Origin of the sequence: Corallococcus sp. bb12-1, assembly GCF_026626765.1 — a bacterium.
GTDB classification, from domain to species: Bacteria; Myxococcota; Myxococcia; order Myxococcales; family Myxococcaceae; genus Corallococcus; species Corallococcus terminator.
In genome coordinates this window covers 115343-171073 of the sequence record NZ_JAPNJZ010000016.1, presented here as the reverse complement: position 1 = coordinate 171073, position 55731 = coordinate 115343, and the positions used below count along the sequence as shown (strand labels likewise).

Sequence of the window (55731 nt, the reverse complement as noted above, 5' to 3'; positions counted from 1 at the left end):
GGCGCCTGGCGCACCACGCCCGCCACCTCCACGCCCGGCACGAAGGGCAGCTCCGGCTTCATCTGGTACTTGCCCTGCGACAGCAGCAGGTCCGGAAAGCTGACCCCGGCCGCCACCACGTCGATGAGCACCGCGTCCCCGGCCTCCGGCTCCGGCACGTCCACCAGCACCAGTCCGTCCGGCCCCGTGAGCTTCTGAACCTGTAGCGCGCGCATGTGTCGCCTCCCGAAGCGCGGACGCTAGTTCATGCGCGCGCGAGCAGGGGGACCAGCAGCGCGTCGAGTGTCTCGCGCCTGAAGGGTTTATTGATGAGGGGCAGGGTCAGCTGCTCCACGAACTCGCGGGAGCTGGGGGTGTAGGCGCCCCCCGTCATGAAGATGAAGCGGGAGGCCTGCTCGGGCCACTGTTCACGGAGCGCCTCATGGAGCTGCCTTCCCGTTACCTCCGCCATCATCAGGTCGCAGAGGATGGCGTCGTAGCGCTGGCCCTCGCGGATCCACCCCAGGGCCTCCTTCGCGCTGGGGGTGTAGGTCACCTCGTGGAGGTCCATCAGCATCAGGCGGAGGGTCCGTCCGAAGGACCGTTCGTCATCCACGATGAGGATCCTCCCTCGCGGAAGGGAGGGGGAGGGCGTCGTGGGCGGGGGCGGCACGGGGAGCTGCCGCGCGGCCGGCGACGCGGGAAGCCGGACGGTGAAGGTGCTGCCCTGTCCGGGGGCGCTGTCCACGGTGATGCCGCCGTTCATCTGCGACACCAGGCTGTGGCTGATGGCGAGCCCCAGCCCCAGGCCCTGCCCCAACTGCTTGGTGGTGAAGAAGGGATCGAAGACGTGCTCCAGGATGTCCGGGGCGATACCCGCGCCCGTGTCCTGGATGTGCACGAACACGTTCTCGTCGGAGGCCCGGAGCCGGACGCGGATTTCATGGCGGGAGGCCATCCCCTCCGGGATTGCCTGGGCCGCGTTCACCAGCAGGTTGAGGAAGACCTGTCCCAGCCGGACGCTGTCGGCGACCACCTCCGGGACCGGGGTGTAGTCCCGCACGACGTGGGCCCGGTGGCGGATCTCCACCATGGCCATCTTCAGGGCCAGCTCCAGCACCTGCTGGACGTCGATGCTCCGCTCCTGCGACGCGGTGGGGCGGGCGAAGGTGCCCAGGTCCTTGACGATGTCCTGGATGCGCTCGGCGCCTTCCTGCGCATGGGTCAGGGCCTCCAGGGCCTGGGCCACGCCCGTGTGATGGCGTGCGACGGCGAGCAGCTCCGGATCCACCGAAGGCGGCGCCGGGGCCCGCAGCGCGTGCGTGGCCAGCCCCAGGCTGCCCATCAGGAAGGCCAGGGGATTGTTGACCTCGTGGGCGATCCCCGCCGCGAGTGTTCCGACCGCCGCCAGTCGTTCCGCCAGACTCAGCCGCACCTGCATCTGCCGCAGCTCCGTGATGTCGATGATGGCGGTCCGGCACATGCGCTCCTGGGAACCGCCGTCATCGAGGGGCGCGCTCAGCATGCGGACCTCGACCTGCCTCCGCGCGATCCTCAGCCGCAGCTCCGTGCTCACCGTCTCCCCATCGATGCACCGGCGCAGGTGGCCGAAGAAGCGGCCCACGTGGGTGGGATCCACGAAGGGCGTGAAGGGCAGCCCCTGCAGGTACGAACGGTTCTGGCCCAGCAGGTTCGCGCCGGTGAGGTTCAAGTCCTGGATGCAGCCGTTCGCATCCAGGCTCACGCACGCCATGGGCGCGAAGTCGTAGAGCTCCATGTAGCGGTTGCGGGATTCCTCCAGCGCCTGCTGGGCTTCCTGCAACTCGCGGTTCTGCACCTCCAGCTCCAACTGGTGCTGTTGCAGCTCCCGCAGCAGCCCGCGCAGCTCATCTGGAGCGCTGGGACTGCTCTCCAGTGCGTGCAGCGCCTGCGTGAGCTCCGCCCGCTTCATCCCGCGCCGTCCATCCATGGACTCCCCCGCGCCAAGCTGTCCCACCCAATCCGCCGGGTCAGGTCCTCCGGGTTATATCCTCGATGGAGAGCAGCATGTATTGGACCCCGGTGGTTTCACTGGAGAGCTGCCGGGCGTTGAGGAGCATTCGCCGGTGCCCGATGGTGTCGAAGTCGTGCTCCATCACGAAGTCCTGCAGGTGCTTGTTCAGGGGCAATATCTCCTCCAACAGGTGGCGCAGCTGGGGGATGTTCCACTGGCCGTTGCCGAGCGAGTAGAGCGTGTGCCCCAGGGTCTGCTCCTGGCTCACCTGGAAGGTGGAGTAGAAGGCCGGGTTGACGTTGATGACACGCAGGCCCGCGTCCAGCACCAGGAAGGGCTCCCGCATCGTCTCCACGATGGCCTTGGCGTACTCCCGTGAGCGGCGCGACTCATCCAGGCTGGACTTGAGCCGGTCGATGTCCAACAGCGTCATCACCGCGCCTTCAATTTTGTTGTCCAACGACTTGTAGGGGCGCAGCCGCAGCGAGTACCAGTGCCCGTTGTTGTCGCGCACCTCCTGCTCGATGACGCCCAGGCGCTCGGTGACTTCGGTCACCAGGGACTCCAGGTCCGGCAGGGGCAGGGCCAGCTTTACCTCGCGCAGGGACCGCCCGATGTCCGCGGCGGACAGCTTCAGCACCTCTTCCGCCATGGGGGTGAAGCGGCGGATGCGGTGGTCGTTGCCCAGCATCACGGTGGCGATATGGGTGCTGCCAATCAGGTTGTTCAGGTCGCCGTTGAGCTGGCTGAGCTCGTGGTTGCGGTTCTGAAGCTCCTCGTTGACGGTGATGAGCTCCTCGTTGGTGGACTGGAGCTCTTCCTTCGCGGTCTCCAGCTCCTCGTTGGTGGACTGGAGCTCCTCGTTGCTGGACTGGAGCTCCTCGGTGGCGGAGCGCAGCTCTTCGTACGTCGCCTCCTGCTCCTCGGTGATCGTCTGCAGGTGTTCCTGCGTCAGGAGCAGCTCCTCGCGCAGCCGCTTCACTTCGAGGTCGCGCTCGGACTCGTCGCTGGTGCCCTGTGGGGCGGAGCGGCCATTGGGCGTGGGGGGAGGGGAGGACTCATGCACCTCCTCGAAGAGCACGAGGAAGCAGTGCTCCACCCCGGCCTGCGCCGAGCGCAGCGGGTACACCTCCAGGTTCATCTTGCGAGGGCGGTCTCCCCCGGAGAGGAACAGCCCCTCCTTGCGCACCCGGCTGGCGTTCTTCTTCGCCTGGTGCAGGGCCGCTCTCAGCTCCAGCGCCAGCCCCTCCCGCGCCATCTTGATGAGGTTGAGGCTCGCGACCCCGGGGAGCGGTTCGAGGTAGGGCCCCGTGTGGCCCCGGAAGTGGAGGATCTCCAGGTCTTCGTTGACGATGACGCCCGGGGGCCCGTAGCGGGCAAGCACCAACCGGTCCGCTTCCTGCTGTGCATCCAGGTCCATCACACCGGACGTCAGCTTCCGTCGCGCATGGGGGGGCCGCTCCGTCATGGACTCCCGATAGGTGAAGGTGAGGTTCGGCTGCGGTGACGCGTTCTTCTTGCGGTAGAGCTTGTTGCGCTTGTCCACCAGGGAGAACAGGTCCGCGGAACTGCCCACCGTCTCCGACGTGCCCAGCATCAGGAAGCCCCCGGGACACAGGGCATAGTGGAAGATGGGCAGGACCTTCTTCTGGAGCACCGGACCCAGGTAGATGAGGACGTTGCGGCAGCTGATGAGGTCCATCCGCGAGAAGGGCGGATCGCTCACCAGGTTCTGCTGCGCGAAGATGCATACGTTGCGCAGCGACTTGTGGATCTGGTAGCCGCCCTCCGTCCTCACGAAGAAGCGGCGGAGGCGCTCGGGCGAAAGGTCCGACACGCTGGACTCCGGATAGACGGCGGCGCGCGCCTGCTCGATGGCGGTCCCGCTCACGTCCGTCGCGAAGACCTGGATGGGAGTGCCCGTCGCCGCCGCGCCCAGGTACTCCATCAGGCACATGAGGAGCGAGTAGACCTCCTCGCCCGTGGAGCACCCCGGAATCCAGATGCGGAAGGGGATGTGCGGAGGGCGGTCCCGGAACAGCTCCGGAAAGACCTTCTGCTGGAGCGCTTCGAAGGTGGCCGGGTCCCGGAAGAAGCTGGTGACGTGGATGAGCAGGTCCTGGTGGAGCAGCTCCAGCTCCTCCGGATGCTCCTCCACCCGGCGGAGGTAGGCCGCCAGGTCCGCCACCTTGCACAACTGCATCCGTCGCTCCAGGCGCCGGTGGATGGTGCTGGGCTTGTAGTGCGTGAAGTCCACGCCCGTGGCCCCCCGCAGCAACTGGAAGACCCGCTGCAGTTCCTCCTCGGGAAGCACGTGCGCGGGCAGCGCGCCCGGGGCCCGGGCCAGGGTGGGCAGTGGATCCAGGTTGGCCAGCTGGGCCAGGGTGACCGCGATGCCCTCGGGCGGCAGGATGTGGTCCACGAAGCCCGATGCGATGGCGCTCCGGGGCATGCCGTCGAAGTGCGCGGACGTCGGCTCCTGGGCCAGGGTGGTGCCGCCCGCCTCGTGCAGGGCCTGCAACCCCCGGGTGCCGTCGGAGCCCGTGCCGGAGAGGATGACGCCAATGGCCCGGCCCGGGGCCTCTTCCGACAGCGACGTCAGGAAGTCATCGATGAGCCGCACGCCCTGCGTGGACGAAACCGGAGGGCCCAGGTGCAGCGCCCCCTGTCCCAGCGTCAGGCTGACGCCCGGCGGGTTCACGTAGACGTGATCCGGCGTGAGCGTGAGGCCCTCGGTGGCCTCCAGCACGGGCATCGCCGTCGCACGGCCCAGCAGCAGCGGGAGGCTGCTCTCATGTTGGGGGGACAGGTGCTGCACCAGCACGAACGCCATGCCCGTCCGCGTGGGCAGGTGCTCCAGCAGGGCCAGGAACGCCGGCAGGCCGCCCGCCGAGGCACCAATCCCCACCACCGGGAAGCGCTCCAGGAACGTCTTCGCGCCCGGCTCCGCCTCGCGGGGGCGGGGCGGCACGGGGGAAGGGGGCTGCTTCTTCACGGGAATCCCTTCGGCGCCCGTCGCGCGGCCTCACGCCGGCGCGGGTGCTTGTCCCCCCGTGTAACCCACCGCGCACCCGGGCGCTGACCCGTCCCCTACGGCCTTGCGCCAATCAGCGGTGATGTAGGACCCACCCGGGTCGGGAATAAATGAGACGGCAAATTCTCCCCGGCGTTCACTTAATGCACGCATCTACCGACAGATGCTTCAAACCCGAAGGTTCTGGTTAGTCAGGTTCGAAGCATTGCTCGTTTTCCCCCGGTTGGCGTGGGTTCCTCCGTATTTTCAAGCAGTTGCGAGAACTCTCAATTCCTGAGAAGTGGCGTATACGTAAAATTCTCGCCTGTACTTGAAATGCGCGCCTCTCTTGTGACACTGTCGTTTCTAATCTTTCCACTTAGCAGGAGGATTACATGTACGAGAAGCGAGTACGCGGCGCCCTGGGTGCCGCAGCACTGTCCCTGATGGTTGGCGCCTGCACCGAAGGCGCTCCTGCCGCGAACACGGAGGATTCCAACCTCCAGAAGGCTTCCGCCAATCTGTCGGCCGGTCAGCACGTGGTTGCTGCCGACGCGGACGCGGTCCCCACCTTCGTCACCGGTTCCTTTGGTTCTGTTCCCGCGCCGTCGGCCATCCAGGGCATCGCTGCTTCCCAGCAGCTGGCCCCGGTCATCTCCGGCGTCGCCCCGATGTTCCGCCTGGATCCGAACGACCTGTTCCTGAAGAAGGCCTACGTCGGCTTCGACGGTGACACGCACTTCCGTTACGGCGTGACCCACAACGGCATCCTGGTGCGCGACGCGGAAGTGCGTCTGCATGCCCGCAACGGCAGCGTGTTCGCGGTGAACACGAACGCCCGTGGCGACCTGAAGGGCGAGGCGAAGGCCACCATCGCCGCCGAGGCGGCCATCGCCGCGGCGACGGGTGACCGCAGCGCTCCTGAGCGCGCGTCCACCGAGGGCCAGCCCGAGCTCGTCTACCACCGCTCGGGCAACGAGCTGGTCCTGACGTACGAAGTTCGCGTCAAGGGCGAGCTGAAGGACACCACGCCGGTGGACAACACGGTGCTGGTGAACGCGAAGACGGGCGAAGTGTTCGAGATCCGCCCGAACATCCACTCCGCGCTCAACCGCGAAGTGCGTGACCTGGAGCACCGCACCTCGCTGCCCACGGGCGTCCGTGCGCGCTTCGAGGGCGACCCGGCCCACGCCGACGCGGTGGTCAACAACAACTACGGCCACCTCGGGACCGTCTACAATTGCTACAGCCAGCTGTTCGGCCGCGATTCGTACGACAACGCCGGCAAGGTGCTGAAGAGCTACGTCCACTACAGCAACAACTACGTCAACGCCTACTGGGACGGCACCCAGATGGTGTACGGCGATGGCGACGGCGTGAACGCCTCCAACCTGGCGAACTCGCTGGACGTGACGGCGCACGAGCTGACGCACGCGGTGACCTCGGCCGAGTCCAACCTCACCTACTCCGGTGAGTCCGGTGGCCTCAACGAGTCCTTCTCCGACATCTTCGGAGCGGTGTGCGAGTGGTACGGCAAGGGCAAGGTCATCGACGCGAACACCTGGATCGTCGGCGACGACGTCTGGACGCCCAGCATCCCGGGTGACGGCCTGCGCTACATGGACGAGCCCACGAAGGACGGGGACTCGCTCGACTACTACCCGGACTACTCCTCCGGCGTGGACGTGCACTACAGCTCGGGTATCTCCAACCTGGCGTTCTACCTGATGTCCCAGGGTGGCACGCACCCCCGCGCCAAGACGACCCAGGTCGTCGCCGGCATCGGTCTGGAGAAGGCCGCCAAGGTCATCTACAAGATCAACACGGACATCCTGGTCGCGTCGTCCAACTTCGAAGCGGCGAAGACCGCGTCGGAGCAGGCCGCTGCGCAGCTGGGCTTCACCGCGGCGGAGATTGCCTCGGTGGGTAACGCCTGGAAGGCCGTCGGCGTCGGCGTGCCGGTTCCTCCCCCGGTCACCACCCCGATCGAGAAGGGCACGACCGTCACGGGCATCGGCGGTTCGTCCGGCAGCAAGCAGTACTACTCCATCACGATCCCCGAGGGCGCCACGGACGTGACGTTCACGATGGCCGGTGGCACGGGTGACGCGGACCTCTACGTCCGTCGCGCCAACGCCCCCACGGACTCGCTGTACGACTGCCGTCCGTACAAGTCCGGCAACGCGGAGGTCTGCGCCTTCCCGACCTCTGGCACGGAAGCCATCTGGTACGTGATGATCAAGGGCTTCACCAGCTACACGGGCACCACCCTGAACGTCACCTGGAAGGGTGGCTTCGAGAAGATCGGCAACGAGTACGTCGTCGAGAACCTCTCGGGCGTGGAAGGCTCCAGCCGCACCTACATCATCGACATGCCCGAGTACAAGCTGGACTCCGGCATCAACACGCTGTCCATCGCGCTGGGTGAGGGCGAGGGCAACGCGGACGTCTACGTGCAGTTCGGCGCGGCCCCCACGTCCACCTCGTACATCGGCCGTGGCGTGAGGGAGAGCGCGACGGAGAGCATCGTGCTGCGCAACCGTCCTGCCGGTCGCTACTACATCACGATCGTCGGCGTGCCGAGCCTGGTGGACACCACCGTGAACGGCTACATCAAGACGACGTTCGGCGCGTCCTACAAGACCCTGTAGTTCGCACGGAAGGGGGTGCGGCTTGATGCCGCGCCCCTCTCCTCCAGACCCCGGTTCCCGCTTTCCTCAGCGGGACCCGGGGTTCTTTTTTGTCCTGCGTCTTCCTCTCGCTGGAGTCAGTGCGCCGTGCGCGCCGGATTCGCGGGAGCAAGCCGCATGGGCTGGGCGCGGCCGTAGGTGAGCGAGCGCCACACCCACTCCGCCGGACCGAAGCGGAAGCGCGAAAGCCACAGGTGCGCGAGGACGACCTGCACCGAGAAGACGCCCAGCGACAGGAGCACGCTGCGCGACATGGGCAGGTGCCCGACGAATCCCAGGCCCCAGCCGTCGTACAGCCACACGCTCACCAGCGACTGCATCAGGTACAGCGACAACGCCATGCGGCCCGCGGGCGCGAGCACGCCCAGCACCTTCTTCCCGCGCTCCTTCTGGAAGAGCAGCGCGAAGGCCGCCGCATAGCCCAGGCCCATGAACAGGTAGCCCACCTCCCGGAGGGTGCGCATGCCCACCATCCACGCCCGAGGGCTGACCGGCATGGGCGTGCCCCGGTTCCTCAGGTTGAGCACCAGCGCCAGGGTGGCCACGGAGATGCCCACCCCCAGTCCCCAGAAGAGGATTTTGCGGAGCAGCTTCCGGTGGCGCTCCACATCCTCCAGCAGCCGCTTTCGTCCGGCCCACAGGCCCACGAGGAAGCGGCCCAGGATGATGCACATCCACAGCGGGCGGCCGGGGGTGGCCAGGTTCTGCCAGGCGAACTTCGCGTTGGCCTGCTGGGACGTCAGCACCGAATCGCTGGACAGGCCCACGAGCAGCGCCGCGCGGTGCGCCGCGTCCTCGTCCCGGGTCGCCTGCGCGGCGCGGGCCGCCTCCTCCTGTCCGTGCAGGAGCTCCGGGCCGTAGCGCTGCGCGAAGGAGATGATGAGCGGCAGCGCGACGAAGAGCACCGCCACCCAGGTGAGCACCGTCCGGTCCGAGCGTTCGCGGAACAGCAGCAGCACGAAGCCCACCAGCGCGTAGGTGGAGAGGATGTCGCCCACCCACAGCGCGAACATGTGCGTGAGGCCGATGAGCAGCAGCACCCCCAGCCGTCGCCGGTACACCGGCACGATGGACGCACCCCGGGCCTCCGCGCGCGACATCTGCAGCGAAAAGCCCAGCCCGAAGAGGAACGAGAAGAGGGTGACGAACTTCTGGTCGATGAAGAAGGCGTAGAGCGCGCTGACCACCGTCTCCAGCAGCGGTGCGTTCAGCGCCTGCGCCTGTTCGCGCGGCAGGAGCGCACGGCCGCTGAACCAGGTGACGCTGTTGGAGATGAAGACGCCGCACAGCGCGAAGCCGCGCAGGGCGTCCAGCAGGTGCACGCGCTCGGAGACGTCGATGGGGCCAGCGGAGGAAGGTTCGGGCATGGCGTGAACTACACGCCCGCCTCCTCGACACCGTCAAACGTACCCAGGGGCCTGCTCTGAGGACGCGCTCGGCTTGCCGCGGTGCTTCCCTAGGTCAGGCGGATTTCTCCGGGCCGGGCAGAACCTCGCGCAGGCAGCGCTCCAGTCCGCCCCGGTGGCGCCACTGCTGGGGGTAGCCCAGGGACACCTCTTCGAAGCGCACGCCGTCGCGCCACAGCGTGGCCGGCATGTGCAGGTGTCCCGTCACCACCACCTCCGCGCGGTAGCGGGTGTGCCAGTCCTCGGTGAGGCGCGTGCCGCACCAGATGGAGAAGCGCGGGATGCGCGGCAGCCGCACGTGCTCATACCGGAGCGGGTAGTGGTTGATGAGGATGGTGGAGGCGCCCTCTGGCAGCCGCTCCAGGCGCGCGCGCGTGCGCTCCACGCGGGCGTGACACCAGGCCTGACGGGTGGGGTAGGGCTCCGGGTGCAGCAGCACCTCGTCCGTGCACATCAGGTCATCCTCCCACGCCCACTCCAGCGCCTTCTCCACCGGCACGGTGTCCGGGCGGAAGGTGTAGTCGTAGCCCAGGAACATGGGGACGAGGACGCGGTGGGGGCCGTCGCCGGGCCAGCGCGGGTAGGGGTCCTCCGGCGTGAGCGCGCCGTAGCGGTGGCACAGGTCCACCATGCGCAGGTAGCGGGCTTCACCGCGCAGGGGTGGCTGCTCCGAAGGCATGGACCACAGCTCGTGGTTGCCCGGCACCCAGACGACCTGACGGAAGCGCGCGGTGAGCGTGCGCAGCATCAGGTCCATGTCCGCGAGCGTTTCGCCCACGTCGCCGCCGACGATGAGCCAGTCGTCCGGACGTGGCGCGAGCGCGGCCAGGGCCTGGTGGTTTTCGGGGTGACGCAGGTGCAGGTCGCTGATGGCGTAGAGCTTCATGGCGCGCAAGCCGGTACCTTAACGCGCATGCCCCCGCGCGGCACGGCAACGCCCAGGGAGGCGCGGCTTCAGCCCAGGGAGGCGAGCAGCTCCAGCATCTGCTGCGGCGGGGCGGCGCGGTCCATCCAGGTGATGCCCCGGCCCTCCAGCGCGGGCGTGGGCGGATGCGAGGTGTGCAGCGCGCACGCGGTGCCCGGGAGGCGCTCGCGCACGCCCGCGAGCAGACACAGCCCGTCGCCATCCGGCAGCCCGTAGCCGCTCACCACCACGGACGGCTTCGCTTCGCGCATGAGCCGCACCGCTTCGCGCACGTCCTGGGCGAAGCGCTTGAGGCCCGGGAGCTCCCTCACTAACCGCCGCAGGGCCGCGAGCGCGCGCGGATCCGCGTCGACGAAGAGGAAGCTGGGGAGGGAAGGGGAGCGCGTGCGCATGAAGGCCACCAGGTGGTGAAGACAGACGTAACGCAAGAGGTTGTGTCGCGACAAGCCTACCCCGGAAGTTCTTGGAAGCCAACCTCTCAAGTCATATCGACATGGGCGAACCCGGTAGGTTAACGACCCCATGGAAAAGACCCTCGCATCCCGACTTGGAGGTGCGGCCCGCGTCGCCCGCACCCGCCTGAACCTGACCCAGGCGGACGTGGCGGAGCGCATCGGCATCGCGAGTGAAGTCTATGGGCGGCTGGAGCGTGGCCACATGCTGCCCAGCATCCAGACCTTCCGGCGGTTGTGCGTGGTGCTGTCCATTTCCGCGGACGAGGCGCTGGGCCTCAAGCCGTCGCAGGACGTGAAGTGGGCCGCGGAGCCACCGTCCGACTACGGCGAGTCCGCGGAGCTGCGCCGGTTGCTTCGCCGCGCGAAGCAACTGGACCGCGGCTCCATCCGGATCCTCAGCGTGCTGGCCGCGCAGTTCAAACCCCGGGGCTGAGGCTGTCCCGTCGCGTGGCGCTCTTCAGGAGGGTGCCGCGTCGTCCCAGCGCGCCAGCCGCTCGCGCAGCTTCCGGACGGAGGGAAAGCCGTTGAAGAGCACCACCTGCGGGTGCTCTTCCAGCACCTGCCGCTCCGCCGCTTCCTTCGCCAGCGCCCGGTCCACGCCCAGGAGCAGTCCCGCGTCCGGGCGCGCGCGCAGCTCCGACAGCCGCCGTGACAGCGGTCCCGCGTGCCACGGGTGGAACAGCTCCAGCGCCACCTCGTGCCCGGTCTTCCGGTGGCGGAAGGTGAGGTCGGGCACGCACAGGCCCGCGGCGCCGGTGTGGCGGGGCCGGGGCGTGAGGTCCAGCTCCCAGGCTGCGTCCTCGAAGCCTTCCGACAGCGCGGCGACTTCCGGAGGCACGTGGCCCAGCGCGGCCGGGAGGGGCGACACCAGCGGGTCCTCGTGGCTCAACTGGAGCGTGGACTTCTTGCGCGCGTCCTCCAGCACGGCGGACAGCTCCCAGCGCTCCAGGATGGGCACCACCGAGAGGAAGCTCGCGAGCTGCAGGCCGTACTTCTTCTGGAGGGACAGCATGGCGCCGGGGCCTTCCACCTCCAGCGACCAGTCCTCGCCGTCGCGGCGCACCTCCGCCACCAGCCGGCAGAACTTCAGCCAGCGCAGCAGCTTGCGCACGCGCAAGAGCTCCGGTGCCCGCGCGCGCAGGGTGAGACGTCGGGCGTTGAGCAGCGGCCCCTGCGCGAGCGCCAGGTTGTAGCGATCCAACAGGCCCTGCGGCGTGAGCGCCTCACCGTCCCAGCCGAGCAGCTTCCGGTTGCCGGGCAGGTCCGTGTACAGCGCCTCGCGGGTGTCCGCGAGCGGCGCGTCCAGGGCTTTGGAGAGGAGGGCTTCGTAGGCCTCCAGCGTGGTGTCGGGAGAAAGGGTCCGCAGCACCTTCGCGCCCACGAGCAGCGTGCGCCAGCGCGCTTCCTGCGCGCCCTCGCCGGCCTCGTCGAAGAGGAGCCGGTCCATCAGCAGCTTCACCAGGCCCCGCGCCACCTTGGGGCGGCTGAACGCCCCGGCCTTGAGGGCGAAGGCTTCCTCCACGTCGTCGCGGGCCTGCCCCCGGAAGGACTCCGCGTCCGCGAGCAGCTCCTTCGCGAGTGCCTGGAGGGACGGATCATGCGTCTTGACGAAGGACGGGCGCAGGATGCCTTCGCGTACGCGGGAGGCGAGCAGTTCACGTGTCAGCATCGGGAGGACCCTCCTGGTAGGCGCGGTGCTGACGGCGGCGCTCGCTGATGCCGCTCTCGGCGGTCTGCGCGGAGCAGACCTCGTACAGGATGGCGCGCTTGTCGGGGCGCTTTCGCAGGATGCGGCCCAGGCGCTGCACGTGCTCGCGCACGCTGCCGCTGCCGCTGAGCACCACGCCCACGCGCGCCTCGGGCACGTCCACGCCCTCGTTGAGCACGCGCGAGGTGAGCAGCACCGGCAGCTCCGCGCTCGCGAACGCGGCCAGCAGCGCCTTGCGCTCCGGCAGCGGTGTGTGGTGCGTGAGCGCGGGCAGGAGCAGCCTCCGGGCCAGCGTGTAGACCGTCTCGTTGTCATCGGTGAAGACGATGACGCGGTCCTCGCGGTGCTCCACGAGGATGCGCCAGAGCGCGTCCAGCTTGCCGCTGGAGGTGAGCGCGATGCGGCGCTGCTCCCGGTAGCCCCGGTAGGCCGCGCGGCCCTCGTCGCTGCGCTGGCTCTGCGCGAGGAAGCGCGCCCAGCCCTCCGGTGACGCCAGCGGCACGCCCAACCTGCGCACGAAGGTGAGGTACCTGCCGCGCGCTTCGTCGTAGCGCGCCTTCTCGTCGGGCGTCAGCGGCACCTCGACGCGGCGGACTTCATAGGGCGCCAGGTACTGGCCCTGGAGCTCCTCGATGCCGGTGCGGTGCACCAGCGGGCCCATCAGCTCCTCGCACACGCGCTCGCCCCCGTCGGCGCGCGCGAGCGTCGCGGTGAGGCCCAGGCGGTAGGGGGCGAGCGTGCCTTCGGCGATGAAGCGGTAGCTGGGCGCGGGCAGGTGGTGGCACTCGTCGCAGATGAGCAGGCCGAAGCGGTTGCCAGTGAACTCCATCTGCATCGCGGCGGAGTCGTACGTCGTCACCGTGAGCGCCTGCCGGTCGTTGACGCCACCGCCCACCATGCCCACCGGGCCGGGGAAGTACTTCGCCAGCACGCCCTGCCACTGCGCCATCAGGTCCAGCGTGGGCACCACCACCAGCGTGGGCCGCTTCACCCACGCGATGGCCAGCACCGCGAGCAGCGTCTTGCCCGCGCCGGTGGGCAATTCCACCAGCCCGCGGCCTCCCGCGCGCGTCCATGCATCCAGCGCCGCGCGCTGATGCGGGAACGGTTCGATGGGGACGCTGAGGGGCAGCTCCACCGGCTCGAAGCGCTTCGCCCGGTCCTCGTACGGCAGCCCGCATTCGCGCAGGCGCATGACGACGTCGCGGTAGTGGCGCGCGGGGGCGCGGAAGACGCCCGTGCGCGCGTCCTTCTGGAAGAGCCCGAGCAGGCGCGCGTCCTCGGGCAGCGTCGGGGCCACCAGCGTGCCGCTGTCGTAGTGCAGCTCGATGAGGGGGGCGGGAAGGGGCTCGATGGCGGGCTCGTGTGCGGGTGCGGGAACCGACGTGACAGGGAACATCCGCGGGAAGGGAACTAGCGGGTGGGACGGCGCCGCGCCACTGTGGCCAACTTGTCCGGAAGAAGCCACGGGCGCGGACGATTGACTGCCTGGAGGCACGGCGTGCCTTCGGAGCGCGGGTCGGGTTGCTTTGGAGGGGCCCGGGGCGTTACGTGCACCATGCTCATGCCCGGGACTTCACCTGTCGCTGCTCGCCGCGCCCCGCTCGCCGGGGGGCTCCACGCGTCCTTCCTCGCGTGGACCTCCTGATGCGGGTCCTCGTCGTCAGCCCGCATCTGGCGTCGCGCACGCTCCTGAGACGCTTCCTGGACGCGGAGCCGGACGTGGAGGTGACCGCCACGGGAGAACCGGACGACGCCTTCGCCTCCATCGCGGAGAACAAGCCGGCCCTGGTGGTGGTGGATCTGCGCCGCCCGGACGAGGACCACCCGTTGTTCCTGGGCCTGCTGCGCAAGCGCCACCCGTCGCTGCCGGTCATCTCGCTGGTGCCCGGCCGGCTGCGCATCTTCGACGGTCGCTCCGAGCGCTTGCGGGAAGCGCACGGCGACACCGCGGAGGCGCTGCACCACCTGATGGGCTCGCTGCTCCAGGCCGTGCGCGACCTGCTGGCCCAGCACATGCTGCGCCTGTTGCGTCCGCCCGTGGGCCGGGCCTGACACGTGTCCGCAGCTGACTACAGCCGCAGGCGGTAGCCCACCGCCGCCAGCACGCCGCCGGTGTTCACGTCGCCGGTGGTGAGGAAGCTCACGGGGGCGAAGTGGTAGTGCGCTTCCAGGAACGCGCCCCCAGGACCCAGCGGGAGCTCAGCGCCCGCGAGCGCCTGGAAGCCGAACCCGCCGCCGCTCTCCGACGCGGTGCTGTCGTACACCTCCACCGTCGCGCGGTGCAGGTACAGGCCCGGGCCCGCGCCCACATAGGGAGTGAGCGGCCCCAGCCCTCGGGGAAAGCGGAGCACGGCGGACAGTTGGATGGCGACCTCGCGTGCGGCGAGCGTGTAGGGGCGCTCCACGGGCTGGCCCAGGTTGTCCAACTGGGGCCCGCGCATCGTCCCCGTCGTGGAGGGCCGGTGGTAGTTCACCTCCAGCACCACCGCGAGCCGCCGCTGGAGCAGGGGCGTGAGGTAGCCCACCTCGCCGGCCAGATAGAGGTCCCCGTCGAGCGACGTGGTCGTCTTGATGAAGCCCACCTTGGGCGCGAGGAAGAGGGGGCCTTCCTTGTGCTTGGGGGATGGGGACGGCGCGGCGGCCAGCGCCGCGAACGCGAGCAGGGCGAGTGCGTTCATGGGGTGGGGGCGTCGTTGAGGAGGGAGGCGGAGACGGTGAAGCCCGCGGACTCGGGCACCACGCCCACCGCGCCGCTGGGGTCCGCGATGATGAGTGCGTACGGGCCGCCGGGCACGACGCCGCCGGGGCACTGGGGCGACGTCACGGGCAGCGGATCAAACCCGGCGCACGTGGGCACGGTGGCGGTGAGCTGGGTGCCGGACACGAACGTCACGTCGCGCAGGGGGATGTTCACGCGCTGGCTGGGGTCCGCCTTCACGGGCGCGACCAGGTACACGTCCTGGATGCCGGATGAGAATGGGCGCTCGTTGCCGGAGCGGGCGTTGTCCAGGGTGATGGACGTGTCGTTGCTGGCGGGGCCGCTCCGGGGCGACAGGGTGAGGAGGCCCAGCTTCGGATAGGTGACGGTGAGCGCCTGGGGCCGGGTGATGGAGCAGCCCTCGGGGTTGGTGAGGACGAGGTCGTAGGTGCCTTCGGGCGTCGCGGGAGGGACCTCGGCTTCGATGCGCGTGTCGGAGACGACGGTGAGGGTGAAGAGCGTCGTGTCCTCTTCGCCCGCGCGGTGCAGGGTGATGAGGGGCAGCGCGTCCGAGCGGAAGCCGCTGCCTTCGATGACGAGCGGACTGCCACCGCCGTAGAAGAAGCCCTGGGGCGCGGTGATGCTCTGGAGCGTGGGTGCGGGCACGACGCGCAGGCCGTCCTCGAGGGTGGCGGTCCCGCCCAGGGGGTTCGTCACGGCGACGGTATAGGTGCCGGGCGCGAGCTGGCTTGACGGGGTGCTGTCGCGGGTGGGCAGGTCCATCCGCATCAGCTCGGCGCGTGCGAAGAAGAGGTGGTCGGCGGGGAGCGTGTAGTCGCTCGGGCCGCTCAGGGTGACCCGCGGCAGCTCCACGGTGGGCGTGTCGGTGAGCGCGTCGCGGGGCAGGGGGTTGAAGCCCGTGCCCACGATTTCCAGGGGCCATCCGCGCACGCCGCCCCCGGCGTTGCAGACGCGAGCGGGGGTGACGAGCCGCTCCAGCGGATTGATGAGGCCTTCGAGCTTCGGGGTGGGGCCTTCGGTCGTTTCGGAGCAGGCGACCAGGCTGAGCAGTGCGGCGGCGACCGGAAGGCGCACGGGTTCCTCCATCATCCCGTCAACAAGGCTGTCACACGTTAGGCCGGGGCCCTGGAGGGTCAGGAGTTTTTTCCGGCTCCGCGCTCACAGCGCCCCTCGTCCTGGAGGGCATCGGGGCTCAAGCGCTTGAATTTCCAGGGGAATAACCCTGAGAGGGGCGTCGGCACGGCGAATGCTAAGGCTCCAGGCAGCAGGGACGGGCAGCACGGCGGGGGGGACGGGCAGCACGGTGGGGGGGAAGCCGCACTGCTTCGGGGGGAGCAGGGCGGGTCGGGGGGGCGGGGCAGCAAAGGCAGGACGGGGTCGGGCGGGTTGGGGCAGGACGGGCGGGTCGGGGCAGCAAGGTTGAACGGGGCAGGACGGGCGGGTCGGGGCAGCACGGGTTGGACGGGCGGGTCGGGGCAGCACGGGTTGGACGGGCGGGTCGGGGCAGCACGGGTTGGACGGGCGGGTCGGGGCAGCACGGGTTGGACGGGCGGGTCGGGGCAGCAAGGCAGGACGGGCGGGTCGGGCGGGTCGGGCGGGTCGGGGCAGCAAAGGCAGCACGGGTTGGACGGGCGGGTCGGGGCAGCAAGGTTGAACGGGGCAGCACGCAGGACGGGGTTGGACGGGCGGGTCGGGGCAGCAAGGTTGAACGGGGCAGCACGCAGGACGGGGTTGGACGGGCGGGTCGGGGCAGCAAGGTCGAACAGGTTGGACGGGCGGGTCGGGGCAGCAAGGCAGGACGGGGTCGGGCGGGTCGGGGCAGCAAAGGCAGGACGGGGTCGGGCGGGTCGGGGCAGCAAAGGCAGCACGGGTTGGACGGGCGGGTCGGGGCAGCAAGGCAGGACGGGGTCGGGCGGGTCGGGGCAGCAAAGGCAGCACGGGTTGGACGGGCGGGTCGGGGCAGCAAAGGCAGTGGGGTTGAAGCAAGGCAGCAAGCAGGACGCTGTACGGGGCTGTGCGACGGGATGGGGCAGTGCGCAGGTTGGGGGAGTTCGGCAATGCGGTCGCGGTACGCCGGACGGGAGTGAAGGGCAGTGACGCACGCAGGGCATGTCGGTGCGGGGCCGTCGTGATCGAGCCGGATGGCAGCTCACGGGAACGCGACCGCCGGCACACGACAGGGATCAAAGGCGGGAGTGGAGTGGCGGGTCGGGGGGAAGCAAGAGACGTCGGGTTCCGTGGATGGGTTGCTCCCGGGAGCCGGCGCGCCTCGCAAATCTCATCGCGGGGAGCCGCGGTGTCTGGAACGGGGAGACGCCTCATGGGAGCGGTGTCCATCATCACCGCGGCATTCGTGGTCCTGGCGGCGCACACCGCCATCGCCCAGACGCAGGAGCTGCGGCGCCGCACGAGTGATCCGGAACGCCTGGCACCCTTCGGTCTGATGCTCGACGCGGGCATGCCCGAAGGCGCGGGACTCTCCGCGGTCTTCCGGCCTTCGCCTCACGTCCGCCTGCACATCGGCGGTGCGCACAACGGATTGCGCGGTGCCGCGCGCGTGGGACTCACGCTGCTGCCGCTGCGCGGAACCTTCTCTCCCTCGCTGTCCCTGGAGCTCGGCCACGCGCAGGCCGCGAGCACCGAGACGCTCAACCGGAGACTCGCGGACCGGACGCTGTTGCCCGCTTCCTCCATGGAGCGAGTGGGCTACTCGTACGCCAGTGCCCACCTGGGCCTGGAATTCAACGCCACGCGGCGGCTCAGCTTCTTCGTGCGCGGCGGCATGAGCGTCATGGAGATGGCGGTCCCCAGCCTCCAGAAACTCGACGAACCCTTCCGCGACGCGCTGACTCCCTTGGAGACGCGCTCCTGGGGCATGCGAGCCCTGCAGCCGTCCGCGAAGCTCGGCTTCGCCCTCTTCTTCGGCTGACCTCTCGCGGTTGAACGAGCGCTACGTCGCCGCCAGCCGCTGAGCGAGCACCTGTTCGAAGAACACCAGCGCCTGGTTTTCGGCCCAGAAGGAGGGTCGGAGCAGGCTGCCCCCGACGAAGCCCACGTGGCCACCGTGCTCCGTCAACACCACGTGGAGGAACGGGTTGTCCGGCGCCGACCGTGGAATCACCGGTGTCACCAGCATCGGATCATCCGCGGAGCTCAACAGCAGCGTGTGTCTGCGGATGTCTCCCAACCGGGGACCCGAGGACGCCTCCCGGTAGTAGTGCTCAGCGCCCTGGAAGCCGTGCAGCGGTCCGGTGACGACGTCGTCGAACGCCCGGATGGTGTGCGCCGCCTGCATCGTCTTCAAATCGAACGCGCCCGGAAACCGCCGGAGCTTCGCGCGGGACTTGCTCTTGAGCGTGCGCAGGAACCGCTTGCGGTAGAACCAGAGGAAGCCGTCACCGCTGTCCAGCTTCCGGCAGCACGCGTCCAAGTCATACGGCGCGCTGATGGACACCGCGGCGGCCACCGGGGCCGCGTCGCCCGTCTCCTCCAGGAGCCGGCACAACACGTTGGCCCCCAGCGAGAATCCCACCGCCAGCATCGGGCCGGTGACGCGCGAGCGCACGTCCGCCATCACGAGCAGCGTGTCGCTCGTGTCCCCGGAGTGATACGCCCGCGCCAGCCGGTTCGGCTCCCCGCTGCACGAGCGGAAGTTGATCGCCGTGGCACCCCAGCCGCGCTTCGCCGCACCCCTCAGAACCTCGGTGACGTAGCCCGCCTGGGACGACCCCTCCAGGCCATGCAGCACCACCACGTGCGGCGCGCCCGTCGGACCATCGAAGCTGTCCAGGTCGACGAAGTCCCCGTCCGGCAGCTCCTTGCGCTCCCGCCGCAGGGGCGGCGAACGGGTGGGCCGCGCGAGCGAGGCGAAGATGGTCTGCGCATTCGCGCCGCGAATCCCCGGCGCGGGGATGAAGGGTTCTGTCGGTTGGAACTTCACGTCACGTCTCCCTGCACCCGAACACGTCCCGACAGGCCCGCCACCGTCCGGGCCGCTCGCATGGAGGCGCAGCCGGACACCCGCACGGCCTCCGCTTCGCCGGTGAGCTGGAACAGCGCCAGGTAGTTGTGCACGCGCTCCTCCAACGTCGGCGCTTCGATGCGACGGCACACCTCATCCGCCGCGTAGTCCCGGCACACCTGGGGCCTCCGCTCGTAGACGGTGCACAGGTTGTCCGCGCCCAGGTGCGGGCATCTGAGCCCCAGGGGCTTGTCCAACGCGGCGATGTCCGGCGCCACGCAACAGGCGCCACAGCAGGTGCACTCCATGCAACTCCTTCAGCGGCGGATGGCCTTCTCGACCTTGCCCAGGTTCGTCACGGTGAGCGTGACGCCCTGACCCTTCTTCCACCCGAGGAACTCGTCCTCGCGGGCGGGCTCCACCACGTGTTCCTTCACGCCGTCGTCGTCATAGCGCACGTTCACGCGGTAGGACTCCTCGCGTCGCACGCGCTCGTTCGTTCCAGCCGTCAGCTCCGGCCAGCGCGGCGCATCCTCCGTGCCCTTCAGCTCCCGCTGATCCACCTGCTTCCACGCGTACGTGTCGTAGGCGCACTGCTGCGAATAGACGGGCTCGTTGCGGTAGCGCGTCTCCGTCTGGCAGTCCTCGTAGGACTCGTTGCAGTACTTCGTCTCGTCGTGGCAGACCTCCTCGACGAAGCCGTTGCCCTTGTCGCGGCGCCGGCACTTCTCCTCGGTGCCACACGCCACCTTGCGGGTCTTCGAGCGACACACGCGCTCGGTGCCATCCGCGACCCTGCGCGTGCCGCGCTGGCGGGACACGCAGTCGCGGATGTTCGTCACGCCCGGCACTTCGCCCGCGCCGTTCACCGGCATGCGCGGGGCAATGGAGCTCAGCTCATCCCTCCAACCCGTGCGGGCCTCCGGGAGGAAGCGCTCCTGCACCACGGCGCGACGCCAGCTCGTGGCGGTGACCTCGCCCTTGAAGTCGTGCGTCATGTTGCCCCACGCGCCTATCGCGCAGGTGCCGAAGCAGCACGAGCCCAGGATGGCCACGACGATGAGCGCGATCTTCTTCCCGTTGCCTGGCTTGGGCGCGGGCTTCGGCGGCGGCTTGGGGGACAGGTCCGCGATGCGCGCGGCCTTCGCATCCGAGCCGCGCTCGGCGGAGCACTGCCGGCACCGCTTGGCGTCGCCCCGGTTGGAGGCGCCGCAGTAGGCGCAGAACCAGTCCTCGCCCGCGCCGGCCAGGTCCAGGGCCTGTTCGTCGGTGACGCCCTCGCGGACCGACTTGCCAGAGACCGCGTCCACGTCACCGAAGTCGAACTCCGACTCCTTGCCCGTGAGCTCACGCGGGTTGTTGCAAGAGGGGCAGTTCTTGTGGCGCGCGGGGATGTTCTTCGCGTCGCAGGACGTGCAGTTCCAGGTGCCCTCGATGATGCGCCTTCGTTCAGCCATGGGGGCGCATCCTAGGGGACCTGTCGCCCCCTGACACATCCAGGTTAAGGTCGCCGTCCATACCCACCGGGCCGGAGGTGGGAGCCAGGCCGGTTTCCAGGACGGAAACGCGGAGGTTCCCATGTCTCGTCGGACGCTAGATGTGATTCCGAAGCACCGGATGCTGCGCCGCACCCTCTACGGCCTGCTGTTGGCCGCGCCCCTGATGCCCCTGGGGCTGGGGTGTGGAAACGGGGAGGATTGCGGCTACGGTCCCACCTCCCTCAGTGGGGGACTCGTCGCGCTCAACGCGGATGGGAGCCTCCCGAGTCGTCCGTCCTGCGACAGCTGCCCCGACCAGGGCGACGACGGTGCCCGAAGCACCGGCTGCTACGCGACGCCCTCCACGGTCGCTGGCAAGGCGGAGGTGATGTGCAGCTATGTCACCTGCTCCAACGATGGTCGTCGGCCCGAGGGGCTGCGGGAGGCCCTCGTGTCGGAGTCCGGCGGGGCGATGGGAGCGCTCTTCGCGCATGCTGCCTGGCTGGAGGCGGCGTCAGTGCCGGCGTTCCTGCGGCTCGCGGACGAACTCAAGGCACACGGGGCGCCGGAGGCCCTGGTGAAGGCCGCTCGCCGCTCGGCGGGAGACGAGGTCCGCCATACCCGTGCGATGCAGTCGCTCGCCGAACGCCACGGCGCGACCCTGCCCGACGTGGTCCTGTCGCCCTTCGAGGCCCGCTCGCTGGAGGAGATGCTCCTGGAGAACGCGGTCGAGGGTTGCGTGCGTGAGACCTTCGGGGCCTTCGTGGCGGGCTGGCAGTCGCGCACCGCGCAGGACCTCGAGGTGCGCGACACGCTGCGCGCCATCGCGAGGGATGAAGTGCGCCACGCGGAGCTGGCGTGGGCCGTGGATGCGTGGGCCCAGGAGCGACTGACGTCGACGCAGCGGGAGCGGTTGCTCCAGGCGCGGCGGGATGCGCTGCGCGTCCTGGGAGAAGAGGTGGAGGGGCACCGGCCGCCGGAGCAGCTCATCCGCGATGCGGGGATGCCCTCCCGAGAGCAGGCCCTGACCCTGTTCCAGGGCCTCGTTGGACTGGTGGCGTAGTCACCGGAAACGTTCCGTCGCCCCGCGCCTCGTTCACGGCGCTGGCGGCGGAAACGCCCGCCGCGAAGTCATCTCCAGCCCGGGGCTGACGAGACGGGCTGACAAGATCGTGGCATCGCTCCGCCCGCACGCAGCGGCTGCTGACGGCGACGATGTGGTCGTGACGTCACACCCAGAGGGCGCGAGGGAAGGGGACCTCCGGAGCGGCAGGCAGGCCCGCGCGCAGGGGGCGCAGCATGGGCAGCGAGCCATCCCGCTGCACCCGCACGGCCCCGGGCACGCCCGCGAGCAGCGGCGCCGTCGCGGCCTCCTCCCACCACACCACGCGCTTGAGTCCCGCGTGGTGCGCCACGCGACGCGCCTCCGCGAGCAGGGCCTGCGCGTCCGATGCATCCCGCGCATCCAGCATCAGCACCACCAGTTCGCCGTAGCGGGCCATCATCGTCCACAGCGCCGTGGACCCACCCACCACCGCGCCGCACGTCCGGGGCCGGGGCCTTTCCAGAAGCTCCGCGTAGATGCGCTCCCGCTCCAGGTGCCAGTCCACCTGCGAGGCCGTCGGCCAGAGATAGAAGGGCACCTGGGGCCGGCGCATCCGCTCCAACGCCCGGGCCACGTCCGTCTCCAGGAGTCCGCCGTCCACCGCGCGTCCCTCCACTCCTTCCGATGCGTCCAGGTGCCAGTCCCACGCCGGGACCTCCACGTACCCCGAGCGGCGATACAGCGGCGCCCCGACATCGGAGAACAGGACGACGGAATGCGGACGCGGCGCCACGCGCTCCAGCTCCAGGGCGACCGAGTCCATCAACCGCGTGGCGTACCCCCGGCCGCGCAGGGGGCCCTCCGTGAAGACGCTGGCGATGGCGTAGCTGTCGCCCTGCGCGAACCGTCCGTCCCCGCCGCGCAGGAAGCTGTCGGTGCGGAAGGTCTCGCACGAGGCCAGCACCGCGCCGTCGTCCCCCAGCCACAGCCAGGTGCTCATGGCCTCGCGGCTCCACGGGTGGGCCCGCAGCCGCGCCTCGCGCTCCTGGTACTGCGGCACGCTCAGCGGGGAACCCCAAGCGGCGTGGGTGACTGCGTCGCGCGCGCTCTTCTGCGCGTCGGTGGCGAGGACGAGGGACATGGTGCCGCGCAGGCTAGACGCGAGGCGCGTCCCGGCGCGAGCGCTACAGCCGCGTGCTGTACGGGAAGCGGAAGTGGAACTGCAGGTACGCCTGCCCCACGTGGAAGATGCCGTTGCCCAGCTTGTCCGGCAGGCCCAGCCCGCCCAGCTCCTGCGGCACGTAGAAGGTGGACTCCCAGCCCACGCTGATGAGGAAGCTCTTCGCCAGTTGGAACTCCAGGTCCGCGCCCACCTCCGCGCCGGGCCTCAGGAAGTGCGTGTCGGGCAGCGTGTCGGAGAACATGTACGCGTACGACAACACCAGCCCCGCGCCCACGGTGAAGCGCACCGGACTGGAGGACAGCGGCAGCCCCAGGCCCAGCGGCTTGAACGTGATGCCGTACATCCCCGTGTCCCGGTACTTCGGCGAGATGATGAACGAGTCCGGAATGAAGATGGACGGAGAGATGCGGATCTCCTCCACCTTCGTGGCCTGCTTGCGGTAGCGGGTCGGGATGACGCGCTGGTTCTTGCGCAGCCACTCCTTGTCCAGCACCGCGTCCACCGACAACTTCAGCCCCGTGTGGATGGGCTGATCCTCGAAGACGGGCCCGAAGAACATGAACACCGCCGGGCCCACGCCCACGTCCACCGGCACGGTGACCTTCTGCGCCGCCGGAGCGAGGGCGGGCCATAGCAGCAGGGTGCTCAGCAGCAGGGGCAGGGCGGGTTTCAAGGGCGGGTCCTCGCGTACCGGGCCCCATGGGGACCCATGCTTCAAGCCTAGAAGGCCCGGACGCTCCATGTCCCGCATGCGCTAAGAAGTGCACGCCGGAAAAGGGAGCCCGGTCACCATCGCTCCCGCGCAGGCGCGTTCGCCGTGCCTGCACCAGACCCAAGGAAACCCGATGCTCCCCGTCGCACTGCTGCTCGCCACGTCGCTGCAAGCCCAGACCCCGCCGCCCGCGCCGCGTCCCGCCGCGCCGCCTCCGCCCCCCGCCGCCGCTCGCGCTCCGGCCGCCCCCGTGCCGCCGCCCGTGCCCCCCGTGCCGCCCTCCGTGATTCCCGCGGATGCCCCCGCGGAGCGCGCCGCCGTCGCCGCGGAGCGTGCCGCCCTCGCCGCGGAGCGCGCCGCCGAGGCCAGCGCCCGGCTCGCCGTCGCCATCGAGCGCCTGGCTGAAGTGACGGCCCGGGGCCCCATCGCCCCGCCCCCGGAGGCGCCCGCCGCCGCTGCCGCCCCCGCCTCGAAGCCCAGCACCTGGGACGTCAGCGTGGGCCTGAGCCTCATCTCCCTCACGGGCAACGCGTCCACGCTGACGGTGAGCGGGCTCGCGAGCGCGCTGCGCAAGACGGAGCACTGGATCTACTCGGTGAAGGCCTTCGGCGCGTACGGCCGCAGCCGCCCGCCCCAGTTGGAAGGGGAGGTCGAGTCGCTGTCGCAGGTGGTGGCCCTCAACGCCGGCATCGAGCTGCGTGGCGACCGCCGCTTTACCGAACACCTCAGCGGCTACCTGCTGGCGGGCGCCCTGACGGACCACGTCGGCAGCGTCGAGTCGCGGCCCTACGGTGAAGCCGGCGCCAGCATCCTCTGGTTCGACACCAAGAAGGACGAGAAGCTGGGCACGCGGGACGCCACGCTGCGCACCGACTTCGCCTTCCGCTACGCTCGCGAGACGCGCTTCCAGTACTACCCGGAGCGCATGGACCTGCCGGACGTGGACATCGGTGGCCCCCGCTTCGGTGCCATGTTCCGCTACGGCATCTCCAAGGACATCACCTTCCAGGAAGAGGCGGAGATCCTGGTCAGCGTCATCACCGAGTCCCGCGTGCTCTTCAGCAGCCAGACGCAGGTGATGGCCAACCTCACCGACGCGCTGGCCCTGGGCGTGGGCTTCCTCGTGAAGTCTGACAGCGCTCCGCCCCCGGGCAAGGTGTCCACCGACACGGCGCTCTCCTTCAACCTGACCATCGCGCTGTAGTCGCGGCAGGCAACGCAGGGACGCCGGAAAAGCGACGCGGCGCCAGGGAGGAATCCCGGGCGCCGCGTTCGTGCTTCAAGGGGACGACGACGAAGCTACTCGTGCGTCTCTTTCTTCTGCTTCTCGTCCAGGTGCCCGCCCTGGCGGCCCTCGGCCTTGTTCGCGCCGATGTCCACCGCCTGCAGGTCGCTGTACTGCGAACCCGGAGGGTTGGCCAGACGGAAGCGGGTGCCGAAGTCCATCAGCGTGAAGCCGATGAGCAGCACCACGAAGACGATGGACACGCCGAACACCAGACGGTTCGCGCCGCGGTGCTCGGACAGGTGCATGAAGTACAGCGCCACCAGCGTGCCCTTCACGCTGGCGATGACGATGGCCAGCAGCAAGCCAAAGTCAGGCAGGTGCATGCGGCCGGTGAAGACGGTGACGAGCGTGAGCACCAGCAGGACCAGCCAGATGACCACGTAGCGACCGGCGCCGTGGTGCTCCTGCATGTTGTGCTCTTCCTGCTGAGATTCGTTCGCGATGGCCATGTCGTAGCTCTCAGACCAGGTACAGCAACGGGAAGAGGAAGATCCACACCAGGTCGACGAGGTGCCAGTACATGGAGCCCAGCTCGACCATCGTGTAGTTGTTCGCGTTGAAGTCCCCGACGCGGTACGCGCGCACCGTGGAGAACATCAGCACCGTCATGCCGATGATGACGTGCAGACCGTGCAGCGCGGTGGAGGCGAAGTACACCGTGAAGTACAGCGGGGCGCCCGGCAGCTGGATGCCTTCGTAGAAGTAGTACCGGCCCGGCAGCGTCCCGATGTGGAACTTGTGCTTGTACTCGAAGAACTTGATGACGAGGAACGCGATGGCCATCAGCAGGGTGAGCACGAACATGTGCCCCACCATCTTGTTCTTGCCCTCCTTGGCGTAGTGCACCGCCATGGCGGCGGTGAACGAGGAGGTGATGAGCACCACCGTGTTGATGGTGCCCATCGTCAGGTCCAGCTCACGGCTGCACGCGGCCCACGCTTCCGGGAACAGGAAGCGGTACGCCGCGTAGCACGCGAACAGACCAGCGAAGAGCAGGATTTCCGTGGCCAGGAACAGCCACATGCCCAGCCGCGCCGCGTGCTTCTGCACCTCCAGCGACGCGAAGTGGGCGGCCAGCTTCGGACCGGGCACCGAGCCCGGCGTCACGTGCGCGCTAGACATCCGACACCTCGCCCTTGCCCGTGTTCGGATCCACGTAGAAGTGGGGCTCCTCCGGGTAGGTCGGCTGGGGGCCAATGAAGTTGTGGGTAGGCGGCGGAGACGCCGTCAGCCACTCGTAGCCCTTGCTGTTCCACGGGTTGTCCGCACGCTCGCCGTAGATGAGGGCGTACGTCAGGTAGATGGCGATGATGATGAACCCGAACGCGAGCAGCGACGCACCGGCCGTGGACGCCACGTTCAGCGCCTGGAAGCGCTCCGGGTACTCGTAGTAGCGGCGCGGCATGCCCGCGTTGCCCACGAGGAACTGGGGGATGAACGTCGCGTTGAAGCCCAGGATGATGAGCGCCGCGGACACCAGGCCCCACCCCTCGTGGTACGTCTTCCCGAACATCTTCGGGAACCAGTAGTGGAGCGCGGCCAGGAAGGCCATGATCGTCGCGCCCACCATGATGAAGTGGAAGTGCGCCACGACGAAGTACGTGTCGTGCCACGGCACGTCCAGCGACACCGTCGCCACCGCGATGCCCGTCATGCCACCGAACACGGTGAAGAACAGGAAGCCGCAGAAGTAGGCGAACGGGGTGCTGAACTCCACCGCGCCCTTGTAGACGGTGCCCACCCAGTTGAAGACCTTGATGGCGGTGAAGACGCCCACCAGCATCGACAGCACGCCGAACACACCGGCGTTGAAGGTCGACTGGCCGGACACGAACATGTGGTGGCCCCAGGCGAAGAAGCCCACGAAGGCGATGCCCACGCTGGAGTACGCCACCGCGCGGTAGCCGAAGATGTTCTTGCGGCTGAACGTGGCGACGATCTCGCTCATCACGCCGAACGCCGGGAGCACCATGATGTACACGGCCGGGTGGCTGTAGAACCAGAACAGGTGCTGGAAGAGCACCGGGTCACCGCCGCGGGCGACATCGAACATGCCCAGGCTGAACAGGTTCTCCGCCGTCACCAGCAGGAGCAGGAGGCCAATCACCGGCGTCGCCAGCACCTGGATGCAGCTGGTCGCGTAGAGCGCCCAGACCATCAGGGGCATCTTGAACCAGGTGATGCCCGGCGCCCGCATGGTGTGCGTGGTGACGATGAAGTTCATGCCCGTGAGGATGGAGCTGAACCCGATGATGAACGCACCGAAGAGCACCGGCGCCACCGACGTCGTCGTGTGCGCGCTGTACGGCGTGTAGAACGTCCAGCCGGTGTCCAGGCCGCCGTTGAGCATGCCCCAGAGCGCGAAGCCCGCGCCCGCCAGGTACACGTAGAGCGACAGGAGGTTCAGCCGCGGGAACGCCACGTCCTTCGCGCCCAGCATCAGCGGCAACATGAAGTTGCCGAAGATGGACGGGATGGCAGGGATCATGAACAGGAAGATCATGACGATGCCATGCAGCGTGAAGACGCGGTTGTACGTCATCGCGTCCATGATGGTCGGACCGGGCGTCAGCAGCTCGATCCGGATGAGCAGCGCGAAGATGCCGCCCACCAGGAAGAAGAGCAGCACCCAGGCCATGTACATGATGCCGATGCGCTTGTGGTCCACCGTCAGCAGCCACGACTTCACCGTGGTGCCGTCCGTCAGATAGCTCGGGTGGTGGCCGTGGTCGTCGGTCGCCTCATGGCCGGGAACTGCCCCCGGCGCGGCGATGCTACTGGATGGGGTCATAAGCGGGTCCCTCGGAAGCGCTCTCGCGCACGTTCGGAGTGCGCAGCGTCTTGATGTACTCGACGATGGCGGCGGACTCAGGGCCCTGCAGCTTGCCCTGGTAGGTCGGCATCACGTTCTGGTAGCCGGCGACGATGTGCGCGCCCGGGTCCATCATCGACTGGGTGATGTAGGCTTCATCCACGCGGATGTCCTGGCCGTCGGCGAGCTTCTCGGTGCGCTCGTACATGCCCAGGAAGGTGGGGCCGATGTGCTTCGAGCCGTCCACCGAGTGGCAGCCCAGGCAGCCCTGCGTGCCGACCAGCTTCTGGCCCTGCTCCGACATGCGGGCCACGGGCGGCACCAACGAGGTGTCCGCGAGCGCGTCCTGCCGGTCCTGCAGGCGGCCGCGCTGCTGCTCCTTCAGCCAGTTCTCGTAGTCCTCCGGCGCGAGCACGACGACCTCGGCCAGCATCTTCGAGTGCGACAGACCGCAGTACTCGGTGCAGAGCACCTGGTACGTGCCGGGCTTCGTCGCCTCGAACCAGGCCTGCGTGTAGCGGCCCGGCAGCGCGTCCATCTTGATGCGGAAGGACGGGACGTAGAAGGAGTGGATGACGTCGCGGGACGTGATGAGCAGACGCACCGGGCGGTTCGCCGGCACGTGCAGCACGTTCACGCCGTTGGGGCCTTCGGGATAGGAGAACTTCCACATCCACTGCTTGCCCATGACGTAGACATCCATCGAGTCCTTGGGCGGAGTGGTGTACCAGGTGAAGTCCCGGAACCCGATGGCGAACCACGCCAGGAAGAACACCAGCGGCACGGAGACGAAGAGAAACTCCGTCTTCAGGTCCGGCACCACGTATTCCGTGTGCTGGTGGGCCTCCCGCCGACGGTAGCGGAAGAACATGAAGAGCGCCGCGAGACCGACGCCCGCGGACATCACCATCGTCGTACCGACGACGAAGTAGTGCAGGAAGTCGACCCGTTCCGCGAACGTGGACGCGCGCTCCGGGAGGAACAGGAATTGGTTGGCCAGGTCGCTCATGTAGTCGCGCCTTTCTTCAGCTCGCGCCTCCAGAAATAGATCAGCATCGTCGCCAGGGCCCCGAAGACGGCGAGGGAGCCCAGGCGGATGAATCCGAAGATGTAGAAACCGTACCGCCGCGTGGCGGTGTCATACTTGAAACACGACATGACGATGCGATCGACGCTCGTCCCAACCCGACCGCCCGCTGCTTCCAGCAACGCGAGCTTCGCGTTCTGGCGGTCGAACGACGTGCCGTAGAGGTAGCGCGAAATGCTCCCCTCCGGGGTGAGCACGGTGACCACCGCGGGGTGGGCGTACTGCTTCGTGCTCGGCTCATACGTGTACTGGAAGCCCACGGCGTCGGCGAGCTTGCGGATGTTCTCGTCGGTGCCGGTGAGGAAATGCCACGGAGCCGTCTCCGGCTTGCCCATGGACTGCAGGTACTTGCGACGGCGCTCGCTGCTCTGACCCGGGGTGTCCTTCGGGTCGATGCTGACGGTGAGGGCCTCGTAGTCGCGGCCCAGCTCAAGCCCCAGGTCGCGCATCACACGGACCTGTTCGTTGAGGACGAGGCTACAGAGCATGGGGCACTCGTAGTACACCAGCGTGAGCAGGGTGGGGCGCGTCTTCGACAGCAGGGTCCCCAGCCGCACTTCTTCCCCCGAGGAGTCCAGGAAGCGGGTCTCCAGGGGGATGGGCTCGCCCAGGTGCTCCTGCACGTCCACGCCGCTGATGGGCGGGGGCAGGTCGGAGTCCGCCTCCACGATGGCGCGGGGCGTCCGGCCTCCACCCGGCAGGGCGGACGCGGGCAGCGCGCTGGCGAACACCAGCACGAGCGCCGCGAGGAGCCCGGCGGAGCGGGCGGAGGTGTTCGGGAGGAGGGACGGCATGGCGGGGGCGCGGCTCGGGTGAGGGGGGCGGGTGGAGCCTACTTCTTCGGGGCGGGCGTCGGGGTCTGGGGAGCGGGCGCCGGCTCGGGAGCGGGCGTCGGGGCCGGCTGCCGGGCCTTCTCCGCCTCGGACGCGATGACCTGGTCCATGGCCTGGTCGATGGTCTTGTGGGCCGTGATGCCCGGCTGGTCGCCCCAGCCGTTCTTCACGGCCTGCTGCTGGCCGCCCAGCTTCTCCACCGCGCGCCAGTCCTGTTCGAACAGGCGCTGGTTCACGATGCCAATCTCATACTGGCCCACCGCGGCGGGGCGCGGCGGAGGACCGTTGGGCTGGGCCTCCTCCATGGTGACGACCTGGATGCGCCAGGACCAGATGGCGCCGACGAAGAAGAGGACCATGGCGCCAACGCCGACGCCCACGACCTTCCCCATGACGATGTGGTCTTCCTCGGCCGCGACGCCATGCGCACCGACGATGACCCGGGACTCGATTTCGGACTGGGTCTTCTTCATGGCTGCACGTACCTCAGGGACTCCGCGATGTAGGGGTCCTTCACCGGCAGCGTGTACCGACCGCGCGCCCGGAACAGGGCATAGCCCACCGAGACACCACCCACGCCCACGAACGCCGTGATGAGCGTCCAGTGGAACGTCGGACCGGCCTCACCGGAGAACGCCGGCCAGATGAGCCAGTACAGGTCCACCGCGTGGATGAGAAGCAGATACACCGCGACGACCGCCAGAAGGCGGGGCTTCTCCTTCAGCGTGCGTGACAGCAGGATGAAGAAGGGCAGCACGAAGTGCAGCCAGAACAGCGCGATGGACAGGTTGCGCCACGGGCCGAACATGCGCAGGCCGTACCACGGGGCCTCTTCAGGGATGTTGGCGATCCACACCAGGAGGAACTGGGAGAAGGCGATGTAGGCCCAGAACGCCGTGAAGGCGAGCATGAGCTTGCCCAGGTTGTGGTAGTGCGAAATCTTGACCACGCTGCCGTACAGGTCCTTGCCCTGGGCGTTCACCGTGATGAGCATCAGCATGCAGAAGGCGGCCAGGAAGCTGCCCGCGAAGTAGTAGACGCCGTAGATGGTGGACTGCCACATCGGCGTGAGGCTCATCAGCCAGTCGAAGGACGCGAACGTGATGGTCAGCGCCAGGAAGGGCAGGGCGCCGGGGGAGAAGCGGCGCTGCTTGACGGTGAGGTCCAGCCCGCCCGCCTCATCCTGCTTCGTGCTCCATCCGTACAGGCGCGTGCTCACGAAGATCCACACCGCGAAGTAGATGACCTGGCGGATGCCGAAGAACGTGGGGTTCAGGTAGCCGTGCTGCTTGTGGGCCAGGTGCTCCAACTCCACGCCGTGGATGTTCGCGAACAGGGGCGAACCCGGGAACCAGGGGTAGAGGTACTTCAGGGCGGGGATGAGGCCCAGGAAGAGCACCGCGAAGACGGGAACCGACACCGCCATGGTCTCCATGGCGCGGCGCAGGACGATGAGCCACTTGGCCTTCGCCGTGTGGAAGATGGTCAGCATGATGAGGGCGGCCACGCTGATGCCCACCCAGTAGGTGAAGCCCAGCAGGTAGCTGAAGCTGGTGGCCTCGGGGTTCATGAAGAACCCCACGGCGGTGAGCACGAGGCCCACCACACCCAGGCCGAACGCGGGCACCATCAGCTTGGGCGTGCCGGTGTAGCGCTCCATGGCAGTCATCGGTTCTCCTGCGGGACGGGCTGAGCCCCCCCGGGGGTGCCGCGGGCGGCCTGCAGCGCGCGCACATAGGCGACGACGGCCCAGCGCTCACGCGTGTCGAGCTCACCCGAGAAGGACGGCATGATGCCGTAGCCCTCGTTGATGGCGGTGTAGAAGTGGCCTGCGGGCTTGTCCGCCAGCTCCAGCAGCGAAGGCGGCAGGCGCAGGGCCATGTTCTCCGCGACGATGCTGTTGCCGTCGCCCAGCACGCCGTGGCACTGCGCGCAGACGATGTTGTACTTCTTCTGACCCAGGGCGAGCAGCGGCTTGTCCACCGTCATGGGGACGTTGTTCACCGCGACGCCGTTGGCCCGGCCGGTGCTGATGCCGGGGTTGCCCACGGGGCGCTCGCGCGGAATGGTGCCGGCGGGGGGCACGCGCATGGCGCGGCCGTCCGGCCAGAACTCGGAGGCCTCGTAGTACTCGTACTTGGCCTGCGTCTCCATGCGCTGGAGGAATTCACTGCTGACATTGCAGCCGGTGAGCGCGGCGAGCCCCGCGGCGGGGATGAGCCACCTCATTCGTTCTCTCCCGAGACGACGGTCACCTGGGTGGCGCCCAGGGACTTCAACTGGTTCGTGGTGTCCGTCGCGTCCTGACCCGTGGGGTGGGGCACGCTCAGCCAGTAGCCGTGCGTGGACGCGCTGCGGAAGCCTTCGAATTCGAAGGCGGGGTGATACGGCTGGGGCAGCTTGCTGAGGCCGAGCAGCCCGAAGACGATGCCGAACGCGCAGAAGAGCACGGTCAGCTCGAACGTGATGGGCACCCAGGCCGGGAGGCTCAGCAGCGGACGACCGCCGATGTTGAGCGGGTAGTCGATGGTGTTCATCCACGTCTGCATCGCGAGCGCGGTGACCATGCCGGTGAGCGCGCCACCCAGGGCGATGAAGGGCACCCGCGAAGGGGGCAACCCCAGCGCTTCCGACCCGCCGTGCAGTGGGTACGGAGAATAGGTGTCCATGCCCTGGAAGCCCTTCTCGCGCATCTGCCGGGTGGCATCCACGAGGGCATCCGGCGTGGCGAACTCGGCCAACACCCAGGAATCGAGGACCTTGGCTTCCATGACGCTAGTGCGCTCCGTGCGTGACCGCGGCGGAATCCGTGCCGTGGTGGCCGTTGGCGGCGTGGGATGCGTGCTTCAGCTCGAGCTGCAGCTCCTTCACCTCGCTCACCGCGACGGCGGGAACGAACTTCAGGAACAGCAGGAACAGGGTACCGAACAGGCCCAGCGTGCCGATGTAGATGGACCAATCCACCCAGGTGGGGCGGTAGATGTCCCATGAGGAGGGCAGGAAGTCCTGGCTCAGCGAGGTGACGATGATGATGAAGCGCTCGCACCACATGCCGATGTTCACGGCGATGGAGGCAACCCACATGATGGGGATGCTGGTGCGGCACTTCTTGAACCAGAAGATGTTCGGGGTGATGACGTTGCAGGTGATCATCAGCCAGTACACGCCAGCGTAGGGGCCGGTGGCGCGGTTCACGTAGAAGGTCCAGATCTCGTACTGGTTCTGGGAGAACCAGGCGATGAAGTGCTCCATCATGTACCCGTAGGACACGATGAGGCCCGTCGCGAGGATGACCTTGTTCATGTTCTCAAGGTGGCGGTCGGTGATGACGTCCCGGAGGCCCAGGTACTTGCGAGCGGGCACGATGAGCGTGATGACCATCGCGAAGCCGCTGAACACGGCGCCGGCCACGAAGTAGGGCGGGAAGATGGTCGCGTGCCAGCCGGGGATCTGCGACACGGCGAAGTCGAACGACACGATGGTGTGCACGGACACGACCAGTGGCGTCGAAATGCCGGCGAGCAGCAGGTAGGCGATTTTATAGTTGTGCCAGTGCCGGCCGGAGCCACGCCAACCCAGGGCGAACAGGCCGTAGATGGTGCGCTGCAGCTTCGTCTTGGACGAGTCACGCAGGGCGGCCAAGTCCGGGATGAGGCCCACGAACCAGAAGAGCGCGGAGACCGTGAGGTACGTCGAGATGGCGAACACGTCCCACACCAGCGGCGAGCGGAACTGCGGCCACGCGCCCAGGGTGCTGGGGTAGGGGAACAGCCAGAACGCGAACCAGGGACGGCCCGTGTGGAGCAGCGGGAACAGGCCGGCGCACATGACCGCGAACAGCGTCATGGCTTCCGCGAAGCGGTTGATGCTCGTGCGCCACTTCTGCTGGAAGAGCAGGAGGATGGCGGAGATGAGCGTGCCGGCGTGGCCGATACCGACCCACCAGACGAAGTTGACGATGTCGAACGCCCAGCCGACCGGCTGGTTGTTGCCCCACACGCCGATGCCGCGCGCCAGGGTGTAGGTGACGCCGATGACGAGCAGTCCCAGTGCGGCGGACGTGATGCCCAGCATCATGAACCAGCCCTTGCCGGGCTTGCGCCAGACATGGTCCAGCAGCGTCTCATTGAGGGACTTGTCGTCGTGGTGCGGCGCGACGAGGTCCCGGGGCTCGAGCGGGTCGAGCGGGAGTGCGTGAGCGGTCTCGGCCATGACGGTCAGTGACCTCCTTCGTGCGCCGGCTTCGACTCAGCGGGAGCAGTGGCCACGAGGGCGGGGTTGGGGTTGCGCAGACGGATGAGGTGGGCGGTGCGGGGACGGGTGCCCAGCTCGTGCAGCAGCCGGTACGCGCGCTCGTCCTCGTGCAGCTGGGTGACGCGCTGGGCCGGGTCCGCCAGGGAACCGAAGGCGATGGCCTGCGTGGGGCAGGTCTGCTGGCACGCCGTCTGGAGTTCCTTCTCCTGGATGAGGCGCTTCTCCACGCGGGCGTTGATGCGCACACGCTCGATGCGCTGGACGCAGTACGTGCACTTCTCCATGACGCCGCGGTTGCGCACCGTGACGTCCGGGTTCATCAGCATCTTCTCGGTCGGCGTCTTGCCCTGCGTGTAGTGCAGGTAGTTGAAGCGGCGGACCTTGTAGGGGCAGTTGTTGGAGCAGTACCGCGTGCCGACGCAGCGGTTGTACACCATGTCGTTGAGGCCCTCGTCCGAGTGCACGGTGGCGTTCACCGGGCAGACGTACTCGCAGGGGGCCTTCTCGCAGTGCACGCACGCGACGGGCTGCATGACCATGGCGGGGTTGTTCTCGTCGCCCTCGAAGTAGCGGTCGATGCGCAGCCAGGCCATCTCACGGCCGCGGCCCACCTGCTCCTTGCCGACGACGGGGATGTTGTTCTCCGCCTGGCACGCAATGACGCACGCGTTGCAGCCCGTGCAGCGCGACAGGTCGATGGACATGCCCCACTTGTAGCCCTCGGCGGGCGTCTTGGCGTAGTCGAAGTCGGGCAGGTTGTTCTGCTTGCCCAGCTTGTGTTCGCCCTGGACGCGCTCCAGCACGTGCTCGGTGGCCTTCGACGGGTGCGCCAGCTCGCTGACGGACATGTCGAGCGCCAGCGGGCGGCCCTCCATGCGCCAGTGGTACTGGGTGCGGGCGAAGGTGTGGCTGCCGCGGACCTTGGTGAGCTTCGCGCCGCCGTCGAACCAGGGGGCGTTCACGCTGCGCAGCAGGTTCGCGTTGAAGCCGACGTCCTTGGCCACCACCTCGTGCAGGCCGGTGCGGCCGTAGCCCAGGGCCACGGTGACGGTGTCGTCCGCGTTGCCGGGGAGGATGGTGACGGGGACCTGCAGCTTGCGGCCGCCGTACTCCAGCTCCGCCATGTGGCCGTTCTCCAGGCCCAGCTTCTTGGCGGTCGCGGGGCTCAGGATGGCGGCGTTATCCCAGACGATCTTCGTGATGGGGTCCGGCATTTCCTGGAGCCACGCGTTGTTCGCGAAGCGGCCGTCGAGCAGCTTGTAGTCGGCGACGAAGTTGATCTCCAGGTCGCCGGCGGACGGCGGCTGGTACGCGGACACCGTGGCGGCGGCGGCGCTCACGTCGGGCGAGGCCGCGATGGCGGTGGCGACGGTGCCGGGGATGACGCCTTCGGAGACCCAGGTCTCCCAGCGGGTCTCGAAGTCGGCGCGGCCGGCCTCGCCACCCTGCTCGGTCCAGTACTCACGCAGCAGCTGGTAGGCGGAGCGGAAGGGCTGGTCGAGGAACAGCGCGTACAGCTCTGCTTCCGGCACGCCGTTGAAGAGCGGCTGGATGAGGGGCTGGGCGATGGACACCGTGCCGTCCACCGCGCGGCCGTCGCTCCAGGTCTCAAGCTGGTGCGCCAGGGGCACGAACCAGTCGGCGTACTTGGAGGTCTCGTCCTCGTAGTGGCCCGCGTACAGGACCGACAGGGCCTTGCGGTTGGCGTTCTGCTTGGGGTCCAGCACCTCCGCCAGGCCCGCGTCCACCGGGAGGGCGTAGAGGGGGTTGGAGGCGGTGATGACCAGCGTGTCCACGCGGCCGGCCTTGATGTCCTCCACCAGGGCGCGGATTTCCGCGAGGCCGGAGGCCTCCGGCGCGGCGGCGGGGACGACCTTCACGGTCGCGCCCACGTTGCCGAGCGCGGCGTTGATGGCCTGGGCCAGCGCGTGCACGGCGGCGGGCTGACGCTCACCGGCGAGGACGACGCTGCGGCCGGCCTTGGACTTGAGGTCCTGGGCCACGGCCTGCACCCACGAGGCGACTTCCGGGCGCAGCGTTCCGCCCTTGGCGGAGGAGGCCAGGGAGCCAGCGGGACCACCGACGGCCTGCGCCAGCGCGGCGGCGAGCCCGAAGATTTCCTGGGACTTCACGCGCAGGCGATGGTCGGCCATGCCGCCCGTGATCGACATGCGGTGTTCGGCCACGTAGAGGCGGTTGAGCTCGCCGTTCTTCGGGTCGCGGCGGTCACCGAACTGGCGCGACATGCCCAGGTTCGCCGGGCGGCTCTCCAGGAAGTCCGCGTCCAGGGAGACGATGACGTCCGCGCGGGTCAGGTCGTAGAGGGCCTGCACGGGCTGGCCGAACAGGGCGCGGTGCGCGGTGTCGGCGGCCTCGTTGGAGATGGGCGCGAAGCTATGGAACTTCGCGGACGGCAGCTTGCGCTGGATGCGCGCCTTCAGGTCCGCCAGCAGGGGCGAATTGAGCGGCTCCGACAGGAAGCGCAGGCGGGCGCCTCCGTCGCCCACGGCCTTGGTGCCCACGAGCGAGGAGATGTCCTCGGCGAGCGCGCGCAGCGAGCGGGGGTTGTTGCCCTGGCGCAGCACGCGGGCGCGCTGCGGGTCATAGAGCGACAGCAGGAAGGCCTGCTCGAAGATGCCCGCGGCGCCCTGGTTGACGGGGTGCTGGGGGTTGCCTTCCACCTTGATGGGCCGGCCCTCGCGCGCGGTGATCAGCAGGCCGGAGGTGTGGCCGGCGAGCGTCATGCCGGAGGCGTAGTGGAGCGGGTTGCCGGGCGTGATTTCCGGCGGCGTCTTCGTGTACGGCACCATCCGCTCGTCCTGCGGGCGGGTGCTGCACGCGGTGGCGCCGGCCAGGGCGAGCGACGCGCCGAGGATCTGCATGAACTCGCGGCGGGCGAAGCCGGTGGGGGGCAGGTCCGCGCCGACGGGGAACTCCGGGCGGGTCTCCTCCAGGAACTCCGGCGTGGCGAGCTTCTCCTCCAGGCCGAGCCAGTACGTCTTGCCGTACGCGCCTTCCGCCGGAATGGAGCGGGTGGTCGCGTGCTCCAGGGCGACGGCCACGACATCGTCGTGGTCGTGCGCATGGGGCTTGGCCTCGTTGCTCCCCGTCACGACCGGGAGCGCGAACGACGAGGGGAGGTCCTGCGCGGGCGCGCTGTCAGGCTTGGTGTTCATCGGTGGCATGTGGAGCAGCTCGTGCGCGAGTGAACGTCGTATTCTTGGTAGAGCTTGTCGGCGAGCGCCGCGGCCTCGGCCTTATCCGCCGGAGGAGCCCAGGTCATGCTGGTGATGAACTCCGCGGGGCGGAGGTTGGGCTTCGGGTCGCGGTGGCAGTCCAGGCACCAGCTCATGGTGAGCGGCGCGGCCTGCTCGATGGCGCCCATCTGATCCACGCGGCCGTGGCACGTGGCGCAGCCGACGCCCTTGCCCACGTGGATGGAGTGGTTGAAGTAGACGAAGTCCGGCAGGTTGTGGACGCGAACCCAGGGGATGGGCTGGTCGGCGAAGAACGCCTTGCGGACCTCGGTGAGGTACGGGCTCTTGTTCCAGACCTGGGCGTGGCAGGACATGCACACCGTGGTGGAAGGGATGCCCGCCGACGGGGACTTCTCCACCGTCCAGTGACAGTAGCGACAGTCGATCTGTTCGTCGCCGGCGTGATGCCGGTGGTCGAACTCGATGGGCTGCTCCACCGGGTGCGCCTGGTTGGTCACGAGCGGTGAGCGCACGTAGGCCAAGAGTCCGCCGATGGCGATGGCGGGCACGGCGAGGAGCATCGCGGCCGACAGGCGCGACACCGTATTCGTCCAGCGTGGGAAGAGAGGGCCGCTCATACCAGGACCAGGGGCAAGGGGACTGAAGGCGACATGAAAGCAGGGGTGGACGCGTCAATGCCGTCCGGCGCGGAAATCGAGGGTGCCATCCCGGCCCCGGTGGACCGGGGGGGCGGTGGCTCCTGGCGCTCAGACGGCAAGGCAGTCACGTCCAACGAACCTCTAGGATGGTGCCGTGGGCGCGGGTCCCTTATGCATTTCCCGACCCAACGCGGCGCGGGACCATCATTCATCGACACGGCAGTGTCAACCATTCTGTGGGGAGTGGGAATAGGGAGCGCATAGCACTTCCACGCGAGGTTGCGACAAGTTGCCGCGTGCGGGTGATGAATCCCGCTTCTGGCGATCGGAAGGGGCATTGCGCGTCATGCGGCCACGCAGGGGATCAATCCCTCTCAGGGTGCGCGCGATACAGGGTGCGACGGCTTGCGCCCCATCGGTCGCGGTCTGAAACGGGGCTACTCGGAGTCCGGGTCAGCGGGGGCGCGCCAGCGATCGCGGCGTTTCTGGAGCAGCCGGTCCACCAGCTCGCGGACGCGGGCGTCGCGGTGGAAGTTCGCGTCGTGGCGGCTGCCCTTGCCCTGGTTGCAGCGGGCGCAGGCCAGGGCCAGGTTCTCCAGCGCGTCCGTACCGCCCGCGGTCCGGGGGATGATGTGCTCGATGGTGGCGCGGCTGATGGGTTCGCCGTCCAGCGCGACGGTGAGGTGGGCGTTGCAGTGCAGGCACTTGCCCATCCAGACCTCGGCGCCCCGGTGGGGCACGCGCTCGAAGGTGGCGTCGGTGGCGATGATGCCCAGGACGCGGCGCCGCTTGGCGTGGCTCATGGCGGGACTAGACCTCCACTACGGCGGTGTCGGCGATGGCGAAGACCCGGTCGTTCCGGCCACGCCGTACGTTGAGCCCACCCGTGAAGGCACTGAACGCGGGCAGGACGCCCACCCCGGGACGCAGGTGGAAGCAGGGCAGACGCAGCCGGTCGCCTCCTCCACCCAACCTCACCATCGGATGAAGGTGCCCGGCCCACACGAAGCGCCCGGTCGCGGGTTCGGGGTGGTGGGCGAAGCGGAAGGGACCTTCGTCCAGGGCGTCCTCGCGGTCTTCCATGCCCCAGGTGGGGGGCAGGGTGCGCACGTGGCGGTCGTGATTGCCCCGGATGAGCACCACGTCCAATTGGGGGTGGGCCTCGCGCCAGGTGGTGACGCGGCGGATGACGTCCTCCGTGAGGCCCTGGCGTGAATGGACCAGGTCTCCGACGAGCAGCAGGCGGCGGGCCCGGGTGGCGGTGAGCGCGGCGGACAGGCGCGCGAGGTCGTCGTCCAGTACGCCCACGGGCAGGGGGATGCCGTGCTGCTGGAAGGACTCGGTCTTGCCCCAGTGCAGGTCGGCCACCGCGAGCACGCCGGCTTCGGGCCAGTGCAGGGCCCGCTCCGGGAGCAGCTCCACGTCCGCGTCACCTACGCGGGTCTGGCATCGGGCTGGGACCATCGCTCCTTGAGGCGCTCCACCCGCTCCAGCAGGGTTTCGTTGGACACGCTGGCGCTGATGCGTTCGATGACCAGCGGGAAGGCCAGCGGCGAGGGCCGGTGGACGTGAACGCATTCGACGGGGTGCGCTTCCAGGCGCTCCAGCGTGCGCGCGAGCCGGCCCTGTTCGAACTGCTGCTCCAACACCTCGCGGCGTGCCTGACGCAAGAGCAGGTTGTCCGGGTCGTACTTCACGAAGACGTCATAGAGGAGCGCGGCGCTGGCCTGGACCTGTCGCGTGGACTTGCGTGCACCCGGCAGCCCCGGCATCACCAGTCCGGCCACGCGGGCGATGTCGCGGAACTGGCGGCGTGCGAGCTCGCTCAGGTTCACGCTCTCCAGGATGTCCTCCACCAGCCGCTCGCGGGTGAAGAGGGCGGGGCGCAAGGCTTCATCGAAGGGGAAGGGCGTGGGCGTGAGCAGCTCCAGCCCGTAGTCGTTCACCGACAGGCTGAAGGTCGCCTTCTGGAGCCGCGTGAGGCGCAGGGCGAGCAGCGCCGCGAGGCCTTCGTGCACCAGCCGTCCCTCGAAGGGATAGAGGAACAGATGGTAGCCGTCGCGCGTGTGGCAGGTCTCCGCGAGGCACCCTGCGTCTCCGGGGATGCGAGACAGGCGGGCCTGCGCGTCGAGGATGGGCCAGGCGGCGGCGATTTCATCCCGCGTGACATCTCCCTGTCGCGCGGCCTCCAGCGTGCGGCGCATCGCGGACGCGAGCGACGTGGAGAGGGGCAGACGGCTTCCTCCCCAGCGCGGCGTCTGGGTGGCCTTCGCCTTCGCCGGCTTCACGTACGCGGTCATGTCCTTGAAGCGGCTGAACTCCAGGCGCTTCCCTGCGAAGAGGAACGTGTCTCCAGGCCTCAGACGGCTGACGTAGGACTCCTCCACCGTGCCCAGCTTGCCTCCGCTCCAGTAACGCAGTTGCACGGACGCATCCGAGCTAATGGTCCCGATGTTGAGCCGGTGCAGTCGTGCAAGGCGCACGTCGGGGACCCGGAAGCAGCCCTCGACTTCCACCACGCGGCGGAACTCCGGATAGGCGCGCAGGGTGGGGCCTCCCTCTCGCACCAGCGCCAGCGTCCATTCGAACTCCTCGTCGGTGAGGGACGCGTAGCTCGTGGCGGTGCGGACTTCCTCCCTCAGGGCCTCGCGGGTGAAGCCTCCTCCCAGCGCGCAGGTGACCAGATGCTGCGCGAGGACATCCAGGGGCTTGGACAGTGGCGTGCGCGGCTCCACTTCGCGGCGCGCGATGGCGTCCCTCGCGGCGGCCATCTCCACCAGCTCCAGCGCGTGCGTGGGCACGAAGAGAATGCGACAGGTGGCACCGGGACGGTGCGCGCTGCGGCCTGCTCGCTGGAGGGTGCGGCCAATGCCCTTGGGGCTTCCTATCTGGATGACCCGCTCCACCGGACCGAAGTCCACGCCCAGGTCCAGTGAGGACGTGCACACGACGAGGCGCAGGCTTCCGTCCTTGAGTCCGCCTTCCACCCGCTCGCGCTCCTCGCGGTCGATGGATCCGTGGTGCAGCGCGAGGAGGTGCTCCCATTCAGGGCGCAGGAAGCGCAGGCCTTCGTACCAGCGCTCCGCCTGCGAGCGGGTATTGGTGAAGAGCAGCGTGGACTGCGTGGGGTCCAACCAGTCCGCCACGCGCGGGAGCATGGTGAAGCCCAGGTGCCCCGCCCACGGGAAGGTGTCCACCTTGTCCGGGACCAGTGTCTCCACGTCCACCGGACGCTGGAGGTCCGCGCTCACCAGGGTGGCCGTGCGCTCCGTGCCCACGAAGGCGCGCGCGGCTTCGTCCAGGTTGGCGAGCGTGGCGGACAGCGCCCAGATGCGCACGTCCGGGGCGAAGTGGCGCAGGCGGGCCAGGGCCAGCTCCACCTGCGTGCCTCGCTTGGAGGCAAGCAGTTCGTGCCACTCGTCCACGATGATGGCTCGCAGCGAAGCGAAGTGCTCCGCCGCCTGCTCCTGGGCGATGAGCAGCGACAGGGACTCCGGCGTGGTGATGAGCACCTGTGGCAGTCGTTCACGCTGACGCTGTTTCACGGACGAAGACGTGTCGCCCGTGCGGCTCTCCACGTCCAGGTCCGCGTCCAAGGCCATCAGCGGCTCGCGCAGCGCCTGCTCGATGTCTCGCGACACCGCCCGCAGCGGCGTGAGGTAGAGGATTTGAAGGCCCTTCTGGTTGCGCTCCGCTACGTCCGCCAGCGGGGCCAGATAGGCCGCGTACGTCTTGCCCGCTCCGGTGGGCACGTGGATGAGGCCGCTGTCTCCTCGGGCGTATGCGGCCCAGGCTTCCTCCTGGAAGGCATAGGGAGTCCAGCCCTTCGCCGCGAACCAGTGCCGCAGCTGCTCCATGGGTGGACCCTGGAACGGCGAGGATGCACGGGGCACGGGGCGCTTCTTCGCCCGGCTTCGCGGTGGAGCGGGTGTGTCGCTCTGCTCTTGTGGCGCGAGCTTGCCGCGCATGCGGTTGCGGCGGGGCCTGCTAGTGGGCGACATGCAGCAGCCCCTTCAACGCGTCGAGCGTGTCCGCGTCCCGGGCCGTCTTGTCCGCACGCCAGCGCGCGATGCGTGGAAAGCGCAGCGCGATGCCCGACTTGTGTCGCGGCGAGGGCGCGATGGCTTCGAAGTGCAGCTCGAACACCTGCTCCGGATCCACCGAGCGCACCGGACCGAACTTCTCTCGCGTGTGGGCGCGGATCCACCGGTCCAGCCGGCCAATCTCCTCGTCCGTGAGTCCCGAATACGCCTTGGTCACCGGCAGCAGGTTCTCACCGCTCCACACCGCGAAGGTGTAGTCCGTGTACAGCGACGAGCGTCGCCCGTGTCCCGGATGCGCGTAGAGCAACACCGCGTCCACCGTGTACGGGTCGATCTTCCACTTCCACCAGTCGCCGCGCTTGCGCCCCGTCTGGTACGCCGAATCCAGACGCTTGATCATCAGCCCCTCCACGTTGCGCGTGCGGGACTCCTTGCGCAGCTCCGCCAGGGCCTCCCATGAAGGCGCCGTCACGGACGGGGAGATGGGGAAGAGGGGATGGTTCTTGAGCAGGGCCTCCAGCCTCGCGCGGCGCTCGCGCAGGGGCAGGTCGCGCACGTCCTTTCCGTCCTGCTCCAGCAGGTCGTAGACGACGAACGCGGCGGGGGCCTCCGCCAGCACCTTGGGCGTGAGCTTCTGCCTTCCGATGCGCCGCTGGAGCCGCGCGAAGGGCAGGGGGACGCCGTCCTCGTAGGCCATCACCTCGCCGTCGAGCACCGTGCCTTCGGGCAGGGCTCGGGAGGCTTCGGTGATTTCGGGGAAGCGTTCGGTGATGAGTTCCTCGCCGCGACTCCAGAGGAACACGTCTCCCTGGCGGCGGATGAGCTGGCCCCGGATGCCGTCCCACTTCCATTCGACGAGCCAGTCACCTGGTTCGCCCAGGGACTCCGCGGGTTGCTCCAGGGGCGAGGCGAGGTAGTACGGATAGGGGCGCGACACGTGCCCGTCCGTCACATCCGTGGCCACGAGGTGCGCGAAGAATTCGGGCGTGGGCTTCCACGTGCCCATCAGCCGGTGCGCCACGCTGGGCGCGGGCAGGCCCGTCACCTGCGCGATGGCTCGCACCACCAGTGTGTTGGACACGCCCACGCGCAACTCACCTGTGAGCATCTTGTTGAGGAGGAACAGCTCGCGGCGGGGCATGGACCTCCACCACCCCACGACACGCTCGCGCTGCTCCGAGGCCTCCAGCCCGCGCAGGGGCAACAGGCGCTCCTCCAACCACCGGGAGAGGGGAAGCTCCTCGGCGTGCTCGGGCGGCAGGTTCGCTCCGTCGAGCAGCAACGCGATGACCTCCGCGAGGTCCCCCACCGACGCGTAGACCTCGTCGAAGAGCCAGTCGGAGATGCCGGTCAGCTCCTGCGTCCAGCCCACCAGCAGCTTCGAGGTCAGCAGCCGCTTGAGCTTCTGTCCCGTGAGGAAGAACAGGCCCCAGGCCGCGTCCTCGGACGGCGTTTCACGGAAGTAGCGCGCCATCGCCTCCACCTTGGCGTTGGTGGACGTCGTCTGGTCGAGCGTGTCGTACAGGTCCGCCAGTCGGCGCACGCGTCAGTCCTCCGCTTCGCCCTCGAAGGGCGTGGCGAGCGGCGAGGCATCCACGCCGCGATCGCGCAGGTAGTGCGACAGGGAATCCGTCTGGCCGTGGGTGACGAGCACCTTCTCCGCCTGCGTGTCCGCCACCGTGCGCAGCAGGTCAGGCCAGTCCGCGTGGTCCGACAACACGAAGCCCCGGTCAAAACCGCGCCGCCGCCGGTTGCCCCGCACGCGCATCCACCCGGACGCGAACGCGGTCTCCGCTTCACCGAAGCGGCGCATCCACGTGGAGCCGCCCGCGCTCGGCGGCGCCAGCACCAGCGCCCCCGCGAACGACGTGCCCTTCTCCGTCTCCGACACCAACTGCGTGGGCAGCATCTCCACGCCCGCTTCCCGGTACGCCGTGACGAGCCCGTTCACCGCGCCGTGCACGTAGGCAGGCCGGTCCGTCAGCTTCCCCAGCTCCGCCAGCAGCCGCTGTGCCTTGCCCAGCGCGTAGCAGAAGAGCACCGCTGAGCGCCCTGCCTCACGGTTCGCATCCCACCAGCGCAGGATGTCCTGGGCCACGAGACGCGGATCATCCCAGCGGTAGATGGGCAGGCCGAACGTCGCTTCGGTGATGAACGTGTGGCAGCGCACCACCTCGAACGGCGCGCACGTCGGGTCGGGCGTGCGCTTGTAGTCGCCGGACACGACCCACACCTCGCCCTGGTGCTCGATGCGGATCTGCGCGCTGCCCAGCACGTGGCCCGCGGGATGGAAGCTCACGGTGGTGTCGCCCACGGTCAGCTTCTCGCCGTACTCCAGCGTGTCGATGACCGAGTCCGCGCCCAACCGCCGCTGCAACAGGCCCAGGCCCGCGCGGGCCGCCAGGTAGCGCTGGCTGCCGCTGCGGGCGTGGTCGCCGTGCGCGTGCGTGACGAGCGCCCGTTCCACCGGACGCCAGGGGTCGATGTGGAAGTTCCCCGCCCGGCAGTACAGGCCCTGGGGCGTCACGGCGACGAGCGGCGGTCGGTCCTGGAAGGAGGCGGAGCCCACGGTCCTCTAGAGGTAACGAGGCCTTGGAGCAGGGGCCACCCACGGCGGGGGTTCGGGTTTCGCTCCGCTGACAAGGGGGCAGGCGTGCGGCCGGGCCCCAGTTGCGGCCCAAAGGACGAAGGCAGCGACCGGAGGGCCCCTTGGATGGTGGGCGGGGACGGGGGATAAACCCAGGGACCCTCTTCCTGACGGACCCTCTCCCGATGACGCCCGCGCTCCTGCTGTCCCTGCTCCTTGCCCAGAACGAACCGTCGCCCCTCGAGTACAGCGTGTCGACGGAAATCATGGAGTCGCTGGAGCCGGCGGACTTCATGTTCACCGCGTTCGAGAAGGGCCAGACGCTCTACATGGGCGTGGACGAGGCCAATCTGCGCGCGAGCGCGGCGGCGGATGGGGCCGTGCTCCAGACCCTGATGCTGGGCACGCCCGTGCGCGTGGTGGCGGTGGGTGCGCGCGCGAAGGTCGGTGAGTACGTCAACGCGTGGTACCAGGTGGCGGTGGTGGACGCGAAGGCCCCGAAGGGCGCGGCCCCTGTGTCGGGCTGGGTCTTTGGCAACACGCTCACCCCGTTCCGCTTGGAAGCGGACCTGGACGGCGATGGCGAACTGGAAGTGGCCACGCTGGTGATGAGCAATGAGTTCAAGGCCCGCGTGCGCGTGCTGGAGCCGGGCGTGAAGCCGCCGCGCCGGGTGAGCAGCGTGGACGTGGCCGTGGCGTCCACCTCGTACGGCATGGGGCAGGGCGGCCCGGCGACGCTGACGCTGGTTCCCGCGAAGAAGGCGGGGATGTCGCTGCTGGTGGTGGACTCCAGGCCGGAGCGCTGCGGCGATCTCGTCACCTCTTATGTGAGCTACTCGGGGGCGGACGGGAAGAAGGGCGTGCTGGGAAAGGCGAAGCTCGCGATGGAGCTGGGCGGGCTGATGGATCCGCCGAGCGAGAGCACCTTCAAGGTCTCCTTCCAGCCAGCCGCGAAGCGCCTGCAGGTCGTCCGGACGACGGTCGAGGACGAGGATGCTGAAGGCAATCCGAAGAAGAGCACGGAGCGCACGTTGTATCAGTGGCAGGACGGCGTATTCGCGGAGGTGAAGAAGCCCGCCTCCCCGGGCGCCGTGTCGGAAGTGAAGCCGTAGGTGCAGGGCCCGGAAGGCCGGGCACCCGGGCGCCCCTCCGGGTGATGGATGAGGGGCCAGGGCAATCGACCATGGATGCGCAGGAGCGGAAGGCAGCCTACCGGCAGCGCGCGGAAGCAGGCCAGGCGGTGCCGGTGTCGGTGGAGCTGCCGGCGGATCTGGACACGCCGCTGTCGGCATACCTGAAGCTGGGCGGCGGAGGCCGCGGCTTCATCCTCGAGTCGTGCTACGGCGGCGAGCGCTTCGGGCGCTACAGCCACGTGGGCGCGAACCCGGCCGGCCGCGTGCGGCTGGATGGCGAAGGGCTCACGTTGTGGCGTGGCTCGCACGAGGAGCGTCGCGAGGGCCGCCCCCTGGATGTCCTTCGCACCCTGTGGCGCGAATTGTCCGTGGCCACGCTGCCGGGCGAGGCGCCCTTCCTGGGCGGGCTCGTGGGCTACCTGGGCTACAACGCCACCTCGTGGTTCGAGCCGCGTGTGCCAGACCGGCACCCGCGCGACACCGGCTTCCCGGACTCGGAATGGCTGGTGGCCGAGGACTTCGTCACCCACGACACGCGCACCCAGACGCTCAAGGCCATCGCCATCGCCCGGCCCGCCCTGCACGGCAGTGTCGCGGCGGCGCTGAAGGACGCGGAGGAACGCGCCGAGGCCATGGCGGAGAAGCTGCGCCGTCCACTCCCTCCGGAGGCCTACGCGGCGGCGGCTTCGCAGAAGAATGCTCCGGCCCCCGTGGCCTGCTGGGACCGCGAGGGCTACGCCGCCGCGGTGGACAAGGTGAAGGAGTACGTCCGCGCGGGAGACTGCTTCCAGGCGGTGCTCGCGCGGCGCTTCGAGGCGAAGGGCGCCATTCCCCCGCTGTCACTCTACCGGGCGCTGCGGCGGGTGAACCCGTCGCCGTACCTGTTCATGGTGGACCTGGGCGAGGCGCGCGCGCTGGTGGGCGCTTCGCCGGAGCTGCTGGTGCAGGTGCGCGATGGCGACGTGGTGGTGCGGCCCATCGCGGGTACGCGGCGCCGGGGCGCTTCCGAGGCCGAGGACGTGGCCCTGGAGAAGGAGCTGCTCGCGGACGAGAAGGAGCGCGCCGAGCACATCATGCTGGTGGACCTGGGCCGCAACGACGTGGGCCGGGTGGCCGCGCCGGGCACCGTGCGCATCGAGGACATGATGATCATCGAGCGCTACAGCCACGTGATGCACATCGTGTCGCAGGTGCGCGGCAAGCTGGACACCACGCGCTTCGACGCGCTGGACGCCCTCGCGAGCACCTTCCCCGCGGGCACCGTGTCGGGGGCTCCGAAGATCCGCGCGATGCAGATCATCGACGAGCTGGAGCCCATGCGGCGCGGGCCCTATGCCGGTGCGGTGGGCTACCTGTCCTTCTGCGGCACGCTGGATGTCGCCATCGCGCTGCGCACCTTCTTCGTGGATGGCGACCGCACGATGTGGACCGCCGGCGCGGGACTGGTGGCGGATTCGGATCCGATGAAGGAAGCGGACGAAACCGAAGCGAAGGCCGGCGCCATGGCCGCCGCGCTGCGTCTGGCGCGCGAAGGAGGTGGGCGATGATCCTCGTCATCGACAACTACGACTCGTTCACCTTCAACCTCGTGCAGCTGCTCTACACGCTGGGGGCCGAGGTGAAGGTCGTGCGCAACGACGCGCTGGATGCCGCGGGGGTCGCCGCTTCGGGCGCGTCCCACCTCGTGGTGTCTCCGGGGCCTTGTACTCCGCACGAAGCCGGGGTGAGCGTGGCGGCCATCTCCCAGTCGCGCGTGCCGGTGCTGGGCGTGTGCCTGGGACACCAGTCCATTGGCGCTGCGTTCGGTGGCGACGTGGTGCGTGCTCCGGAGCCGGTGCATGGCAAGGCGGCGCACATCCGGCATGACGGTACCGGCGTGTTCACCGGCTTGAGCCAGGGGTTCAAGGCGGCGCGCTACCACTCGCTGGTGGTGAAGGCGGAGTCACTGCCCCAGGAACTGGAGGCCACGGCGTGGAGCCAGGACGGACTGGTGATGGCGCTCCGGCACCGGACCCGTCCGGTGGTGGGCTTCCAGTTCCATCCGGAGAGCGTGCTGACGCCGGAAGGTCCGGCGCTGGTGCGCAACTTCCTGGAGGGGCGGCTGTAGCGCTCAGCCCTTCAGGTGGGCGGTGTTGTTCCAGCCCGCGAGCACGGGCTGGACGCCATCCGGCTCTGAACCCAGGACGCTGATGGCCGCGGTGCCCAACTGGAACAGCCTGCCTCCTTCCGGGGGCAGGCCCAGCCAGCGCGCGGCGATGATGCGCAGCATGTGCCCGTGGGAGAAGAGGAGCACGTCGTCCTGGATGGCGCGGGCGTCCGCGATGATGCGGTCCGCGCGGGCGCCCACCTGCTCCAGCGTCTCCCCGTTGGGGACGCCGTCCTTCCACAGGGTCCAGTCCGGGCGCGTGCTGCGAATGTCCGCGCCGGTGCGTCCCTCGTAGTCCCCGTAGTCGAACTCCATCAGGTCGTCGCGCTTCTGCGCCGCGTCGCCGTAGCCGGCGAGCACGCAGGTCTCCAGCGCGCGCGTCAGGGGGCTCGTCCACACGGCGGCGAAGCTCCAGGCGCTCAGCGGGGTGCGGAGCTTCTCGCCCATCGCCCTGCCTTCTTCGAGCAGGGGCAGGTCGGTGCGGCCGGTGTGCTGGCTGGTGCGGCTCCACTCCGTCTCACCGTGACGGACGAGGACCACCTGGGGCGCGCGAATCTTCATGGCGCCAATCTGTGTCAGCCAGAGGCCGGATGGGTGGGAAAAAGGCCGGCGCTACTTCTTCCGTGTCCGCCACTCTTCACGGCTCTGGCCCCAGATCTCCGCGGGCTCCCCGTCGTACGGCGGAGGCAGTGGGGACATGCGCAGGAAGCGGGAGCCCAGGCGCTGGGCCACCTGCTTCGACGGCGTGTTGGCCGGGGCGATGCAGTGGATGACGTCCGTCCAGCTCAGATGGTCGAAGGCCCAGTCGAGGGTGGCGGCGGAAGCCTCGGAGGCGTAGCCCTTGCCCCAGTGTTCGCGCAGCAGGCCCCAGCCGACCTCGGTGCCCGGCCATCCGTCCGGCATCCAGGGCCCGAGCCGGCCCACCCACTTGCCCGTGGACTTCTCGAACACGGAGAACATGCCGTAGCCCTGGAGCGCCCACGAGCCGGCCATGGCGCAGATGCCCCGCCACACGGCGGTGCGCGGTTGGAGGCCACCGATGAATCGGGCGGACTCCGGATCCGCCATCATCGCGGAGAAGCCATCCAGGTCCTGCAGCGTGGGCGGCCGCAGGACGAGGCGTGGGGTTTCGAGGGTGGGGCCCAGCGTGAGCATTCCGGTCTCCGGCGTTCGTGCTGCGACGCGGAGACCGTACTGCATTCAGCGCTTCAAGCCGCGCTTGATGTCCGCGCAGAGCTGCTTCGCCGCCTGGGGTCCGTCCGAATGCGCGGCGCGCACCAGGGCGCTGCCCACCACGACACCGTCTGAGTGGGCCACCAGCGCCTTCGCCTGTTCGCCAGTCGAGATGCCGAAGCCCGCCACCACCGGCACCGACGCGGCCCTGCGCACCAGGTCCAGCCGTTCGGACAGGTTGGGCGGAAGCTCCGCGCGCATGCCGGTGACGCCCGCCACGGACACGCAGTAGACGAAGCCTCGCGCGTCCTTCGCGATGCCCTCCGCGCGCGCGGGCGGCGTCGTGGGCGCGCACAGCGGGATGAGGTCCACGCCTTCCGCGTCGAAGGCTGCGCGCAGGGCGGCGCTCTCCTCGGGCGGCAGGTCCGGGATGATGGTGCCCGCGATGCCCCGCTCGCGCGCGAGCTTCGCGTACTTCTGCTCGCCCATGGCCATGATGACGTTGACGTACGTCATGATGACCAGCGGCGTCTCCGGGCAGCGGCGGCGCACCTCCGGCACCACTTCGTCCAGCACGCGGCGCAGCGTGGCGCCTGCCTTCAACGCCCGCTCCGACGCGGCTTGGATGACGGGACCGTCCGCGATGGGGTCGCTGAACGCCACGCCAATCTCCAGCACGTCCGCGCCGCCTTCCACCATGGCGGCGAACACATCCACCGACCGCGCGAGGTCGGGGTCTCCCGCCATCGCGTAGGCCACCAGCGCGCCCTCGCCCCGGGCCTTCGCCCGCGCGAACGCCTTGCCCAATTCCGTGCTCATGACTTCACCCCAGTCGCCGGAGGAACGCCGCGCGCGGAGATGGTCGCCACGTCCTTGTCGCCGCGTCCCGAGCAGTTGATGACCAGATGCTGTCCCTTGCCCATGTCCCGGGCCAGGGAGCGCGCCGCCGCGAACGCGTGCGACGTCTCCAGAGCGGGGAGGATGCCCTCCGTGCGCGCCACTTCGTAGAAGGCGGCCAGGGCGTCGTCGTCCGTCGCGGTGCGCACCTCCATCCGGCCCGTCTTCGCCAGGTGCGCGAGCTCCGGCCCCACGCCCGGGTAGTCCAGGCCGGCGGAGATGCTGTGCGCCTCTTGAATCTGTCCGTGCTCGTCCTGCAACACCAGGGAGCGCGAGCCGTGCAGCACGCCCTCCGTGCCCAGCGTCAGCGACGCGCCGTGCTGGCCGGACTGGAGCCCGTGGCCCGCCGCCTCCACGCCGACGAGTCGCACCGACGTGTCCGGGATGAACGGGTGCAGCGCGCCGATGGCGTTCGAGCCGCCGCCCACACACGCGATGATGGCGTCCGGCAGCCGGCCGATGGCGGCCTGCGTCTGCGCGCGGATCTCCTTGCCGATGATGGCCTGGAAGTCGCGCACGATGGTGGGATAGGGGTGCGGACCGGCCGCGCTGCCGATGACGTAGTAGGTGTCCTCCACCTGCGACACCCAGACGCGCATGGCCTCGTTCATCGCGTCCTTCAGCGTGCGCGAACCCGACTCCACCGGTCGCACCACCGCGCCCAGCGCGCGCATGCGGAAGACGTTGAGTGCCTGGCGCTCCACGTCCAGCGCGCCCATGAACACCTCGCAGGGCAGGCCGAAGAGCGCGCACGCGGTGGCGGTGGCCACGCCGTGCTGGCCCGCGCCCGTCTCCGCGATGATGCGCTTCTTGCCCATGCGCTGGGCGAGCAGCACCTGACCCACGGTGTTGTTGATTTTATGCGCGCCCGTGTGCGCCAGGTCCTCGCGCTTGAGCCACACCTGGGCGCCGCCCCACGACTTCGTGAGGCGGTGCGCGGGCGTCAGCGTCGTGGGCCGGCCCACGTATTCGCGCAGCACGCGCGAGACCTCTTCTCCGAAGGCCGCGTCCCGCTGGGCTACCGCGTACGCTGCTTCCAGCTCCATCAGCGCGGGGACCAGGGTCTCCGGCACATAGCGTCCGCCGTAGCGGCCAAAGCGGCCCGCGGCCGTGTCCGTCGTCATGGCTCTACTCCAAGCGGTTTGAGGGTGGGCCAGAGTGTCATGGGCAGTGGGGTAACGCGGCTCATGTTGGCGGTGCGATCGCGGAATGAAGCACAAGTCCTCCTGGCAGGGGAGAGGCCAGAGGTCGCAGAGGATGTTGCCTCGCTTGCAGGGGGCTGGACCTGACGGAGCGGGCGCCGTGTCCTGTCCGTCACGGCTTGTTGGCCATGGCGGCCAGTTGGCCCTGCGCGATTTCGCGGTACAGGGGCACCACTTCGACGGACAGCACCTCGCGCATCTCCTGGCGCGCGCTGTCGTAGTCGCCTTTCTCGCGGAGGCGGTACATCCGGTGGAGTGCGTCTCCCAGCCGGTTGGAGCCCTCGGTGATTCGCCGCGAGCACTCGCTCAGCACCGCAAGAGCGCTGGCTTCGGTGCTCACGTCGGCGGCGTCCAGCGCTACTTCGCGCGCCGTGCGCCGCAAGAGGCCGCGCACGTCGTCGGTGAGCACCAGCGGTCCTCCTTGGCGGAGGACTTGCTGTGCGAGCGCGCGTATCGGGTCCCAGTCGGGTCCATCATCTTCCGTTGTCGTCATCGCCCATCCTTCGGTCGGCACTGGTCGAGGGGCCATTCGTGCTGTCCGGTGCAGTCCTCGAAGCACGCAAAGCAGCGCTTCTTCCTTATCCAATCCTGGGTCTGGCAATCCCCGTACAGCCGGATGCACCGCCGTTTCCAGTCCGGAAGGTGGGCGTTGTGTGCATCGTCGTACTCCTCCGCGCCGGAGCCAACATGCGTGCCGGTGGCGCCGACACCCGCGGCCATGATGGCGGCGGCTTCGGCGGTCGTGAGGCCGCATGCCTCCGGCAAGCCGGGGTGGCGCTGGATGCAGTCCGTCTCGGTGTCCATCGCAATCGTGGCGCACCCCAGACAGAGGGCCGCCAGAAAGGGGGCGACGTGGTGTCGCCATGAGGTGGCGAGCGGAGTGGTCATTGGGTCCGACGCTACGACGTGGCGCCCATGGGTTCGCTCCTTCGGACGGGAGCGCGGTGGACGGCGGGTGCCGCAATCGGTGCCGTGCGCCCTGGTGGTACCGCCCGTGGTGCAGGCGGCGCCGGGCTCGTAGGGACAGCCAGGCGCGGCGCCGCGTTGGCGCCGCGCCCCTGCCCGTCACGGCTCGTCGGCCATGTCGTCAAGCTGCCCCTGTGCGGATTCGCGGTAGTAGGGGACGACTTCGACGGACAGCACGTCGCGCATCTGTTGGCGCGCACTCTCCCAGTCGCCCCGTTTTTGGTGCCCCCACATCTCGTGCAGAGCATCCATGAGTCTGTTGGAGCCGTCCGTGATGCGGCGGGCACACTCGCGGAGGAGCGCCAGGGCTCCGGCCTCGGACTGGAGCGCCGCGTTGGCGTCGGGAATTGCTACTTCGGTGGCGGTGTGGAGCAGGAGTGCGCGCACGTCGTCTGTGAGTATGAGGGGCACACCCTCGCGCAGCACGCGCCGCGACAGGTCTCGTATCGCGTCCCAGTTGGGGCGGGTGGTCATCTAGCGCTTCCTCTGTTTCGGGCCGCACATATCGGCGGGCCACTCGTGCTGTCCCTCGCAGCGGCGCAGGCAGTCGGTGCAAGGGCCGAATAGTTTACCGTCCGCGCAGGCGTTCCAGTTACGGAGGCACCGGTTCTTCCAGGTGGGGAGTCGCGGGTCGTCTACGTAGTCGTTCGCTGCCACGTCAGAGCCGTTATGCGTGTATGCGTGCCGGTGGCGCCGACGCCAGCAGCCATGAGGGTGGCAGCCTCGTAGGCGGTGAGTCCGCACGCCTCCGGGAAGCCAGGGTGGCGCTGGATGCAGTCCGTTTCGGTATCCATGGCGATGGCGGCGGCGCAGCCCATACAGAAGGCCGCGAAGATAGTGGCGAGGAGGTGCCACCGGGGGGGCTCTCGGGGTTGTCATGGTGCGCGGACCGTACTGTTCGGCGCCGACACTTGACGCTTCCGAGCACGCGGGCTGGTCGGAGTGGTCGGAACTGCGATCCGATAGGCCGGCCCATGACACCTCGCAGCTCGCGCAAGAGGCGGGCTGCGTGAAGACGATTCGGACTGCGCGGTGGACGCGGGATGAAGGACACGCAGCCCAACGCGCAGAAGAACGGAGGGGTTACGGTGGCCCCTCGCCCCAGAGGTTGAGGGTCCTGACCGTGCGCACGAAGGCGCGCACCGCGTCCAGGTCCTTGATGCCAGGGGCCGACTCCACCCCGCTGGCCACATCCACACCGTAGGGCCGGGTGGCCTTCACGGCCTCGGCCACGTTGGACGGCTTGAGGCCGCCCGCCACCAGCACCGGCGCTCCGCAGTCCGCGAGCCGGGCCACCAGCGACCAGTCGAAGGTGACGCCGCCGCCGCCATAGCCCGGGGCCGCGCCGTCCAGCAGCAGCCCCGAGACATCGCCCACGCCCACGTAGGCACGGGCCCGCGCCACGTCTTCAGGTCCGCGCACACGCAGCGCCTTGATGACGGGCACGCCGTAGCCGGAGCAGGCCTCGGGCGGCTCGTCGCCGTGGAGCTGCACCGCCGTGAGGCCGCACTCGCGCACGCGCAGCCGGATGTCCTCCGGCTTCGCGTTGACGAACACGCCCACCACCGCGCCCAGCGGAGGCCGCGTGCGCGACAGCGCCGCCGCCGTGGCCACGTCCACGAAGCGGGGAGAGCCTGGATGGAAGTTGAGCCCCATCGCGTCCGCGCCCGCCGCCCACACGCCTCGCGCGTCCTCCAGGCGCGTCACGCCACACACCTTCACGGTGACGTTCACGCGCCGCCACCTTCCAGGCCGAGCAACCGGCGCAAGGCCCGACCGGGGGCGGCGTCGCGCAGGAGCGATTCACCCACGAGCACGGCGTCAGCGCCCGCGTCACGCGCGGCGGTGAGGTCCGCGAGCGCCTTGAGGCCGCTCTCCGCCACCAGCGCGGTGGACCGGGAGCGCAGCGCGGGCATCACCCGGAGCGCCGTACCGGTGTCCGTCTTCAGCGTGGCGAGGTTGCGGTTGTTGAGGCCCACGATGCGCGCCCCCGCCGCGAGCGCGCGTTCGGCGTGTTCCGCCGTGTGGGCTTCCACGAGGGCGGCCACGCGGAACTGCTTCGCGGCGGCCACCATCTCGCGCAGCACGGTGTCCTCGAGCGCATCCGCGATGAGCAGCACCGCGTCCGCGCCCCAGGCCGCGCTCTCTTCGACTTCGCTCGCGGCGACGAGGAAGTCCTTGCGCAGCACCGGGATGGACAGGGCGGCCCGGACCGCGACCAGGTCCTCCAGGTCGCCCCCGAAGTCAGGCCCGTCCGTGAGCACGCTGATGGCGCACGCGCCCGCGGCTTCGTAGGCACGCGCGACCGCGACCACGTCCGCATGCGGGAAGGCGCCGCCGGACGGGCTCTTGCGCTTCACCTCCGCGATGACGTTGACCGGATGGCCGGGCACGCGCCGCACCAGCGCCTGCGCGAAGTCCCGCGTCGGAGGCAGCGCACCGTGCGTCGGGGGAGGGCGGGTGCCCAGCTCCCGGCGCTTGCGCTCCATGATGACGTCCAGCGTGCCGGGGGCTTCCGAGGGCTTCGCGGCGGAAGAGGCGCTTGTCATGCCGCGATCCTTTCAATCAGGGCGGCCAGCTTGCGTTCGGCGGCCCCGGAGTCGATGGCGTGCTCCGCCTTCTTCACGCCGTCCTTCAGCGTGTCCACCTGACCCACCACGAGCAGCGCGGCGGCCGCGTTGAGCAGCACCGCCGTGCGGATGCCGTTGCGCTCGCCCGCGAGCAGGGCGCGGAGCTTGCCCGCGTTCTCCTCCGCGTCACCCCCCGCGATGGCGTCTCGCGAGATGGTCTCCAGGCCCGCGTCCTCCGGTCTCACGGTGAAGCGGTGCACGGTGCCATCCGCGCGCAGCTCCGCGACCTCCGTGGGGGCGCAGGGGGAGATTTCATCCAGTCCGTCGTGACCGTGCACCACCCAGGCCCGGCGACTTCCCAGGCGTCCCAGCACCCGCGCGGTCTGCTCCACGCGCTGCCGGTCGAACGTGCCCAGCAACTGGTAGCGCGCGCCCGCCGGGTTCGTCAGCGGCCCCAGCAGGTTGAACACGCTGTGGAAGCCCAGGTCCCGCCGCGCCTGCGCCACGTGCTTGAGGGCACTGTGGTGCGAGGGCGCGAAGAGGAAGCCCACCCCGTGTTCGTCGATGTCGCGCGTCACCTGCGCGTGCGCCCGTTCCATGGACACGCCCAGCACCGCGAGCACGTCCGCGCTGCCGCAGCGGCTGGAGACCGCGCGGTTGCCGTGCTTGGCCACCGTCACCCCCGCCCCGGCGGCCACGAAGGCCACCGCGGTGGAGATGTTGAAGGTGTGCGCCCCATCACCGCCCGTGCCGCAGGTGTCGAGCACCACCTCCGCCACGGGCGAGATGCGCGTCGCGCAGGCCCGCATGGCCTCCGCCGCGCCGAGGATTTCGTCCTCGGTCTCACCCTTCATCCTCAATGCAGCGGCCAGCGCCCCCACCTGTGCGGCGGAGGCCTCGCCCGCGAGCATCTGGCCCATCACCGAGGCCATCTCCTCGCGGGAGAGGTCGCGCCGGCCCACCACCCTGCCCAGCGCTTCCTTGAGGGTCATGGCGCCTATCCCAACCGGACCATTTCGCGGCCCATCGCGTGGGCGATGGCGCTCACTTCACCCATGGCCTTCTCGAACTCGGCGAAGTCCAGCGACTGGAAGCCGTCCGACCTGGCGCGCGGCGGATCCGGGTGCACCTCCACGATGATGCCGTCGGCTCCCGCCGCGATGGCCGCCCGCATCATCGCCGGCACCGCCTTGCGCACGCCGATGCCGTGGGACGGGTCCACGAACACGGGCAGGTGCGTCAGCGACTTGAGCATGGGGATGGCGTTCAGATCCAACGTGTTGCGGGTCATGTTCTCGAACGTGCGGATGCCGCGCTCGCAGAGGATGACCTGGGTGTTGCCTCGCGCGACGATGTACTCGGCCGCCATCAGCAACTCCTTGATGGTGGCGCTGATGCCGCGCTTGAGCAGCACCGGCTTGCGCGTTTCGCCCACCGCTTCCAGCAGGCTGAAGTTCTGCATGTTGCGCGCGCCCACCTGGAGGATGTCGGTGTGCTCCGCGACGGCGGCCAGGGTGGCGGTGTCCTTCACCTCCGTGGTCACCATCAGGCCCGTCTCCTTGCGCGCCTCCGCGAGGAGCGCCAGGCCGTCACCCTTGAGGCCCTGGAACTCAT

General features: G+C 69.2%; 52 protein-coding genes (2 of these 52 only partly in view). 9 read left to right on the top strand and 43 right to left on the bottom strand.

Going from position 1 to position 55731, the window contains the following annotated elements:
• The 3 genes in view from OV208_RS19865 to OV208_RS19855 are tightly spaced (at most 58 nt apart) and all read right to left on the bottom strand, a layout consistent with a single transcriptional unit that may run on beyond the window.
• Nucleotides 1-215, bottom strand: partial view of an NADPH:quinone oxidoreductase family protein gene (locus OV208_RS19865; protein ID WP_267575411.1) — the beginning only. It extends 763 nt beyond the left edge of the window; 215 of the gene's 978 nt are visible here — the first part of the coding sequence; its start codon is at nt 213-215; its stop codon lies beyond the left edge, outside the window.
• Nucleotides 216-244: 29 nt separating this feature from the next.
• Nucleotides 245-1930: an ATP-binding protein gene (locus OV208_RS19860; RefSeq protein ID WP_267575410.1), complete on the bottom strand. Its 1686-nt coding sequence runs from the start codon at nt 1928-1930 to the stop codon at nt 245-247.
• A 58-nt stretch (nt 1931-1988) separates the two neighbouring features.
• Nucleotides 1989-4967 (bottom strand): chemotaxis protein CheB, encoded by a 2979-nt coding sequence (locus OV208_RS19855; RefSeq protein WP_267575409.1) that lies wholly within the window; start codon nt 4965-4967, stop codon nt 1989-1991.
• A 413-nt stretch (nt 4968-5380) separates the two neighbouring features.
• Between OV208_RS19855 and OV208_RS19850 the strand changes: the two genes are divergently transcribed.
• A complete protein-coding gene (locus OV208_RS19850; RefSeq protein WP_267575408.1) occupies nt 5381-7636 on the top strand; it encodes a M4 family metallopeptidase in 2256 nt (751 codons plus the stop codon).
• 116 nt (nt 7637-7752) lie between these two features.
• Here OV208_RS19850 and OV208_RS19845 read toward each other — a convergent pair whose 3' ends face one another.
• The 3 genes from OV208_RS19845 to OV208_RS19835 all read right to left on the bottom strand — a co-directional run bounded on the left by OV208_RS19845 (nt 7753) and on the right by OV208_RS19835 (nt 10398).
• Nucleotides 7753-9042: a DUF418 domain-containing protein gene (locus tag OV208_RS19845; RefSeq protein WP_267575407.1), complete on the bottom strand. Its 1290-nt coding sequence runs from the start codon at nt 9040-9042 to the stop codon at nt 7753-7755.
• Nucleotides 9043-9136: 94 nt separating this feature from the next.
• Entirely contained in the window at nt 9137-9967 is an 831-nt protein-coding gene (locus OV208_RS19840) for a metallophosphoesterase family protein (protein ID WP_267575406.1), read from the bottom strand.
• A gap of 68 nt (nt 9968-10035) precedes the next feature.
• Complete coding sequence (locus tag OV208_RS19835) at nt 10036-10398, bottom strand: response regulator transcription factor (RefSeq protein ID WP_267575405.1); 363 nt, start codon at nt 10396-10398, stop codon at nt 10036-10038.
• A gap of 130 nt (nt 10399-10528) precedes the next feature.
• Between OV208_RS19835 and OV208_RS19830 the strand changes: the two genes are divergently transcribed.
• Nucleotides 10529-10894, top strand: a complete 366-nt coding sequence (locus OV208_RS19830) for a helix-turn-helix transcriptional regulator (protein ID WP_120544552.1) — start codon at nt 10529-10531, stop codon at nt 10892-10894.
• A gap of 24 nt (nt 10895-10918) precedes the next feature.
• Here OV208_RS19830 and OV208_RS19825 read toward each other — a convergent pair whose 3' ends face one another.
• Both OV208_RS19825 and OV208_RS19820 read right to left on the bottom strand, forming a co-directional pair.
• Nucleotides 10919-12130: a DUF790 family protein gene (locus OV208_RS19825; protein ID WP_267575404.1), complete on the bottom strand. Its 1212-nt coding sequence runs from the start codon at nt 12128-12130 to the stop codon at nt 10919-10921.
• A complete protein-coding gene (locus OV208_RS19820; protein ID WP_267575403.1) occupies nt 12117-13568 on the bottom strand; it encodes a DEAD/DEAH box helicase family protein in 1452 nt (483 codons plus the stop codon). Before OV208_RS19820 ends, OV208_RS19825 begins: the two co-directional genes overlap by 14 nt.
• A gap of 245 nt (nt 13569-13813) precedes the next feature.
• Between OV208_RS19820 and OV208_RS19815 the strand changes: the two genes are divergently transcribed.
• On the top strand, nt 13814-14224 hold the full coding sequence (locus tag OV208_RS19815; RefSeq protein WP_120544557.1) for a response regulator transcription factor: 411 nt from the start codon (nt 13814-13816) through the stop codon (nt 14222-14224).
• Nucleotides 14225-14241: 17 nt separating this feature from the next.
• Here OV208_RS19815 and OV208_RS19810 read toward each other — a convergent pair whose 3' ends face one another.
• Nucleotides 14242-14850, bottom strand: a complete 609-nt coding sequence (locus OV208_RS19810) for an outer membrane beta-barrel protein (protein WP_267575402.1) — start codon at nt 14848-14850, stop codon at nt 14242-14244.
• A complete protein-coding gene (locus tag OV208_RS19805; RefSeq protein ID WP_267575401.1) occupies nt 14847-15965 on the bottom strand; it encodes an IPT/TIG domain-containing protein in 1119 nt (372 codons plus the stop codon). Before OV208_RS19805 ends, OV208_RS19810 begins: the two co-directional genes overlap by 4 nt.
• 1246 nt (nt 15966-17211) lie before the next feature.
• Here OV208_RS19805 and OV208_RS19800 point away from each other — a divergent pair.
• A complete protein-coding gene (locus tag OV208_RS19800; RefSeq protein ID WP_267575400.1) occupies nt 17212-17820 on the top strand; it encodes a hypothetical protein in 609 nt (202 codons plus the stop codon).
• Between the two features lie 21 nt (nt 17821-17841).
• Here OV208_RS19800 and OV208_RS19795 read toward each other — a convergent pair whose 3' ends face one another.
• The 3 genes from OV208_RS19795 to OV208_RS19785 are packed head-to-tail and all read right to left on the bottom strand — an operon-like array spanning nt 17842 to nt 20309.
• Nucleotides 17842-18831, bottom strand: coding sequence for a YheT family hydrolase (locus OV208_RS19795; RefSeq protein ID WP_267575399.1), 990 nt, complete (start codon nt 18829-18831; stop codon nt 17842-17844).
• The gene (locus tag OV208_RS19790) at nt 18828-19160 is read right to left on the bottom strand and encodes a YkgJ family cysteine cluster protein (RefSeq protein ID WP_267575398.1); all 333 of its coding nucleotides are present in this window, start codon (nt 19158-19160) and stop codon (nt 18828-18830) included. Before OV208_RS19790 ends, OV208_RS19795 begins: the two co-directional genes overlap by 4 nt.
• A 9-nt stretch (nt 19161-19169) precedes the next feature.
• Entirely contained in the window at nt 19170-20309 is a 1140-nt protein-coding gene (locus OV208_RS19785; RefSeq protein ID WP_267575397.1) for a hypothetical protein, read from the bottom strand.
• A gap of 121 nt (nt 20310-20430) precedes the next feature.
• Here OV208_RS19785 and OV208_RS19780 point away from each other — a divergent pair, with 121 nt between their 5' ends.
• On the top strand, nt 20431-21393 hold the full coding sequence (locus OV208_RS19780) for a ferritin-like domain-containing protein (RefSeq protein WP_267575396.1): 963 nt from the start codon (nt 20431-20433) through the stop codon (nt 21391-21393).
• Between the two features lie 166 nt (nt 21394-21559).
• On the opposite strand, the gene OV208_RS19775 is transcribed toward OV208_RS19780, so the two are convergent.
• The gene (locus OV208_RS19775; protein WP_267575395.1) at nt 21560-22516 is read right to left on the bottom strand and encodes a GNAT family N-acetyltransferase; all 957 of its coding nucleotides are present in this window, start codon (nt 22514-22516) and stop codon (nt 21560-21562) included.
• A 43-nt stretch (nt 22517-22559) separates the two neighbouring features.
• Nucleotides 22560-23231, bottom strand: a complete 672-nt coding sequence (locus OV208_RS19770; protein WP_267575394.1) for a hypothetical protein — start codon at nt 23229-23231, stop codon at nt 22560-22562.
• Between the two features lie 172 nt (nt 23232-23403).
• Here OV208_RS19770 and OV208_RS19765 point away from each other — a divergent pair, with 172 nt between their 5' ends.
• Nucleotides 23404-24474 carry a DUF481 domain-containing protein gene (locus tag OV208_RS19765; RefSeq protein ID WP_267575393.1) on the top strand — a complete coding sequence of 357 codons (1071 nt, stop codon included), beginning with the start codon at nt 23404-23406 and terminating at the stop codon, nt 24472-24474.
• 95 nt (nt 24475-24569) lie between these two features.
• Here the strand turns inward: OV208_RS19765 and OV208_RS19760 are convergent, their stop codons facing one another.
• The 17 genes from OV208_RS19760 to OV208_RS19680 all read right to left on the bottom strand — a co-directional run bounded on the left by OV208_RS19760 (nt 24570) and on the right by OV208_RS19680 (nt 44012).
• A complete protein-coding gene (locus OV208_RS19760; protein WP_267575392.1) occupies nt 24570-25007 on the bottom strand; it encodes a cytochrome C oxidase subunit IV family protein in 438 nt (145 codons plus the stop codon).
• A 10-nt stretch (nt 25008-25017) separates the two neighbouring features.
• Nucleotides 25018-25680 carry a cytochrome c oxidase subunit 3 family protein gene (locus OV208_RS19755; RefSeq protein ID WP_267575391.1) on the bottom strand — a complete coding sequence of 221 codons (663 nt, stop codon included), beginning with the start codon at nt 25678-25680 and terminating at the stop codon, nt 25018-25020.
• The gene (locus OV208_RS19750) at nt 25673-27349 is read right to left on the bottom strand and encodes a cytochrome c oxidase subunit I (RefSeq protein ID WP_120545488.1); all 1677 of its coding nucleotides are present in this window, start codon (nt 27347-27349) and stop codon (nt 25673-25675) included. Before OV208_RS19750 ends, OV208_RS19755 begins: the two co-directional genes overlap by 8 nt.
• A complete protein-coding gene (coxB, locus tag OV208_RS19745) occupies nt 27333-28379 on the bottom strand; it encodes a cytochrome c oxidase subunit II (RefSeq protein ID WP_267575390.1) in 1047 nt (348 codons plus the stop codon). Before coxB ends, OV208_RS19750 begins: the two co-directional genes overlap by 17 nt.
• Complete coding sequence (locus tag OV208_RS19740; protein WP_267575389.1) at nt 28376-29251, bottom strand: SCO family protein; 876 nt, start codon at nt 29249-29251, stop codon at nt 28376-28378. The genes coxB and OV208_RS19740 overlap by 4 nt, the downstream gene beginning before the upstream one ends.
• Nucleotides 29252-29289: 38 nt before the next feature.
• Complete coding sequence (locus OV208_RS19735; RefSeq protein WP_267575388.1) at nt 29290-29763, bottom strand: hypothetical protein; 474 nt, start codon at nt 29761-29763, stop codon at nt 29290-29292.
• Entirely contained in the window at nt 29760-30959 is a 1200-nt protein-coding gene (locus OV208_RS19730; RefSeq protein ID WP_267575387.1) for a hypothetical protein, read from the bottom strand. Before OV208_RS19730 ends, OV208_RS19735 begins: the two co-directional genes overlap by 4 nt.
• A complete protein-coding gene (locus OV208_RS19725) occupies nt 30956-31519 on the bottom strand; it encodes a c-type cytochrome (protein WP_267575386.1) in 564 nt (187 codons plus the stop codon). Before OV208_RS19725 ends, OV208_RS19730 begins: the two co-directional genes overlap by 4 nt.
• The gene (locus OV208_RS19720; RefSeq protein ID WP_120538199.1) at nt 31516-32061 is read right to left on the bottom strand and encodes a DUF3341 domain-containing protein; all 546 of its coding nucleotides are present in this window, start codon (nt 32059-32061) and stop codon (nt 31516-31518) included. Before OV208_RS19720 ends, OV208_RS19725 begins: the two co-directional genes overlap by 4 nt.
• Nucleotides 32062-32065: 4 nt before the next feature.
• The gene (gene nrfD / locus OV208_RS19715) at nt 32066-33502 is read right to left on the bottom strand and encodes an NrfD/PsrC family molybdoenzyme membrane anchor subunit (protein WP_267575385.1); all 1437 of its coding nucleotides are present in this window, start codon (nt 33500-33502) and stop codon (nt 32066-32068) included.
• A 5-nt stretch (nt 33503-33507) separates the two neighbouring features.
• Nucleotides 33508-36720 (bottom strand): TAT-variant-translocated molybdopterin oxidoreductase, encoded by a 3213-nt coding sequence (locus OV208_RS19710; protein ID WP_267575511.1) that lies wholly within the window; start codon nt 36718-36720, stop codon nt 33508-33510.
• Nucleotides 36717-37379, bottom strand: a complete 663-nt coding sequence (locus OV208_RS19705) for a cytochrome c3 family protein (protein ID WP_267575384.1) — start codon at nt 37377-37379, stop codon at nt 36717-36719. Before OV208_RS19705 ends, OV208_RS19710 begins: the two co-directional genes overlap by 4 nt.
• 458 nt (nt 37380-37837) lie before the next feature.
• The gene (locus OV208_RS19700) at nt 37838-38203 is read right to left on the bottom strand and encodes an HNH endonuclease (RefSeq protein WP_267575383.1); all 366 of its coding nucleotides are present in this window, start codon (nt 38201-38203) and stop codon (nt 37838-37840) included.
• Between the two features lie 7 nt (nt 38204-38210).
• On the bottom strand, nt 38211-38864 hold the full coding sequence (pdeM, locus tag OV208_RS19695; protein ID WP_267575382.1) for a ligase-associated DNA damage response endonuclease PdeM: 654 nt from the start codon (nt 38862-38864) through the stop codon (nt 38211-38213).
• The gene (locus OV208_RS19690) at nt 38834-41257 is read right to left on the bottom strand and encodes a ligase-associated DNA damage response DEXH box helicase (RefSeq protein WP_324291396.1); all 2424 of its coding nucleotides are present in this window, start codon (nt 41255-41257) and stop codon (nt 38834-38836) included. The genes pdeM and OV208_RS19690 overlap by 31 nt, the downstream gene beginning before the upstream one ends.
• 130 nt (nt 41258-41387) lie before the next feature.
• The gene (locus OV208_RS19685; RefSeq protein ID WP_267575380.1) at nt 41388-42986 is read right to left on the bottom strand and encodes an ATP-dependent DNA ligase; all 1599 of its coding nucleotides are present in this window, start codon (nt 42984-42986) and stop codon (nt 41388-41390) included.
• A gap of 3 nt (nt 42987-42989) precedes the next feature.
• Nucleotides 42990-44012 (bottom strand): ligase-associated DNA damage response exonuclease, encoded by a 1023-nt coding sequence (locus OV208_RS19680; protein ID WP_267575379.1) that lies wholly within the window; start codon nt 44010-44012, stop codon nt 42990-42992.
• Nucleotides 44013-44215: 203 nt separating this feature from the next.
• Here OV208_RS19680 and OV208_RS19675 point away from each other — a divergent pair, with 203 nt between their 5' ends.
• From OV208_RS19675 to OV208_RS19665, 3 genes are all read left to right on the top strand, one after another.
• Nucleotides 44216-45142 carry an SH3 domain-containing protein gene (locus tag OV208_RS19675; RefSeq protein WP_267575378.1) on the top strand — a complete coding sequence of 309 codons (927 nt, stop codon included), beginning with the start codon at nt 44216-44218 and terminating at the stop codon, nt 45140-45142.
• 71 nt (nt 45143-45213) lie between these two features.
• On the top strand, nt 45214-46710 hold the full coding sequence (locus OV208_RS19670; protein ID WP_267575377.1) for an anthranilate synthase component I family protein: 1497 nt from the start codon (nt 45214-45216) through the stop codon (nt 46708-46710).
• Nucleotides 46707-47270 carry an anthranilate synthase component II gene (locus OV208_RS19665; protein ID WP_267575376.1) on the top strand — a complete coding sequence of 188 codons (564 nt, stop codon included), beginning with the start codon at nt 46707-46709 and terminating at the stop codon, nt 47268-47270. The genes OV208_RS19670 and OV208_RS19665 overlap by 4 nt, the downstream gene beginning before the upstream one ends.
• A gap of 3 nt (nt 47271-47273) precedes the next feature.
• Here OV208_RS19665 and OV208_RS19660 read toward each other — a convergent pair whose 3' ends face one another.
• The 11 genes from OV208_RS19660 to aroF all read right to left on the bottom strand — a co-directional run.
• Nucleotides 47274-47870 (bottom strand): histidine phosphatase family protein, encoded by a 597-nt coding sequence (locus tag OV208_RS19660; protein WP_267575375.1) that lies wholly within the window; start codon nt 47868-47870, stop codon nt 47274-47276.
• Between the two features lie 51 nt (nt 47871-47921).
• Nucleotides 47922-48509 carry a GNAT family N-acetyltransferase gene (locus OV208_RS19655; RefSeq protein WP_420715031.1) on the bottom strand — a complete coding sequence of 196 codons (588 nt, stop codon included), beginning with the start codon at nt 48507-48509 and terminating at the stop codon, nt 47922-47924.
• The gene (gene trpA / locus OV208_RS19650; protein ID WP_267575374.1) at nt 48510-49301 is read right to left on the bottom strand and encodes a tryptophan synthase subunit alpha; all 792 of its coding nucleotides are present in this window, start codon (nt 49299-49301) and stop codon (nt 48510-48512) included.
• Entirely contained in the window at nt 49298-50503 is a 1206-nt protein-coding gene (trpB, locus tag OV208_RS19645; protein WP_267575373.1) for a tryptophan synthase subunit beta, read from the bottom strand. Before trpB ends, trpA begins: the two co-directional genes overlap by 4 nt.
• 190 nt (nt 50504-50693) lie before the next feature.
• A complete protein-coding gene (locus OV208_RS19640; protein ID WP_267575372.1) occupies nt 50694-51074 on the bottom strand; it encodes a DUSAM domain-containing protein in 381 nt (126 codons plus the stop codon).
• Nucleotides 51071-51385, bottom strand: coding sequence for a hypothetical protein (locus OV208_RS19635; protein ID WP_267575371.1), 315 nt, complete (start codon nt 51383-51385; stop codon nt 51071-51073). Before OV208_RS19635 ends, OV208_RS19640 begins: the two co-directional genes overlap by 4 nt.
• A 261-nt stretch (nt 51386-51646) precedes the next feature.
• A complete protein-coding gene (locus OV208_RS19630) occupies nt 51647-52021 on the bottom strand; it encodes a DUSAM domain-containing protein (protein WP_267575370.1) in 375 nt (124 codons plus the stop codon).
• 609 nt (nt 52022-52630) lie between these two features.
• Nucleotides 52631-53281: a phosphoribosylanthranilate isomerase gene (locus tag OV208_RS19625; protein ID WP_267575369.1), complete on the bottom strand. Its 651-nt coding sequence runs from the start codon at nt 53279-53281 to the stop codon at nt 52631-52633.
• Nucleotides 53278-54096, bottom strand: a complete 819-nt coding sequence (locus OV208_RS19620; protein WP_267575368.1) for an indole-3-glycerol phosphate synthase TrpC — start codon at nt 54094-54096, stop codon at nt 53278-53280. Before OV208_RS19620 ends, OV208_RS19625 begins: the two co-directional genes overlap by 4 nt.
• On the bottom strand, nt 54093-55109 hold the full coding sequence (trpD, locus tag OV208_RS19615; RefSeq protein ID WP_267575367.1) for an anthranilate phosphoribosyltransferase: 1017 nt from the start codon (nt 55107-55109) through the stop codon (nt 54093-54095). The genes OV208_RS19620 and trpD overlap by 4 nt, the downstream gene beginning before the upstream one ends.
• 5 nt (nt 55110-55114) lie before the next feature.
• Nucleotides 55115-55731 carry the 3' portion of a 3-deoxy-7-phosphoheptulonate synthase gene (gene aroF / locus OV208_RS19610; RefSeq protein ID WP_267575366.1) on the bottom strand. It continues 409 nt past the right edge of the window, so the window shows 617 of its 1026 coding nt (coding positions 410-1026); the start codon falls outside the window, past its right edge; the stop codon is at nt 55115-55117.

Excerpts from the sequence above, each read along its gene's own strand:
- OV208_RS19860 (WP_267575410.1), bottom strand. The coding sequence starts at position 1,930 with ATGAAGCGGGCGGAGCTCACGCAGGCGCTGCACGCACTGGAGAGCAGT.
- OV208_RS19850 (WP_267575408.1), top strand. The coding sequence starts at position 5,381 with ATGTACGAGAAGCGAGTACGCGGCGCCCTGGGTGCCGCAGCACTGTCC.
- OV208_RS19845 (WP_267575407.1), bottom strand. The coding sequence starts at position 9,042 with ATGCCCGAACCTTCCTCCGCTGGCCCCATCGACGTCTCCGAGCGCGTG.
- OV208_RS19840 (WP_267575406.1), bottom strand. The coding sequence starts at position 9,967 with ATGAAGCTCTACGCCATCAGCGACCTGCACCTGCGTCACCCCGAAAAC.
- OV208_RS19835 (WP_267575405.1), bottom strand. The coding sequence starts at position 10,398 with ATGCGCACGCGCTCCCCTTCCCTCCCCAGCTTCCTCTTCGTCGACGCG.
- OV208_RS19830 (WP_120544552.1), top strand. The coding sequence starts at position 10,529 with ATGGAAAAGACCCTCGCATCCCGACTTGGAGGTGCGGCCCGCGTCGCC.
- OV208_RS19825 (WP_267575404.1), bottom strand. The coding sequence starts at position 12,130 with ATGCTGACACGTGAACTGCTCGCCTCCCGCGTACGCGAAGGCATCCTG.
- OV208_RS19820 (WP_267575403.1), bottom strand. The coding sequence starts at position 13,568 with ATGTTCCCTGTCACGTCGGTTCCCGCACCCGCACACGAGCCCGCCATC.
- OV208_RS19810 (WP_267575402.1), bottom strand. The coding sequence starts at position 14,850 with ATGAACGCACTCGCCCTGCTCGCGTTCGCGGCGCTGGCCGCCGCGCCG.
- OV208_RS19800 (WP_267575400.1), top strand. The coding sequence starts at position 17,212 with ATGGGAGCGGTGTCCATCATCACCGCGGCATTCGTGGTCCTGGCGGCG.
- OV208_RS19790 (WP_267575398.1), bottom strand. The coding sequence starts at position 19,160 with ATGGAGTGCACCTGCTGTGGCGCCTGTTGCGTGGCGCCGGACATCGCC.
- OV208_RS19785 (WP_267575397.1), bottom strand. The coding sequence starts at position 20,309 with ATGGCTGAACGAAGGCGCATCATCGAGGGCACCTGGAACTGCACGTCC.
- OV208_RS19780 (WP_267575396.1), top strand. The coding sequence starts at position 20,431 with ATGTCTCGTCGGACGCTAGATGTGATTCCGAAGCACCGGATGCTGCGC.
- OV208_RS19775 (WP_267575395.1), bottom strand. The coding sequence starts at position 22,516 with ATGTCCCTCGTCCTCGCCACCGACGCGCAGAAGAGCGCGCGCGACGCA.
- OV208_RS19765 (WP_267575393.1), top strand. The coding sequence starts at position 23,404 with ATGCTCCCCGTCGCACTGCTGCTCGCCACGTCGCTGCAAGCCCAGACC.
- OV208_RS19760 (WP_267575392.1), bottom strand. The coding sequence starts at position 25,007 with ATGGCCATCGCGAACGAATCTCAGCAGGAAGAGCACAACATGCAGGAG.
- OV208_RS19755 (WP_267575391.1), bottom strand. The coding sequence starts at position 25,680 with ATGTCTAGCGCGCACGTGACGCCGGGCTCGGTGCCCGGTCCGAAGCTG.
- OV208_RS19750 (WP_120545488.1), bottom strand. The coding sequence starts at position 27,349 with ATGACCCCATCCAGTAGCATCGCCGCGCCGGGGGCAGTTCCCGGCCAT.
- coxB (WP_267575390.1), bottom strand. The coding sequence starts at position 28,379 with ATGAGCGACCTGGCCAACCAATTCCTGTTCCTCCCGGAGCGCGCGTCC.
- OV208_RS19740 (WP_267575389.1), bottom strand. The coding sequence starts at position 29,251 with ATGCCGTCCCTCCTCCCGAACACCTCCGCCCGCTCCGCCGGGCTCCTC.
- OV208_RS19735 (WP_267575388.1), bottom strand. The coding sequence starts at position 29,763 with ATGAAGAAGACCCAGTCCGAAATCGAGTCCCGGGTCATCGTCGGTGCG.
- OV208_RS19730 (WP_267575387.1), bottom strand. The coding sequence starts at position 30,959 with ATGACTGCCATGGAGCGCTACACCGGCACGCCCAAGCTGATGGTGCCC.
- OV208_RS19725 (WP_267575386.1), bottom strand. The coding sequence starts at position 31,519 with ATGAGGTGGCTCATCCCCGCCGCGGGGCTCGCCGCGCTCACCGGCTGC.
- OV208_RS19720 (WP_120538199.1), bottom strand. The coding sequence starts at position 32,061 with ATGGAAGCCAAGGTCCTCGATTCCTGGGTGTTGGCCGAGTTCGCCACG.
- nrfD (WP_267575385.1), bottom strand. The coding sequence starts at position 33,502 with ATGGCCGAGACCGCTCACGCACTCCCGCTCGACCCGCTCGAGCCCCGG.
- OV208_RS19710 (WP_267575511.1), bottom strand. The coding sequence starts at position 36,720 with ATGAACACCAAGCCTGACAGCGCGCCCGCGCAGGACCTCCCCTCGTCG.
- OV208_RS19705 (WP_267575384.1), bottom strand. The coding sequence starts at position 37,379 with ATGAGCGGCCCTCTCTTCCCACGCTGGACGAATACGGTGTCGCGCCTG.
- OV208_RS19700 (WP_267575383.1), bottom strand. The coding sequence starts at position 38,203 with ATGAGCCACGCCAAGCGGCGCCGCGTCCTGGGCATCATCGCCACCGAC.
- pdeM (WP_267575382.1), bottom strand. The coding sequence starts at position 38,864 with ATGGTCCCAGCCCGATGCCAGACCCGCGTAGGTGACGCGGACGTGGAG.
- OV208_RS19690 (WP_324291396.1), bottom strand. The coding sequence starts at position 41,257 with ATGGAGCAGCTGCGGCACTGGTTCGCGGCGAAGGGCTGGACTCCCTAT.
- OV208_RS19675 (WP_267575378.1), top strand. The coding sequence starts at position 44,216 with ATGACGCCCGCGCTCCTGCTGTCCCTGCTCCTTGCCCAGAACGAACCG.
- OV208_RS19670 (WP_267575377.1), top strand. The coding sequence starts at position 45,214 with ATGGATGCGCAGGAGCGGAAGGCAGCCTACCGGCAGCGCGCGGAAGCA.
- OV208_RS19665 (WP_267575376.1), top strand. The coding sequence starts at position 46,707 with ATGATCCTCGTCATCGACAACTACGACTCGTTCACCTTCAACCTCGTG.
- OV208_RS19660 (WP_267575375.1), bottom strand. The coding sequence starts at position 47,870 with ATGAAGATTCGCGCGCCCCAGGTGGTCCTCGTCCGTCACGGTGAGACG.
- OV208_RS19655 (WP_420715031.1), bottom strand. The coding sequence starts at position 48,509 with ATGCAGTACGGTCTCCGCGTCGCAGCACGAACGCCGGAGACCGGAATG.
- trpA (WP_267575374.1), bottom strand. The coding sequence starts at position 49,301 with ATGAGCACGGAATTGGGCAAGGCGTTCGCGCGGGCGAAGGCCCGGGGC.
- trpB (WP_267575373.1), bottom strand. The coding sequence starts at position 50,503 with ATGACGACGGACACGGCCGCGGGCCGCTTTGGCCGCTACGGCGGACGC.
- OV208_RS19640 (WP_267575372.1), bottom strand. The coding sequence starts at position 51,074 with ATGACGACAACGGAAGATGATGGACCCGACTGGGACCCGATACGCGCG.
- OV208_RS19635 (WP_267575371.1), bottom strand. The coding sequence starts at position 51,385 with ATGGACACCGAGACGGACTGCATCCAGCGCCACCCCGGCTTGCCGGAG.
- OV208_RS19630 (WP_267575370.1), bottom strand. The coding sequence starts at position 52,021 with ATGACCACCCGCCCCAACTGGGACGCGATACGAGACCTGTCGCGGCGC.
- OV208_RS19620 (WP_267575368.1), bottom strand. The coding sequence starts at position 54,096 with ATGACAAGCGCCTCTTCCGCCGCGAAGCCCTCGGAAGCCCCCGGCACG.
- trpD (WP_267575367.1), bottom strand. The coding sequence starts at position 55,109 with ATGACCCTCAAGGAAGCGCTGGGCAGGGTGGTGGGCCGGCGCGACCTC.